The sequence below is a fragment of the Paenibacillus sp. XP01 genome, from assembly GCF_057364885.1.
In genome coordinates, this window is record NZ_CP139481.1 from 6,170,001 (window position 1) to 6,227,671 (window position 57,671).

Here is a 57,671-nt window from a genome sequence, read left to right on the forward strand (position 1 = left end):
CCGCCTTCCAAACATCCGTTGATATTCTTCCCCAAATTCACTCAAAAATAAAAATCCCCGCTAGCCGCGTCAATGCAGCTACCGGGGATTCTTTGCGTTATTTCGTTTCAGTTCGTCCGTGTTTCATTATCCTTGATTCAGCAGCCTTACAAGCTCATCCTCATCCTCGATCGTAGGAATGCCCAAATCATGCGCTTTCGCCAGCTTGCTGCCTGCTTTCTCGCCGGCAATGACCAGATCGGTCTTCTTGGATACGCTGCCTGTCACTTTGGCACCAAGTGCCTCCAGACGCTGCGTAGCCTCGTCCCGGGTCAGTTGATGCAGGGTGCCGGTAAGCACCACCGTTTTGCCGCTGAAGAATGAATCCTGCACAACGGCCGCCGGAGCTTCCGGAGCCTGAGCCTTGACGCCAAGGCTCAACATTTTCTCGATGGCTGCTTGCATGAACGGGTCCGCAAAGAAAGCTACAATGCTCTCGGCGACGATGCCGCCCACGTCCGGAAGCTCAATGAGCTCTTCCACGGTAGCGTTCATGATCGCATGGAGATCGCGGTAATGATCGGCCAGCATTTTCGTCGTCGTTTTACCGGTGTTCGGAATGCCCAGGGCATACAGGAATGAAGCAAGGTCGCGATCCTTGCTTTTCTCCAGTGCCGCCAAAAGGTTATTCGCCTTTTTCTCGCCGAACCGCTCCAGCTTGACCAAATCCTCGAATTGAAGGGTATAGAGCTCTGCCGGTTCGCGAACGCTCAATTCGTCATACAGCTGGATGGCTGTCTTCTCGCTGAACGTTTCGATATCCATGGCGTCACGGGATGCAAAATGGGCAATGCGTGCCACGGTCTGCGGTTTGCATGCCAATCGGTTGTTGCAGAACAGGTGCGCTCCGCGCTGCTCGAGCGGGAAACCGCAGGCAGGGCAACTTTCCGGATAGACGATCTCCTCTCCGTCATTTTCTTCGGTTACTTTTCCGAGAATTTCCGGAATGACGTCATTGGAACGGCGGATGAACACGCGCGTGCCCAATGCGAATTTCAGGTTTTTGCGCTCGATGTCCCCCACGTTGTTCAACGTGCAGTTCTGAACCGTAACTCCTGCCAGCTCGACCGGCTCGACACGTGCGAGCGGCGTGACCTTTCCGGTACGTCCTACGTTCCAATCCACCGACTTCAGGACCGTCGTCGTCTCTTCCGCCTCGAACTTGAACGCAACGGCCCAGCGAGGGAACTTGTCCGTATATCCCAACACTTCGCGGGTGCGCATGTCCGTAATCTTGATGACCGCCCCATCGATGAGATAATCAAGCTGATCCCTGTTTTCCTGAATGGCGTCCAGCTGCTCCACCACATCCTCGAACTCATGAAAGTATGTGATCGACGGGTTTACTTTGAAACGGTTTTCGCGCAGAAAGTCCATCATCTCCTGATGGGTGGCGAACCGAAGATTGTCCGAGTACCCGACATTGTAAAAATAAGCATTCAGCCTGCGTTCCGCAGTGACCTTCGGATTGAGGTTGCGCAGCGCGCCCGCAGCGGCATTACGCGCATTTTTGAGCGGTTCGGCGGCCGTCTCGTTATATCTGCTCAATACGGACAGGTTCATGATGCCCTCGCCCTGCACTTCAATCGTTCCCGCCGTATATGGGATCTTGAGCGGAACCGATTTGATCGTTTTGACTTGCGCCAAAATGCCTTCGCCCACCGTGCCGTTGCCGCGCGTGGATGCCTGAACGAGTTCACCGTTCGTATACGTCAGGTTCAGGGTAAGACCATCGAATTTCAGCTCAATGACATAACCCGGGGCCGGCAGAGGATGATCCGGATTTTTGCTGTTGTAGTCGTTCACCAGCTTGATCACACGGGCATTCCAACTTCTCAGCTGCTCCATGTTCTGGGCTTTGTCCAAACTCCACAGCGGGGATAGATGACGATGCGGTTCAAATCCCTTAAGCAGTTCACCACCCACGCGCTGCGTAGGCGAATCCGGCAAAACGATGCCGCTTTCCCGTTCCAGCGTAACCAGTTCGTCGTACAGAAGATCATACTCCTTGTCACTGATCTGCGGCTGGTCCAACGTGTAATACTGGTAGTTATGCTGATTGAGCTCGGTTACGAGTTGCTCCATCCGGTGCATCGGATCCATATGGGGCCATCCCTCCGTATTTAAATGGTTTATATGTGTTGTTGTTTAAAGCACGTCATTATGTAGAACGAACGTCAGAGCAGGTCTGGCGTTCGTTCCGTTGCAAGATTTATTATTCCACTTTGGTGATCGGGGCAAAACCGGCAAGCAGGCGTTTGACGCCAACCGGGGCCGGAAATGCAATCTGCAGCTCCGTATCGTTACCCGTCCCTTTGACGGCAACGATGGTTCCTGTCCCCCATTTGCCATGCTGTACTTTGTCGCCGGCTTTGAACGCACCTGATCCGTCCGCTGCAGAAGCAGGCTTCGACGAAACCGACGGTGTGCTCATGGTCACGCGAGAAGACGCAGCCGAAGTAACCGAGGACGTCGCCGAAGAACCGCCGCGGCTCTGGCGGTCGAACAGCTTGCTTCCGCCGCTGCCGAAATTGCTGCCACCGGTGCTGCCCAACCCGCGTCCGCCGTAAGAACCGCCACCCGTACTGCTGCCGCGGCGATATCGGTCACGCGCCATTTGCGTGTCCTCTTTCAGCTCGTCGGGAATCTCGTCCAAGAAACGCGAAGGCGGATTCGCCGTAGTCCGGCCGAACAGCGTCCGCATCTGTGCACAGGAAAGGAACAATTGTTCCTCCGCCCGCGTAATGCCCACATAGGCCAGGCGGCGCTCTTCCTCCAACTCTTCGTTATCCATGAACGCACGGCTGTGCGGGAATACGCCCTCCTCCATGCCGATGATGAACACGACCGGGAATTCCAGCCCCTTCGCGCTGTGCATCGTCATGAGGGTTACCGCGTCGCTGCGGTCTTCCTCATCGTCATTCATCGTATCGATGTCGGCAATCAGCGCCAAATCCGTTAGGAAGGATACAAGCGTCTTGTCTTCATTGTTTTTCTCGAATTCCATCGTAACCGACAGGAACTCTTCGATATTTTCCAACCTTGCTTTCGACTCGAGCGTATTCTCGGCCTGCATTTCCGTGCGGTACTGGCTCATCTCCAATATTTTTTCTGTCAGCTCGGTCACCGACAAATACTCGACCATTTGGTGCAGTGCAGCAATCATGTCATAAAATTCAACGAGTGCATTACGCGTACGTCCTGCAAAGCCGAGGTCATCCACCACTTGCAGCACGCGATAGATGGATACGCCGCGTTCAGCCGCGGCCGCAGCCAGCTTGGCCACCGTCGTGTCGCCGATGCTGCGCTTCGGCACGTTAATGATGCGGGTCAAGCTGATATCGTCGTCCGGGTTGGAGAGCAGCCGCAGGTATGCCAGAATGTCCTTGATCTCTTTGCGGTCATAGAACTTGATGCCGCCGACGATCTGGTACGGGATATCCGATTTGATCAAAATTTCCTCGATCACCCGGGACTGGGCATTGGTCCGGTACAAGATGGCATGATCCTGATAGGATTTTCCGTTCTTTGCGTTTTTACTAATTTCGGAGGTAACGAAATACCCTTCATCATGCTCGGAATCGGCACGGTACACCTTGATCTTCGCTCCGCCTTCCTTGTCCGTCCACAATTTCTTCGGTTTGCGGCCCGAGTTCAGGGCAATGACTCCATTCGCCGCGTTCAGGATGTTGGACGTGGAACGATAGTTCTGCTCCAGCATAATGGTGCGCGCTTCGGGATAGTCCTGCTCAAAGTTCAAAATGTTGCTGATGTCGGCACCGCGCCAGCGGTAGATCGACTGGTCGCTATCGCCCACGACGCAGATGCGGTGGTGGCTGTCTGCCAGCATGCGGCACAGCATGTACTGGGCACGGTTCGTATCCTGATACTCGTCCACATGGATGTACTGGAATTTCTTTTGATAGAAATCGAGCACTTCCGGCACTTCCTTGAACAATTGGATCGTAGCCATGATGAGATCGTCAAAGTCGAGCGAGTTGTTCGCCTTCAACCGCTTCTGGTACATGGTGTAGATCTTGGCCACGATGCCTTCGAAATAATCCCCGACCTTGCGTTCGTATTGTTCGGGTCCGATCAGTTCGTTCTTGGCCGTGCTGATCATGGCTTGAACGGCCTTAGGCTCGAACTTTTTCGTATCGATGTTCTGGTCCTTCATGCAGCTGCGAATCACGGACAGTTGGTCCGAAGAGTCCAGAATGCTGAAATTGGACGTAAATCCGATCCGTTCGATGTCGCGGCGCAAAATGCGCACGCACATGGAGTGGAAGGTGGATACCCAAATGTCGCGGCCGTCGCGGCCGACCAGCTGGGCTACCCGATCCTGCATCTCGCGCGCGGCCTTGTTCGTAAACGTGATCGCCAAAATGCCCCACGGCGGGGTCTTCCGTGTAGCGATCAAATATGCGATCCGGTGCGTCAGCACCCGGGTTTTGCCGCTGCCCGCTCCCGCCATAATCAGCAGGGGACCGTCGGTTGCTTCGACGGCCTGACGCTGAGGCGCATTCAGCCGGGCTATGGCGTCATGTATATTTACAGGTTGCATGCATGCATGCTCCTTTCGTGATGAATTCGGTCTTGCACGTGAACAGTTGCGAGGCAAAGCTTTATTTTAACAGATTATGCGGGAGAAATGGGAGAATGGGAAGCATTGCCCGCCATACTTGTTTCAGGAGAGATTGGAAAACGCCAAACGGATCTCCGTTAGCCGATTCGGACGCTACACCGAGGCTTTAACGGCCTGCACCGTCTCCAGTGCCTTCGCCAAATCGCTGTATACGATATTGCCAACGACAACGGTATCTGCCGCCTGGGCAGCCTGGGCCGCTTTCTCGGCTCCATCGATGCCCCCACCGTAAATCAAATGCGCCCGCTCCAGCTTTCGGCGCGTTTGCGCAACCAGCTCCATATCCCCAAACGTGCCGCTGTACTCCAGGTACACGACGGACAGTCCCATCAACCGTTCCGCAGTCTGGGCATACGCCACCACCGCCTCTGTGCTCAGATGGGTGTCTGCCCCCGTCATTCTGGCCACGGTCGAATCGGCATTAAGCACGATATACCCTTCCGCAATGAGCTCGTCCCAGGGAATCAGGTAACCGTATTGCTCGATGGCACGCTGGTGCTGTCCGATCAGCCACTGGCTGTCCGTCGTATTAAGCACCATTGGAATGAGGTATCCATCGAAACCAGGCACCACCGCCTCCAAATCGGAAACTTCGAGCACACACGGCAGCTCATAACGCCGCACTCTGGACATGAGGTCTACCGTATTGTCATAAGTCACTCCCGACGAACCTCCCACCATGATGGCGTCGGTTCCGGACATGCAAACGCGATCCAACGCTTCATCGGTAATTTCCCGATCCGGGTCGAGCTTAAAAACATGTCTCCACTGCTTTATCATATCGATCAACGAACATTCCTCCAGAGGTTCTTCTGCATCTTCAAAACACTTGTAAACTAAGTCTATGCCAGCAGGGAGTGAGTGTCAATGTTCGCATAAAAAGGGGAACAAAAAAAGGAAGCCAACTACGGCTTCCACGCAACGCGGGTGTTCATCCGCTCGATTTCCTCTTCGGTCAGCACGTCGGAATATACGCCGTACACGCCCCATTTTTCATAATTGGCCACCTGCTCCGTTTCATTGATCGTATGCACGTACGTAACCGCCCCTGCCCGCTTCAGCCTGGCAACGAAATCCCGGTTCACCTTGTATTCGGGCATGGTCACCGCTGCAATGTCATGATCTTGCACAAAATCCACCACCTGAGCCTCGGTATCCTGCGTAGCATACAATGTATAGATAATGGACGAAAAATCATGAATTTGCTTCACCGACTCCAGCATCGCTTCATTATAAATCTGGACCACGACCCGATCGAGCAATGCCGGATCACGCTCCTGCGCAGCATCCACCAGTGCCGTGAGCACCTGCCGGATATCCTCGTCCTGCTGCTCCTTCGTATCGGTCACGATGTACATGTCGGGATACTCGGCCAGCACGTCCATGATGCCGTCTGCATCCATCGGTTGGTACATGCCCAGAATGGGGGTGTTCATAAATTCCTCATGCGTCAGCGGGCCGGCTTGTTTTTCTTCGGGAAGCTCTTCATCTTGACCCAGCAGTTTGCTCATATTCGCCGTCCACTCATGCCTCGCCACTACCTTGCGGTCAGACGTCAGCATGAAGTCGATCTCGAACACACGCGTGCCCTTTTCGTAGTTGGCGATCATCGCTTCGTAGGCATTCGTGTAAGGCTGGTCGCGGATGCTGCCCATCGCATGGGCAATCAACCGGTAAGCGGTAAAACCGTCATGCTGCTCCTCGCTCTGGCTGTCATAGGCAAAAAACAGCATGCCCACGGTCACGATCAACAACGTTATGGGAGCAATCCATCGTTTCATATCGTTCACATCCTTGGATGGAGTCAGGAAAATGGTTAACATTTATAGCTAACTACCCGATCCGGGATGGAAGTAAACAAAAAACCGCCTACCGGCGGTATGGTAAAATATAAAGATTCAATTGGACTGACCTAAAAATACCCTCTCTTCTTTTACTCAAACCACAGCTTCGTTCCCAGATATATCTAATGTCCCCTCGCTTTCTCCCCGTTCCACTCTAGGATAAATTCCGCTAAAGCTTCCCGCCATGGCCTCAGTGGGGCAAACCCGTTGGCTCGAATCGCCAATGGTTCCATGACTGAATTCGCCGGGCGAGGAGCCGGACGTGGAAACTGCTGCGTCGTACATGGGAGTAACCGGGCCTGTAACTGGAAACCCTCCAGTTTCTTCGCCTCATCGGCAATCCTCTGGGCAAACTCGTACCAGGTGCAAACTCCCGTATTGGATGCATGATAGATGCCATACTTCTCTGTTTTCGACAATATATATAGAAAGTTTGCCAAATCGACAGTATACGTGGGAGCTCCTCTTTGATCGTTTACGATTTGCAATTCGGGCTTGCTTTGCATAAGTTCCAACATCGTTTTCACAAAATTGTTTCCATGCAAGCCGAATACCCAAGATGTACGTACAATGAACCAACGTGTGGTGAGTCCTTGCACAAGCAGCTCCCCAGCTAACTTGGATTTGCCGTATACCGTTTGCGGGTTTGTTTCATCATGCTCACGATATGCTGTCGTCACCATACCATCAAAAACATAATCCGTACTTATATATATAAATCTTGCGCCTACCTTTTCCCCCGCAACAGCAACATTTCGAGTTCCGTATACATTCACCCGGTACGCCGCATCTTCATCCGACTCTGCCCGATCTACGGCCGTGTATGCTGCACAGTGCACAATAAGATGAGGCTTAAAGGTGACGATACATTTCTCGCATTGCTGTTGGTCCGTAATATCCAGCTGGTCTCGATCCAAAGCCATAACATCATGCCCGTCTCTCCGAAAAACCTCTGCTACATCGCGGCCCAACTGACCTGCAGCCCCTGTTACGATAACTCTGTATTTCATGAGGAAGAATCACCCAGCCGCTCTCCATACTGAAGCTGGACATAATCCTGATATTCGCCAGACTGAATTCTCTTCCACCATTCTTGATGATTCAGGTACCAATTTACGGTTTCGCGAATTCCCGTTTCGAAGCTATGCACCGGCTTCCATCCTAATTCAGCATGTATCTTGGTTGGATCGATGCCATACCGACGATCATGACCCAAGCGGTCTTGCACATGTTTGATCAGGCTGGCGGGTTTGCCTAACTGCTGCAGCACGGTTTCCACGATATACAGATTGGTACGCTCATTATTGCCGCCTACGTTATACACTTCACCGTTACGGCCCCGATGGATGACCATATCAATGGCACTGCAATGATCCTCCACATAGAGCCAATCACGAATGTTCAGTCCATCGCCATAAACGGGCACTTCCTCATTATTCTGTGCTCTGGAGATGATTAAAGGAATCAGCTTCTCTGGAAATTGGTATGGCCCATAGTTGTTGGAACAACGGGTAATATTTACGGGCAATCCGTAGGTTTCGTGGTAAGCCCGAACAAGCAAGTCCCCTCCCGCTTTGCTCGCCGAATAGGGGCTGTTTGGCATCAAAGGCGTTTCCTCCGTAAACAATCCGGTGGGGCCGAGCGACCCGTAAACCTCGTCGGTGGATACTTGCACAAACTTTGTGATTTCGTGTTTTTTGGCAGCATCCAAAAGGATTTGCGTTCCCAATACGTTCGTCCGAACAAAAAGCTCTGGAGAAAGAATACTCCGGTCCACATGGGATTCGGCTGCAAAATTGACGATGATGTCAATTCCTTTGGAAAAGATTCGCTCGATTTGCTGCGCATCCGTAATATCGGCTTTCACGAATGTGTAATTAGGATTGGACTCCACCGACTGCAAATTTTCAAGGTTGCCTGCATAGGTCAATGCATCCACGTTGATGATTTCGTAGTTGGCATACTTGCGGAGCATATACATGACAAAATTACTGCCGATAAACCCGGCCCCACCCGTAACGAGCAGTTTCATGCTGTCCCCTCCTTTAGTCAAAATTGATGTCTGCATCCTTCAGCAAGGGATGCTTCGCATCCTTCTCTGAAAGCACGGGATTACTCGTCGGCCAATCAATCGCCAAATCCGGGTCGTTCCATAGAATGCCGCGATCATGTTCAGGAGAATAATATGCATCCACTTTGTAGGCTACTTGTGTACCCGGCACAAGCGTACAAAAACCGTGAGCAAATCCTCGGGGAACTAGCAATTGCCGCTGGTTGTATTCGCTAAGGATGACACCCTGCCACTGACCAAACGTCGGCGATGAACGCCGGATATCCACAATCACATCGTAGATCGCGCCGGACAGAACTCTGACGAGTTTGGTTTGGGCTTGAGGATGAAGCTGGTAGTGCAATCCCCTCAGCACTCCCACTTCTGCCGAAAGGGATTGATTATCCTGAACAAAGGAATACTTTAATCCGTTCTTATGAAGAATCCGTTCATTGTAACTTTCCATAAAATATCCTCGATGATCACCGTGGACTAACGGCTCCAATATCTTCGCTCCATCCAAAAACAGCGGAATGACATTCATTCGATCCCTCCGTTGGCTGCTGACAGTGCTGACAGCATTTCTTCATATAGACTATATATATGTCAGACATCGGACAAATGATCGTTCATTGGCCTGGATCGGATTAATTTGATGAAAACATTCAAAAAAGCCAAGCATTAGAGAGCTCGTCTTGGCTTAAGTGGAAAGTTATATGATTTCCTTCTGCACGATCTTTTGCAAATATGCCAGCAACTGATCACGCAAGTCTTCATGCTGAAGCGCATAATGAATCGTCGTTTCGATAAAGCCAAGTTTCTCGCCGACGTCATGGCGAAGCCCCTCAAAATGATATGCCAGTATCTCTCTCCGCTCATTCAATCGGGACAATGCATCGGTTAGCTGAATTTCCCCTCCGACACCAGCAGACTGCTGTCCAAGAATCTCAAAGATATCAGGTGTCAAAATATAACGTCCCATAATGGCCAGGTTGGATGGCGACTGTTCCGTGCTCGGCTTCTCAATCAGGCGGCGCGCGCGGAACACGCGTTCATCGGTACGGGAGACGACTTCGCCGTCCACGATTCCGTATCTGGACACTTCGCTCCAATCGACGGGCTGCACGCCGACAATGGGTGATTGCAACTCGTCATACACCTCCATCATCTGCTGCAGACACGGCGTATTGGCTTCAACAATATCGTCCCCGAGAAGTACGGCAAACGGTTCGTCTCCAATAAATTTCCGTGCACACCAGATGGCATGTCCCAGTCCCTTGGGTTCCTTTTGCCGGATATAATGAATGTCCGCCATCTCGGATGGTTTGCGAACTTCGCTGAGCAGGTCCCACTTTTGTTTGTCAGCTAAATTCTGTTCCAGCTCGAAGGAGTAATCGAAGTGGTCTTCGATCGCACGTTTCCCCTTGCCAGTCACGATGATAATGTCTTCTATTCCAGAGGCGACGGCCTCCTCGATGATGTACTGAATCGTCGGCTTGTCAACGATCGGCAGCATTTCCTTTGGCATCGCTTTGGTGGCAGGCAGAAAACGTGTCCCCAGCCCAGCCGCAGGAATAATCGCTTTACGGATTTTCATGAAAATCATGGCCCCTTTTCAAAGTTCAAACAGTCGAAATATACGATGAATTCGAAGAGTAATCCAGTCAATACTGTACACTTCATTAACACAAAATGGCTAAGTGAACCCAAGTATACCATGGTTTTTTAGGCACTGTAACAACGATACGCAAATTATATTGCTTCTCATGGTACCACGAAAAGGGCGATGCCGGAATTGCTCCACTGCATCACCCTCATGTCTTGTTACACCATCAACAGCTCCCGGATATCATGCTCGGAAAGGGCGGTGGCCCCTCCGTCTCCCGGCTCGATCACTTCGGCGATCAGATCTTTTTTGCGCTGCTGCAGCTCCAGAATCTTCTCTTCGATCGTTCCTTCCGATACAAGACGGATAACCTGCACAACCTGCTTTTGCCCCATGCGATGGGCACGTCCGATCGCCTGCTCCTCCACGGCGGGGTTCCACCATAGATCGTATAAAACGACCGTATCCGCCCCCGTGAGGTTGAGGCCAGTTCCGCCTGCCTTCAAGGAAATCAAAAACAAGTCGCCTTCTCCCTCGTTGAAACGTCGGCACATGTCCACCCGGTCTTTGGCAGGCGTTTGCCCATCAAGATAAAACAAGCCGCGCCCCTGTGCAAGCAGCGTCTGGCGAATCATGGCGAGCATGCTCGCAAACTGGGAGAAAATCAGCATGCGCCTGCCTGAAGCCATGGCGTCCTCCACGATGTCCAGCAGTTGTTCCATTTTGCCCGACTCGCCCCGGTAGTCTTCCACAAACAGAGCCGGGTGGCAGCACAACTGGCGCAAGCGGGTAATGCCTGCCAAAATTTTGATGCGATGCTGCTGGAAACCGCCTTCTTGCAAATCGCGGGACGTTTCGTCCTGCAGTTGGGACAGATAAGCCGCGTACAGCTTCTTCTGCTCCTGGTTCAACTCCGAACGATGCACCGTTTCGATGCGGTCCGGCAGTTCTTCGAGCACGTCTTTCTTCAGGCGGCGCATGATAAATGGACGAACCATGCGGGCGATGCGCTCTGCCTGAAGATCGCGGAAGCGGCGATAGCTGGGGAACAGTCCCGGGAATATGGCCTCGAAAATGGACCACAACTCGTCCAGCGAATTTTCGACCGGCGTTCCCGTCAGGGCAAACCGGCGCGGAGCCTGGATTTGCTTCACGGCCCGAGCCGTCTGGGAAGAGGCGTTTTTGATCGCCTGCGTCTCATCCAGGATGAGCGTATGGAACGCCCTGCCCAAATACGTATCCAGATCGCGGCGAAGCAGCGGATACGACGTAATGACAACGTCGGCATGCTCCATATCCGCCAGCATCGAGGCACGCTCCTCCTTCTGCCCGGCCGCGACAAGTACGTTCAGATGGGGTGCAAAACGCGCAAATTCATGGGCCCAGTTATACGTTAACGATGCTGGCGCAACGACGAGCACTGGAGGATGACCTGTGTTCGCAGACAAATCCGGCGCCTCCGCCAACTCGGCCGTAATGTACGCGATGCTTTGCAGCGTTTTGCCAAGCCCCATGTCATCGGCCAAAATGCCGCCAAAGCGGTAAAACGCGAGCGTACGCAGCCACTGGTACCCGCTGGCCTGATAATCGCGCAGCACGGAGGACAGCGTGTCTGGCAGCGCGAAGTCCATCCGGTCCGGGTCGCGCAGATCGGCAAGGAAGCGCCGGATGGCACCGCCCCACTTCACATGGCCGGATACCTCGTCCCGGCCCGGAAGCTGCAAGGCCCGGACAGCCGGCAGCTGAATGTGGCTGCCGCGAATATCGCCAGGCTCCAACCCGAGCGAGTCCGCCACGCGGGCGAAGCTGTGCATGCCTTCATTTTCAAGCGAAATAAACGTACCGTCACGCAAGCGCATATAGGCTTTCTTTTCAACGATGCTGCGCATCAGCTCCTGAATCTCCAGTTCATCCAATCCGTCCATCTCGAAGGAAATTTCGAGCCAGTCCAACCCTTTGCCGAGATCGACCCGAACTTTCGGAGGAATCTGTGCGGCGGGCATCATCGCTTTGACTGCGTTCGGCACATAAACATCGGCGTATTTTTCGAGTTCAGGCACCAAGAAATACAGGACGTTATAAATGGCATCCTCCTGCTCGCTCACCCAGACGCTGCCCTCCCGCTCAAGCAAGGACGCATCCAACTTGTCGATTAAATGCTGTTCTCGTCGGCGGTCACGGATCAGAATCACTCGTTCTTCCTCTTCTTCGATCAAATATTCCGCGAGTGGATTGATGACCATCACTTCGTAATCGAATTCGAGGCGGGCCGTAATCCGTTCCCGATAGAAATCAAGGTACAGCTTCGGCGTGAGCGTCGGCTCCACGATCTGTTCCCGCACTTTGGCATCGATGGAGAGATGGCCGAGCATCCGTAATTCAGGCACCACATGCTGCACGAACTCGTTCACCTGATGTTCCGAGATATCAATGCTCTCCTTGATGCCGTAGGACGTAAGAGCACCCACCAAATCTTCCAGACTTCGCATCTGTGTCGGACCCAGCATGTGCAGCTCGCCTTCTACGACTGCGGCACCGTATGCCGGAAGAAGCAATACCTCGCGCAATCCCGAAACTTCAAGCTGATACCCTTCCTGCTTGCCTTCGGCGATCCGATAGTACAAAGGCAGCGCCCCCTGTCCCAGCGCAAGCGGACCGTTCACGAACCCGGTCCCTTCCATCCGGCTGTCCGCCTGAAGCAACAGATCGAGCAGCGGTTTCCATACCAGCGGCGCAATCAGGATGTCCCGGCTATCCGAAGCACCAAGGTAACCCGATATCGATTCCCGGTAAGCTTCTTCGCTATGGCGCATACGAATCAGCATGGATAGAATCTCTTGGTTGCGCGGGCTGAAATAATGGCGGGACGGATCATAGGCAAAATGTTTGGTAAACAGCATCGATACACCCTTTTCGACGCTGTTCAGAAACTGCTTGACCTTTGGAACGACGTACAGGCGTTTTTCGCCTACCTTGAGTTCCAGCGCCAGTTTGGCCTCTCCTTTGCGAACCTGTGCCAGCTTGCAAATGAATTGGACCTGCAGTTCTTCCTGAAACGGGGAGCGCAGTTCCGGAGCTGCCATGCTTCGTTCCAATGCGTGCATGGGATTTCGCTCCCTCGCAAAGAGCGACAAAATTTCGTCCGCCGTGCGATAGGAAGGTTTGTCTGCGGACCTCCCCCAGCCGAGCGCCGAGCTTGGACGACCCGCCTGCGCCAATGAAGAAGGAAGAGATGCATCGGGGCGCTCCCATGCGTTTTCCTCTACCAAAGTCCCCACGCGGGATGCGCCTTCTCCTCCTGCCTTCGAAGATGAAGTTCCTGCAGAAACGCCAACCGAAGTCGCCGGCCGCTCACTGTGCGCATCGCCTTCCCCCCGGGTCTTCTGGGCGGCAGGTTTTGCCTGTTCCCAGCGCTCGTGAATGGTCAAGAGGACGGCGGCCACGTGCTTGCAATAGTCGTAATACATCCCGTAGGCAGGACAATCGCAAAACGCCTCGATCTCTCCCGCCTCGTCCAGATCGATCTTCACCTTGTATCGCTCGGTTCCTCGCACGATCGCGTCATAATGCTGCTCATCCTCGCTAACAACTAGATTGGTCACACGTCCTGACTTATGGTAGTCATCCCCTCGTTTAAATGCCGTGACACCGCACAGCAATTTGATGTCCATCATCGAGAATGGCGCCACGTATCCCCCTCCTCCTTGCAAATCAATCGTCACGTTCCACCAACAACATCTTGAATCAACAGGTTCGTTCGTCCGTCCGTTCGTTATGGCGTCGCGTTTCTTGAATGTTTCTATTGGCGGGTCCTATACCCGATCCGGTTATGAAAAAGACCCCAAGAGCTCCTTCAAGCAGAGATTGGGGTCCGTTCCTCGTTCTTCATTCATGCATGGCGCTGTTTGGTTATTTCACCAGCTGACCGCGGGTAACGCCAAGCTGGTTGGTCGCTTTCAGCGTTTTCCATACTTGCGTGCCGCTAATTTCGCCGCGCAATGCACGGTTGTACAGATCGATAACCTCACGCACCTGCTCCGGCGTTTCTTCCAGGAACTCCACGCGGTAACGGGACACGCCCAGATCCATGAAGTTGGTCAGGTATTCTGCGCCGGACTGCTCTACCGCATTGTACACCGTATTGCGGCAGCCTTCATCCACGCGTACCGGGTGGGACATGCCGATCCGGTCCTGCAAGGAAGCGCGATGCTCTTCGCAAGGACGACCGCAGTTCGTGTAGTCCGTGCCTTCGCTCATAAATGTGCAGTACACGCAGTGCTCTGTGTGGAACATCGGCAAATGCTGGTGAATAACCACTTCAGTACGGTCCGTACGCGCACGTCCGAGCAGATCCACCATTTGTTGAATGTTCAGGTCATAGGATGGCGTCACCCAGTCGCAGCCTGCTTCCAGGAACAATTCAACCGCTTTGTGATTGGCGATGTTCAGGGAGAAGTCGCCGATCAGCTGCGGATGCTTCGCATCCGGGTTCTCCATCCGGTGACGCAAGTAGTAATAAAGCGCTCCGGTGTTGCGCACCAGCACGGCATCCGGCTGCAAACGCAAAATGTTGGCATGGTAGCCGTTCTCGCCAGGCATGTGGATGCGCGGCGTCGCCAGCGCGATTTTGCGGCCTGCGGCACGCACGGCCTCCACCGCTGCCGGGAACTGCTTGATGAACTCGAAGTCGGCGTAGATCATGCCGATGCCGGCCTCCAGCGCTGCCTCCACTTGCGGCAGGCTGCGGCACAGCGCGGTCAGCTCGGCTTGACCGCGCGCCACCGGCGTTGCGGGCACGGCCGCATCGCCGTACACGTCCACCGCCCGTTTCACGTAGACGGGCGGTTTCGGGCGCTCGCCCGCGAGCTGTTCTACCGCCTGACGGCGAATGTTGTTCAGCTCGCGCATCGGGATGATGACGTCACCGTGCAGGTTGACGTCCAGCTCTTCCAGCTGGAACACGGTACCGCCGAGACGGCCAAACTGCTCTTCGAGCAGCTCATGCGTCATCGGGCGCTTCTGTGCGATGTCCAGCTCCATCTCCGAATCGACGCGTACCGTCGTGCCTTTCTGCACGTCAGTCCACCATGTGCTGAGCGGCTGCCCCGGGCTGCCGATGACTTTGACGTGTACCGGGAAAACGCGGTAAGGTTTGTCGGTCTCGAAGGTCTGGCGCAGACGTTTGTCCAGCGCAGGGTCATTCGTTTTCCATACCTTGTCGCCCACTTTCACGCGACGCAGGTCGACGTCGCTGCGGCCGGGCACGATGTCCACGATCCAGCCCTCTTGGCCTTCGCCTTCGAGTTTGACGCCTTTGCGGCGAACGTCGTAGACGCGTCCACCCTCTTCTTTTTTCGTCGGGTCGCCGGCATCGAACACAATGCCGTCCCCGCGCTTAACGGGTGCATCCAATTTGACGACTACGCCGTCGCGCAGCACTTGATCCACACGCCCCAGATAGACGCCGCGGCTTTTCGGGAACGTGCCGTCCACCAGTTTTTTGTTGTTCGTGCCTTCCAGGAAACCGTGCGTAAAACCGCGCGAGAAGCTTTGCTGCAGTTCGCGAACCTCTTCCTTGCTTGGACGGGTATCGTCGCCGTCGAAATAACGATCGATCGCCTTGCGGTATTTGCTGACCACGTTCGCCACGTATTCCGGCGTTTTGAGGCGGCCTTCGATTTTGAAGGACGTCACGCCCGCTTCGATCAATTCCGGCATCAGGTCAATCGCGGCCAAATCCTTCGGCGACAGAAGATACGCCACATCGCCCATCGGTTTGTGTTCGCCATCCACCATTAAGTCATACGGCAAACGGCAAGCCTGAGCGCATTCTCCGCGGTTCGCCGAACGTCCGCCCCACATTTCCGAGGTCAGGCACTGTCCCGAATAGGAGACGCACAACGCGCCATGGACAAATACTTCCATCGGCAGTTTCGCCTGCTCACCGATCTTTTGGATCTGCTTCAAGTTATTTTCCCGGCCAAGCACAACTCGCTCCATGTCAAACGGCTTTGTGAACTCTACCGCTTCCGGCGACGTAATCGTCATTTGAGTGGAACCGTGAATCGGGAAGTCCGGCGAAATTTCGCGGATCAGCTTCACCAATCCCAAATCCTGCACGATGACCGCATCCACGCCTGCATCCACGCAAGCGTCGATCAGTTCCTTCGCGTCCTCCAGCTCATTTTCAAAAATCAATATGTTAAAGGTCAAAAAACCCTTCACGCCATAGCTATGCAAAAACGCCATAATTTCCGGCAGCTCGTCCATGCGGAAATTGTTCGCGCGCGCACGCGCATTGAATTTTTCGACGCCGAAAAAAATCGCATCCGCTCCGTTGGCTACCGCCGAACGCATGCAATCCCAGTCCCCCGCAGGTGCCAGAAGCTCAACGTCCTCTCTTCGAATTGCTGTTGTTGTCATTGTTTCCTCCCCGTCACCGATCCTTGGATCGGATTTCTTGCCCAACCTTCCGTCTTGGCGACTCTTATATATATCTATACATTATGACTGTATTGCCCGATATTCGGGTGCGCAGTCATCCATTTCCGGTCGATCAGCAGTCATAACTCCTGAACTAGTATAGTGTATCACTTCTGTCTTGCCACATCTACGTTTTCCTGAAAAATCCGTATATTGTTACTGCAAACTTTTCCATATCATTTCAACTGCAAATTGGTAGTCATCACATGTCCTCGTATATGAAAAAACGGAAGGCCCCATGGCCCTCCGCCTACATATTCAGATCTGACGATCTCCATATTGTTTCTTCTATTATTTGATCAAAGTAAATGAGTTCACTGCTTTTTCCAGCGCCGCCACCTGCGCCTCCGTGCTGTTGGCATCGTTCAGAGCTGTTGTGATTGTGTACGTCATGCCGCCCTGTTCAAACACAATCTGCCGGCCGCTGTACGGGATGCCGTTCTCCACCTCATGGTATCGGAAGGAAAACGCCGGAATGCCCGCAAACGTCAGTTCCTCGCTGCCGAGCAGCTTGAAATTTTTGCGTGATTTGGCCGCTTCCGCGTAGGCTTCCCGCAGCTGGCTGACCGTCATCTCCACCGAGCTGTTCGCGTTTGCGGCGATGGAAAATTCGCCTCCCGTGAACGTGTACATGACCGGCGAATACTCGAACTGGTCACTGTATGGCGTCCAATAGCGCGGGATGTTCACGCTGTACTGGTATCGTTTGGACGTGCGCTTCACCGTTTTGCTTTTATCGATCAGGTATGGATCTTCATCCAGCTGCCCGAAATTGTCAGCCACCGTATCGAAATCGATCTGCATGCTGTCCATCACCCGTTCAAACCATTTCCGATTGGCTTCCTGAGCCTCGGGGAACGAGAACTCTGCATAATAACGGTAACCGTTCTTCTGCAGGAACACATCGAACTCCGTCTGCCAACCATCTCCGAAATTGTACCGGAACTCGCTGACCTCAGCCGTCTCGCCGGCAATGTTCATCGTATAGGAACGGACAGGTTCATAGCTTTCGCCCACGAACGTTTCGCGCATCCATTGATCCAACTGGCCGCTCCATTCCTTTACGGTTGTTCTTGGGGGAGCGGAGGTCACGCGCAGCTGCAGAAATGCCCCGTTTTTGTCCTGGTACGTCATCTGATTGTTGTCCATCGACCAGCCTGCCGGTACCTGGAGCTCAATGCCATAATCTTCATTCGCCGCGAAACGCATGCCATCTTCAACGGTAGACAAATCCTTGATGCTTTTGTCCGATGCCGGAAAAGAAAGCTGGAAGGAATTCAACAGCGATGCGCGTTTGCCCAAATCTTTATAGTTCAGGGCCTCGGAGTCGGCCAGGTACACATCGTATTGGCGGCCTTCGCTGACATATTGCCGCATCTCCCAAAAGGTTCCGTCCGGATCCTTGCCAACGATGCGAGCGTAGGGCGTTTCCCCCTTGGATACAGTCTGCCTGTCGAGCACCGTGCCACCGTTTATTTTCGCCTCTTGCACGAGCTGTTGCAGCATGTCATCCGGATCAAGGGCAACCTCCTGATCGCTGACGTATACCTCGAAGTAATAACTGCCATCCGTTGATCGGAACGACATCAATCGTTCCTGGTCCCCGCTCTGCAGGAACATCAGGTCTGCCGGGTAGTTGATGGACCAGCCGTAATAGCTGTTCCCCACCTTCGTTTTGTTATCGTCCAGGGCAATGTCATCCTCGTCATCCGGATCTGCCGCTTCGCTCCATTGAGGTAGTCGGATGACCAGTTCTCCCGAAGCGTTCGGTGCAAGCGTGGCTCCAATGCCTGCAGCTACGGGCCGCAAGGGCACCATTAACACCCCGTTGACCATTTGGGGAGCGGCGCCCATCTCTTTTTTTACGCCGTCTACCCAGGCAATGGTGCTGCCCATCGTCAGCGTGACGGTATGCGCGCCTTCCTTGATTTTGATCACGTCGTCCTTTTCCAGCCGGATTTCGCTGCCGAACGCTTTTTTGAAAATCCCCACGGGAACCATGGTGACCCCATTCGTTTGATATGGCTTGATTATCGTTTGTTTGTTCCCATTGATATAAGCCCCTGTGCTGCCGGTTTTGATCCGCAGTTCACTGGTTATCATTTCCGCCGCGGATGCCCACTGGGGCATGGACACGCCTGCGGTTAATATGCCGGTCAATATCGCTGTGCCAAGCACATGCATAACATGCTTTTTCATTTCGTTTTTCTTCCTTTCGGGATTCGCTCTGTATCATGGGTGAACACACTAATCCTATTGTTCTTCGGCATACGCCTCATCGGAATCGGAATCCGGATCAAGCCCCACGTCGGCGAAATCGACCAATGCCAGCGTACGCGTAACGATATCTCCGTCCGACTGCATCAACAGCTTCACTTTTTGCCCCGGCAAATAGCCTTTCAACAGTTCGTTGATGTCCACCATCGACGTTATGCGTGTTCCCGCAACGCTGTATAACAGATCGCCTTCCTTGATTTTGGCTTTGCTCGCTTCGGGTGACAGCACACCCGTCACGGTCAACGGGTCGTCTGTCGGAAGCCCCACAATGGCGGACCAGCTCTCTTCGAGCTCAAGTCCCAGACTTGCCCGCTTCACTTCCCCGTATTTGAAAAAATGCTGGATCACATATTGGACCGTATCCACAGGGATGGAGAACCCCATGTTTTCAATGCCCACCTCGGCGAACTTCATGGAGTTGATGCCAACCACCTCGCCTTTCAGATTGACCAAAGGCCCGCCGCTATTGCCGGGGTTGATGGCCGTGTCCGTCTGGATCAGGCGATACGTTTCCTGTACGCCGCGGTTCAGACCGCTGATTACGCCGACGCTCGCCGAATTTCGCAGGGAAAACGAAATCGGCGTGCCGATCGCGATGACCGTTTCCCCAACGACGGCTTGCGAAGCTTTGGCAAAGGTCGCAGGCTGAAGCGACTTGCCATTGATTTTGATCAATGCAATATCGCTTAACGGATCGCTGTAGCTCTCGGTGATCTTATATGTATTGCCATCTGTCGTAACGACGACCGGGTTGTCCAACCCGTCAATGACGTGAGCGTTCGTGACAATCCAGCCATTCGCGCGAATTATGACGCCTGTGCCATGGGCAAGATTGTAACGGTCCGCTGTTCCTGTGGTTCCTTCGGTGGATTTGCCGATAATGCCTACTACGGAAGGTGAAACTTTTTCGATGACCTTGGGGATGGCTTCATTCCCTTTATACTGGTACAATCCTGTCTGTGCATCGTATTGCCCGCTGCCTCCCAATGCCTTGACCAGATCAGCCGTGCTGACATATACCTGTCCGTCAATCACTTTTGCCTTCATGTTCGCCGCTGCCTGTGCCGGTCCGGGTGTCAACGCAACCCCGATGGACAACACTGCAGCCATGAACACGGCCATGCTTTTTTTCCCCAGTGCTTTCATTCTCTCAACCTACCCTCTTTTAATAAAACAATCTGCACGCACACATGTCATCCTGGTGGATCCTACGATTCAAACGGAAGTTTCATATGGGTAAGTTCCAATGTAACATACAAAATATTCCTGCACAATTGACTATGGACCTGATTTCTCGCAGCAACATCTCAAGGCCGTCCAGAATCTATTAAAAATAAAAAAACACCCTCCATGGAAGTTGGAAAGTGTTTGATGATTCGGGTTCTCATGCTGTTATGTACTTGTCGGTCGCATCATTCATCAGGAACCGAACCAGCCGGTAATCATGGCATAATCGGTCATCAGAAACACCAACAGACTGACGACGGCAAATCCGATGGCAAACACGTTTTTCTTTGGAGCCCGTAGCAACCGAATCAACCCGATCAAGATGATGACGGTAAACAATAGAACAAAGATGTCAAACGCATTGAAATTCGATGTACTCGCCGTGGCGGCTTCTGCAAGCAGCATGGATAGACAGACCTCCTCACCATAGTTGAACATCCAACACATCCCTGAGTTCTTTCTCTATGTTATCCGTCCCCCGCTTGCAATGCAAGCACTTTCATCCAAAAATATGAAAAACAGGATAACGAAAACGCCCCCAAACCGGGAAAGGAAAGAACTCCACTCTCGACTGAAGAACGTGAATAATAAACCTCATTCCACAATCGATAAAGAGCAGTTCCCTTTCATAGGGGGCCGTAAATCGCAATCCAGCTAATTGTCATCCAAGGTCCTGAACCCTTGGACCGCCCTTGCACCAATGATGATGGGCTTGGGCTTCGAGCGATCCATTCGGATTATTGGGTGAGCTGCAGCGCTTTGCTTCGTTCCGTATCGCGCTCCAGAATCGGTTTCAGGTACTTGCCTGTATAGGATTCCTCTACTTTCACGATATCCTCCGGCGTTCCGGTCGCCACGATCGTTCCGCCGCCGCTGCCGCCTTCCGGCCCGAGGTCGATAATGTAATCGGCGGTCTTGATGACGTCTAGGTTATGCTCGATGACAAGCACCGATTCTCCCGAATCGACCAGACGGTGCAAGACGTTAAGCAACCGGTCGATATCGTCGACATGCAGCCCGGTTGTCGGCTCGTCCAGGATATAAATCGTTTTGCCCGTGCTCCGGCGATACAGTTCGGAAGCCAGCTTCACGCGCTGCGCTTCGCCCCCGGAAAGCGTCGTTGCCGGCTGGCCCAGGTTGACATAGCCAAGACCTACGTCAAGCAGCGTTTGCAGCTTGCGATGAATCTTCGGAATGTTTTCGAAGAACCGGGTCGCATCCTCCACCGTCATGTCGAGCACATCGGCAATGCTTTTGTTTTTGTATTTGACTTCAAGGGTTTCCCGATTGTAGCGTTTGCCCTTGCAGACTTCGCACGGAACGTAAACGTCCGGCAGGAAGTGCATCTCGATCTTGATGATGCCGTCCCCGCGGCAAGCTTCGCAGCGCCCGCCCTTGATGTTGAAACTGAAGCGGCCTTTCTTGTATCCGCGTACCTTCGCTTCATTGGTTTGCGAGAACAGGTCGCGAATGTCGTCGAAGACGCCGGTATACGTTGCCGGATTGGAACGCGGCGTACGGCCGATCGGCGATTGGTCGATATCGATGACCTTGTCCACATGCTCAAGGCCGCGAATCTCTTTATATTGTCCGGGACGAACACGTGCCCGATTCAGGTCACGCGCCAGCGTTTTATACAAAATTTCGTTCACCAGCGTGGATTTACCCGATCCGGATACCCCCGTCACCGCAGTAAACACACCCACCGGAATTTTGACGTTCAGGTTTTTGAGGTTATTCTCCTTCGCCCCGCGTATTTCCAGCCAGCGATCTCCCACGCTGCGGCGCTCGTTGCGGATCGGAATGAACTTGCGGCCGCTCAAATACTGGCCTGTCAACGAGTTTTCATTGTTCATGATCTCTTCCGGCGTTCCCTGCGCCATAATGGTTCCGCCATGAATACCGGCTCCAGGTCCGATATCGATAATATAGTCGGCTGCCATCATGGTGTCCTCGTCATGCTCGACAACGATAAGGGTATTACCGATGTCCCGCATATGCGCAAGCGTCGCAATCAGGCGGTCGTTATCCCGCTGATGCAGCCCGATGCTCGGCTCGTCCAAAATGTACAGCACGCCCATGAGACTTGAACCGATCTGCGTAGCCAAACGGATCCGCTGGGCCTCGCCGCCGGACAACGTTCCCGCGGCACGGCTCATGGTCAGATAGTCCAAACCAACGTTCACCAGGAAGCCGAGACGGCTGTTGATTTCCTTCAGGATCAGCCGTGCAATGGATTCTTCTTTTTCGCTCAGCTGCAGCGACTCGAAGAACCGGCCGGCCTCGCCGATGGACAATCCCGTGACGTAAGCCATATTGTGGTCGTTAATGGTCACTGCCAGACTCTCGCGCTTGAGGCGTTGTCCTTTGCAAGTACCGCATGGTTTCGCGCTCATGTACCCTTCAATGAATTCGCGAATGCCGTCGGATGCCGTTTCGCGGTAACGCCGCTCGAGATTGTTCACGATGCCCTCGAACGTCACCATCGCTTCCTTGCGTTGGCCAAAATCATTTTCGTACCGGAAACGAACTTTTTCCGAACCTGTTCCGTGCAGCAATTTGTTCATTTGCTCCGCAGGCAGCTCTTCGACAGGAACGTCCTGCGGAATGTTAAAGTGCTCACACACCGATCTGAGGAATTGGGGATAGTACGTCGAAGTACCTCCCGTCCAAGCATCAAAAGCGCCCTCTTCGATCGTTTTGCTCCGATCGGGAACGAGCAGATCGGGGTCCACGATCATTTTGACGCCCAAACCGTCGCAATCCGGACAAGCACCGAACGGGCTGTTGAAAGAAAACATTCGCGGTGCCAGCTCGTCCATGCTGAAGCCGCAGATCGGACAAGCAAAGGTCGAACTGAAGCGCAGCTCCTCCTGATCGATGATATCTACCAGCAGCTGTCCTCCCGACAGATTCAATGCGGTTTCGATCGAATCGGCCAGCCGTGCTTGTACTTCTTCCTTAATGACGATCCGGTCCACGACGACTTCGATCGTATGCTTTTTGTTTTTCTCCAGCTGGATGTCTTCGGACAAGTCACGCAGCTCGCCATCTACGCGTACGCGCACAAAACCCTGTTTGGCCACGTCCGAGAACACGCTTTTGTGTTCGCCCTTGCGCCCTGAAACGATCGGCGCCAAAATCTGCAACCGCGTCCGTTCCGGATATTGCATGATGCGATCCACCATTTGCTCAACGGTCTGGGAAGTGATCTCGACCCCGTGGTCCGGACAATGCGGATGCCCGATGCGCGCAAACAGCAAACGCAAGTAGTCATAGATTTCCGTTACGGTTCCCACCGTAGAACGAGGGTTGCGGCTCGTCGTTTTCTGATCGATGGAAATGGCCGGTGACAGCCCTTCAATCGAGTCCACATCCGGCTTCTCCATCTGGCCCAGAAACTGTCTGGCATACGCCGATAACGATTCCACGTAGCGCCGCTGTCCTTCGGCATATATCGTATCAAAGGCCAGCGAGGACTTGCCCGAACCACTCAGCCCCGTCAAAACGACAAATCGGTCACGCGGGATGGTTATGTCGATGTTTTTCAAATTGTGCGCTCGCGCGCCTTTAATGACAATATTCTCGCTCGCCAATGGTTATCCACCCTTTCAACAGTCAAAATCTTGCCAACCTTCCATCCTATTAACCTTTTAACCCATTTGTTTGTTAGTACCAGTATAGACTCGTTTCCGAAATTTCAACATGGCAATATGATCGGTCATGATCGGTTCTAATTGTATAAAGCCAAATCTACCAAGCCTTACTCAACAAGAGAACGGCCGTCCGGCCGTTCTCTTGTTGCAATCATTCTTCACCATTCCCCGAATGCCAAGGAACTGCTCCGACTTATTCGGCTCGAAGTTCAAGCAACGCGTCGCGAAGCTCGGCGGCACGTTCGAATTGCAGGTTCTTGGCAGCATCCTTCATCTCTGCCTCCAGGCGTTGAATCAGCGACTGGCGCTCCTTCTTCGACATTTTGCCGGCCGCGCCGGACAAGTATTCGTTCTTCGATTCGGCCACCTTGGTCGCCTCGATCACGTCACGCACTTTTTTGCGGATTGTCTGCGGCGTAATGCCGTGCTTCTCGTTGTACGCGATCTGGATGGAGCGGCGACGTTCCGTTTCCTTGATCGCCATGTCCATCGAATCGGTCACCTTGTCGCCATACAATATAACCCTGCCCTCGCTGTTCCTCGCGGCCCGGCCGATCGTCTGGATCAGCGAACGCTCGGAACGAAGGAATCCTTCCTTGTCGGCATCCAGAATCGCCACCAGCGATACCTCCGGCAAATCCAGTCCTTCCCTCAGCAGGTTGATGCCGATCAGCACGTGGAACGTCCCCAGCCTCAGATCGCGAAGGATGGCCATCCGTTCCAGCGTTTTGATATCCGAATGCAGATATCGCACCTTGATCCCGATTTCCTTCAGGTAGTCGGTCAGGTCCTCGGCCATTTTCTTCGTCAGCGTGGTGATCAGCACGCGCTCATCCTTCTCGATCCGGTCGCGAATTTCCCCGATGAGATCATCGATCTGGCCTTTTGTAGGACGCAGGTCAATGACAGGGTCAAGCAGGCCGGTAGGTCGAATGATTTGTTCCACCATTTTATCGGTATGCTCGATTTCATATGGTCCCGGCGTTGCCGATACGTAGATGATCTGGTTCATCTTTTCCTCGAATTCCTCGAACTTGAGCGGACGGTTATCCAGTGCCGACGGCAGACGGAAGCCGTGTTCGACCAGCACGGTTTTGCGTGCCTGGTCACCGTTGTACATGGCCCGGATCTGCGGCAGCGTCACGTGCGACTCGTCGACCACAATCAGCATGTCGTCCGGAAAATAATCCAGCAGCGTATAAGGCGTGTCGCCACGTTCGCGGAACGTCAGCGGCCCCGAGTAGTTCTCGATTCCCGAACAGAAACCGACTTCCTTCATCATTTCGATATCGTACCGCGTGCGTTGCTCCAAGCGTTGGGCCTCAAGCAGCTTGCCTTGCTCCCGGAACTTCTCAAGCTGCTCCTCAAGCTCCCGTTCGATATTGACCAATGCGGCGCGCATCGTCTCTTCCTGGGTAACGAAGTGAGACGCCGGGAAGATCGCGATGTGCTCGCGCTCGCCGATCAGTTCCCCCGTCAGCACGTCGATTTCGGTAATGCGTTCGATCTCGTCGCCGAACAGCTCGACCCGGACAGCATGCTCGCCTTTCGATGCCGGGAAAATCTCGATGACGTCGCCGCGCACTCGAAAGGTGCCGCGCACGAAGTTGATGTCGTTCCGCTGGTACTGTATTTCCACCAGACGGGACAGAATCTGGTTTCGCGGTTTCTCCATGCCCACCCTGAGGGACAGCAGCATGTTGGAATATTCGTGCGGCGATCCGAGACCGTAGATGCAGGACACGCTCGCTACGATAATGACATCCCGGCGTTCGAACAGCGAACTGGTCGCCGCATGCCGGAGCTTGTCGATTTCCTCGTTGATGCTCGAATCTTTCTCGATGTAGGTATCAGAGGAAGGAATGTATGCTTCCGGCTGGTAATAGTCGTAATAACTTACGAAATACTCCACCATGTTGTTCGGAAAAAATTCCTTGAATTCGCTCGCAAGCTGGGCAGCCAGCGTTTTGTTGTGGGCAATGACCAGCGTCGGGCGCTGCAGTTTGGCAATGGTTTGCGCAATGGTGAACGTCTTGCCCGTTCCGGTCGCCCCCAGGAGCGTCTGATACCTCTTCCCTTCCTGAACGCCCTTCACCAACTGTTCGATGGCTGCAGGCTGATCACCTTGGGGAGAAAACTCTGACTCGATTTCGAACGTTTTGTCGCTCATGATAATATCGCTCATTGCCGTATCTCACCCTATCGTCTAAAATAATAGTCACTATATATTGTCGAAGTTCCCCGAATTTTGATATGGGAAAACTTATATCAATAGGAATATTTGTTCCCGTTCAATTATACCCTGTTGATGCAAGCGATGCAAACACGAAGTGAAGACAGGAGTGGGTTATTTTATGGATATTGCGACACTTATCGGTATCATTGCCGGGATTGCCGCAGTTATCAGCGGATTTCTGTGGGAAGGGGGCCAGCTATCCGGACTTTTGCAAAAAACGGCTGCATTGATCGTTTTCGGCGGTACGATCGCCGCCGTGGCCGCCAGCTTCCCTGTACATCGGCTGCGAACGATTCCTGCCGCGCTGCGCATGGCTTTCGGGCGAAGCGGCGACGAATCGAAGCAATGGGTCGACGAACTCGTGGACATGTCTACGCTCGCCCGTCGATCAGGGGTGCTCGCACTGGAGCGCAAAGTCATGGAACATCCGAACCAATTTCTGAAAGACGGCATTCAGATGGTTGTGGACGGCACCGACCGGGACGTCGTTCGCCAGATCATGGAACTGGAGATCGATGCCGTCGAGCAGAAGCATGAAGGCTATGCCAAAATATTCGAATCTGCCGGAGGATATGCCCCTACCATGGGTATCATAGGCACCGTTATGGGTCTGATCCAGGTCCTGGGCAGCCTTACGGATCCAACCGGACTGGGTCCGGCCATTGCCGTTGCTTTCACCGCAACCTTGTATGGCGTAGCCAGCGCAAACTTGATCTTTTTGCCTATCGCCTCCAAAATCAGGTCCCGCAGCGCGGAAGAGATCCAGACCATGGAGGTCCTGCTTGAAGGCGTGCTTGCCATTCAGGCCGGAGAGAACCCGATGCTGGTACGCAAACGGCTGGAATCTTTCACCCTTGCCCATCGCCAGGTCACCCGCACTACGTTGAAGGAGGGGTTGGATGAGCCGGCGCAGTAGGCGGCGGGGAAAACGCATGTCTGCCGATCATCGGGATCGGTGGATGATTACCTATGCCGACCTGATTACCCTTTTGCTGATATTCTTCGTCATCATGTACGCCATGAGCAATCTGGACACGAGCAAGTATACGGTCGTAACCCAATCGCTGCAGAGCACGTTCAGTGAATCCCATTCCCTGCTTGAACAAGGAGAAGGCCTGGGCGGAACCGCAGGACAAGCCATTACGAAGAATCCACCGCCGTCGACGGAGGGCGAAGGAAACGGGGAAGGGCAGCAGTCGCCAGCCGATTCCGAGGAAACACCGCTTACCGAGCGGGAAGAACAATTCAGGGCTCAGGAGCAGGAATTGCAGAACCTGTACGACGTCATTACCCAATACATCAACGAAAACAATCTTGGCGAACAAATTTTCGTCGCGGATAAGCCCCAAGGCATTTCCATCACGTTAAGCGACCGCTTTCTCTTCGATCAAGGCCAGGCCGCGCTCAAAAGCGGAGCCGCGCCAACGCTGGGCAAGCTTGCCAGCCTGTTCCAAGACCTGAGCATGACGATCAGCATCGAAGGGCACACGGACAATGTGCCGATCGGAGTCAAATCGCCGTATAAAGACAATTGGCAGCTTTCGGGGGAACGCGCTTTGTCGGTACTGAGGTTTTTCCTGGATGAAAAAAAACTGGATCCCGATCACTTCCAATATGCGGGTTACGCGGATACGCGTCCTGCCGCCGACAACGCCACCGCCGCGGGACGGCAAAAAAACCGGCGCGTGGAAATTACCGTATTGCGCCAGCTTCAGCCTTGATCCAGCCATGCCTCTCATCCAACCCAATCCCCCGCATATCTGCCAAAAAAATATTAAGCACGATCCGTTCGACAGACGAGCGGACCGTGCTTTTTTTAGAAAATACACCACACATGACCCACATAGTGCGCCCTTGGCTCCAAACCTCTTTACGCATCTTCCCCCGTTTGGGTAGGACGAAGAATGGCAGAACCGACGGTCAGCAAAATGAGAGCCATGATTCCCAAAATCAGCAGCGGCATTCGGATGTCGGACAACGTTCCCCCTGCCGAGATCGTTTCCACGGCCTGGATCGTCCATTTCTGCGGCACAACATTCGCGATCTTCTGCATATAGTCCGGCATGATGGACAACGGCCAGAAACATCCGCCAAGCATGCATGTCGGCGTAATAATCAAGGAATTCAGCATGCCCACGTTTTGCGATTTGCGAACCAATCCGGCAACCGTACTGGCGATCCCCATGGCTACCAGCATAAATGCCCCAAGAATAAGCACATGGGTGCCGAACGGAATTCCCGCATCATAATGTAATACCCAGCGGCTGATCGCAAGAACGAGCACGATCTGTACCAGTCCGATCGCCATGCTGCCCAAAAAATTGCCGATGGCAATCTCGTGTGCGCGCACCGGCGCCGTGTATACACGCGCCATCGTCCGCTGCCTGCGGTCCTCCATAATGACGGTCACCGCACTGCTGACCAATCCCATCATGAACATGATCGTAAATCCCGTGACGTTGTTCAATCCCGGCTTCGGATAAATGCGAAGTTCTGTCGTCTCCCCGGAAATGCGGTGTTTCCCCGTTTCCGCAAGCAGCTGTTCGAATTTCCCATCCATCTCGGAAGAAGAAAGAGTTACGCTCGAACCGGCCGCTCCGTTCGCATCGTTTAACGCAGCCTGCCTTACCGCAGCAGCGGACTGGCGAAATCCCTCATCCAATCCTTCGACGGCGGCTTTGAACGCGTATGAACCTTCCGTTACTTTCAGTTCGGTCAACCGAACCGAAGTCGGTTCCCCGGCCAGCAAACGCTCGGTGTATCGGGAGGGGATAACCAGCCCTATGCTTCCTTTCTGCGACTGGATCTTTTCCTGTACCTCTGCCTCGCTGTCCATCGGCTGGAGCACATACTCCGACTTCAGCGAAAGCTCTTGAATCAACGCGGCGCCTGCAGCCCCTTGATCCTCGTTGACATATGGAATCACTTCCCGCATGTTGTCGTCGTTTCCCAAAAGGGCAACGGCTGCCGTTACCACGACACAAGGAAGCAGAAGATACGAGAGTATGCCTCTCTTGCGTCCCAACGTGCGCCGAATCATTAACCAGGCGATATTCAGACTATTCATGACGGCCACCCGCCTTTCCATAGATCAATACTGCGGCTGCCAACAGCACCGCGCACACCGTGCCAAGCATCGTGATATTGTGCAGGATTTCCTGTATGGGAGCGTTCAGCATCATGGCCAGAAAGCTTTGAAGGGCCCAATGATTGACGGTAAATTCGCTTATTCGCTGTACGAACTCCACGGGAATCGGGGTAAATCCTCCGCTCACAAACGTCATCGCAATAATGACGGTCTGCAGGGCGGCATTGGCTGCGGGGGCGCTTTTGAACAATGCGGATAAAATGACGCCGAGCACCATCGATGCCACCGTAATCAGCAAACACACGAGGACGACCAGCATAGGGTGCATTCCCCAATTCACGTCATACAGCCAATACGTCATCAGCACGATGACCATGCCCTGCATGAACGCAAGCAGGCTGCTTCCGGCGATTTTGCCCGCAAAGATTTCAGAGCTGCGGAGGGGAGCTGCCTGCAAACGAAGCAAGGTGTTCCGGCTCTTCTCTCCGGAAATGCTGTTAATGGCCGTCATGCCCGAATACAGCATAAACATCGCCAGCATGGATGCCGCATAATATTGGGAGGCGCTGTATGTGCCGCCGCCATTTCCCGGATGGCTGACCTCTACAGAGGGGGTCTGTCCCGAATGATCCCCGGCTTGCTGCCGGTTGACTGATGCAGCCGCCGCATCCGGTCCAAGCACTTTGGCGACGGCCGCCTGCCGGTTCAATTCGTCCGCAAATCGGGAAAATACGGTTTCCCCCAGGGCGTTCTTCACGCTATCTTTTCCCGGAATCCAAGTCATTGTTGCCTGTTCCCCCTGCGTGGCGAGCTTTTCCAAACCGGCAGGAACGACTATCGCAAAATCGAGTTCCCCGTCCCGAAGCGCACGAACCGCTGCCTCTTGGGTGGCCATGGACTGCGGTTTGACCATGCCAGCCACTGCCGGAGTGGCCACAAAAGCATTCAGCGCCTGGCTGATCGTGCCGTCCGGTTCGTGCAGGACCAAGCCTACGCGCACCGGATCGATATGATCGACTTCTTCCGAACCCATCGTACCCGAGAGAGCCGCGCCCAGAATGAAAATCAGCAGCAACGGCAAGATGAACAGATTGATGAGCACCGAGCGCATGCGTAAAATGCGCTGCAGTTCAAAGATGCAAATATGCCATACTTTTACCATCTGTTCCCCTCCTAGTCCCGCAGCGTGCGTCCGGTGAGATGGAGGAACAGCGTTTCTAAGCTCGGCTCTTCCACCTTCAGCGACTGAATGGAAATATCGTGTTTGCTGCAAATGAACAGCATATCCTGCAAATCCTGCTGTGCCGAAGGCAGCGTGATGACGAGTTCATGGCCTGCGCATTCCACCGCGTGCACGCGGGGATGAAGCCTGATCTCTTCCACGGCGGCGTCCGTGATGCCGGACGTGGCCAGCACGATTTTTTCCTCGGAAGCCACCCGTTCCCTCAGCTCAGCCTCGGTCCCGCACGCAATGACATGCCCCTGGTCCATAATGGCCACCCTGTCGCTGATCGCCGCCACTTCCTCCATGTAGTGACTGGTATATATAACGGTCGATCCCATATCGTTCAACGTTCGTACCGACTCCAGTATGTGGTTCCGCGATTGCGGATCGATTCCTACCGTAGGTTCGTCCATAATAATGACATCCGGTCGGTGCATAATGGCACAAGCAATGTTAAGCCTGCGCTTCATTCCGCCGGAAAACGTGGACGGAGCATCTTTTGCTTTGTCCTGCAGGCCGACGAATTCCAGCGACTCCTGCACCCGTTCCTTGAGCAGATGGCCCCGCAAGCCGTACAGGCGAGCAAAAAAAGTGACGTTTTCGGCCGCGCTCATCGATTCATACAACGCCAGGTCCTGCGGCACCAGCCCAAGTCTGCGTTTGACTTCTAGCGGCTTTTCTTTGACAGATATGCCGTCCAGCCGGATATCCCCCTGGTCTATTTTGAGCAGCCCGGCAATCATGCTGATGGTCGTGCTTTTCCCTGCCCCGTTCGGACCGAGCAATCCGAAGATTTCGCCCTTTCCGATGCTCAGATTCAGATGGTCTACGGACAGCTTGCTGCCATACCGTTTAACCACGTTTTCGATTTCGAGTATGCCCATGCATCACACGCTCCTCTTGTCTCCGGCTTGTCGCGTCCGGTCCTTATAGTTGTATCATAACGAACAATAGGCTGGATTGGAGGTACGAAAGGTCATGAAACGAAGGTGACTTAAGTCATCTCCTGAACCCAAAACGTCCTATGGTATAATGGCAGAGAAACGAATTCGGCAAAGCCTGCCTGTGGTTTAACCCATTTTTGTATAAAAGGATGACGCTGCCTTATGCCGATACGTGCCCTGCAATACGGTTTGATCATGATCCCCGCGCTGCTGTACATGCTGAAGCTCCCCCTCCACGATGAAGGAGCCTATACGCTGAATATTCTTATCGGGCTTGGCATTGCGGTATGGAGAGATTTCACGGACATGCGTACCTGGAGACCTCTGCTTCTTTTCGCGGAAATGCTCTGGACCTGCTGGCTCATCGCCCTATACGGCCCCTGGATGATCCTTATTTCACTATCGGTGCTGTACGTATATATGTATACTCTGGAGAAAAACCAACGCTGGTTGATGCTGGGACTGCAACTTCTGGCCACCAATGCTGCCCTGTACTTTCACTACGCTCCCGGTGCGTTGTCGCCCTGGCTGCATGCCATCCACACCGGGACGAGCGATGCCTTTCTGGACGAAGCGGCGGGACGAATCATCTGTAACTTGATGCTACTTATTACGGCAACCCTTTCCTGGCAAGGTTCAAAAACCGCGAGCAGCCGCGAACAGCTGGAACAGGTATATGACGCCCTCCGCAAAAAGCATTACGAACTGCAGGATGCGCGGGCACAACTGCTTGCGTTCGCAAAACAATTGGAGGATGCCGCCCAGGCAGAGGAACGGACCCGCATTTCCAGACAACTGCACGACGATATCGGCCATCGTCTGATTCGAGCCAAAATGATGTCCGAAGCAGCCATCGTCACGTTGCCGGCCAAGCCCGAGCAAGGTTTGGAGATGGTGAAACAGATCCGCGACCAGTTGTCTGCCACGATGGACGATATGCGTTCCACGCTTCATAAACTTCGTCCTGCCACCCATTTGACCGAGGCTTATGCACTGGATCGGCTGCTTGAAGATGTTGGGCGTGAAACCGGCGTAAAAACCGTTTACCGCGTCACGGGTGAAGTGGTGCCGCTCTATCCAAGCTTGCAGATCGTATTGTACAAAAACGCCAAAGAGGCCCTGACCAATGCGCTGAGGCATGGGAAGGCCGGCAGTATCGATATTGAACTGCACTATTCGGCGCATGAGATATGCATGGTTGTCAGCAATGACGGCCACGCAGGCATATGTCCGCAATCCGACAACCTGCAGCGCGAGGATTCATCGCTCGAAAAGGCGCCGCCATCCCCCTCCGGCCCGAATGGCAAAACAACGCTTGCCAGCACCGGACTTGGCGTAGAAGGGATGCGCGTTCGCACAGAGCTTGTAGGCGGCGAACTGGAAATCCAGCCGGCATATCCGTATACCGTAATCACCCGCCTGCCTATCGCCCGCAAAGCTGACATGATCTGAAGAAGGAAGTGACCCCGTGCAAGAAAACACCCAGAACCCGCCCATCCGCCTTATCCTCGTTGATGACGATGCATTCATTCGCGAAAGCCTCAACGTATTGATCGGCCTGGACCCTGCCATTAACGTGATCGGAACCGCCTCCAATGGTAAGGAAGCCATGGCGCTGCTTCAAGCGGGAAACGAGGCTGACGTCGTGCTGATGGACATTCGAATGCCGGAATGTGACGGCGTTGAAGGTACGCGGCTAATCAAACAGGCCTCCCCCTCAGTGAAAGTATTGATGCTAACCACATTCGACGATGACGAATACATCATCAAAGCATTGCAGCATGGGGCCAGCGGATATTTGCTCAAAAACGTGCCGCCTGACCGTATTATCGAAGGCATCAAAACCGTTCATCGCGGCGACATGCTCATTCACCCGGATATCGCCCGCAAACTGGCGGGACTCCTGCGTCCAGCGGCTTCCCCTCCGGCGCATGAGAAGGTCGAATCCTTCGGTCTCACGCGCATGGAACAGGCCGTGGCGGAAGCCATTTCCGAGGGACTTTCCAACAAGGAGATCGCGGCCAAGCTGTTCCTGAGCGAGGGTACGGTCAAAAATTACGTTACCGACATTCTCGGCAAGTTGAACTTGCGAGACCGTACGCAAATCGCCATCTTTATGCTCAAAACATGAGAAGGTATCGTTCCGGCTCCAATTAAAAAGGGTATTCCACACCTTAAACTGGTCCCCATAGACTAGACACTTTGAAAAAAGGGGTTTAGGCTGTGGGGGCCTTTTTGTATACTGGTACTAGTATCAAGGGAGGGTATTATGAGTAAAAAACTTTTTTCTAAGACAGAACAAGACCAACTCTCAACGAACAAGTATGTCACGAAAGTAAGTGACAAATCCATTACTTACTCCGATGAGTTCAAGCGGTTATTTATTAACCAATATTTAGAGGGCAAGACGCCAAGAGAGATCTTCGAAGCCCATGGGTTTAGTGTGGAAGTTTTAGGTATGAAGCGTGTAGAGCAAAGCGCGGACCGTTGGAAGAAATCTTATGAGCAGGGCGGAATCATTGGGCTCATGGATTCCCGTAAAGAATTCTCAGGACGAACGCTTAGACGGGAACAGACGCCAGACGAGATCATCGCCAAGCAGGATGCACGGATCAAACTTCTGGAGTCTCAACTTGAACTGCTAAAAAAAGCAGACACGACAGAAAGGTGGCTGGTAGCCAAGGGAAGAAGCCTGAGCAAGAATAAGCTGTTTGAACTTATTCATGAAACCGTAGGACAGGGATTCAAACGAATGACGCGCTATCTATGCGAACTGCTTAATGTCTCGCGATCAGGATACTACAGTTATCTTAAGGCTGCAGATTCCCGCTTAGAGCGAGCCCGACGGGACGCAGAGGATGGCGCGCTAGTCAAGAAGGCGTTCTCTAGAAGAGGCTTTAAAAAGGGCGCTCGCTCGATCAAAATGGTTCTGGAAAACGAGTTCGATGTCATCTTTAACCGAAAGCGAATTCGCAGGCATATGCGGGATCTAGAACTCGTTTGTCCCCATCGAAAGCCAAATCCTTACCGCCGAATGGCTAAAGCCACCCAAGAACATCGAGTTGTCCCCAATAAGCTACAACGGGATTTCAAGAAGGAGATCCCGGGTCTTGTGCTGCTTACCGACATTACGTACCTTCCATTTGGCCGGTCGGAGATGGCGTACCTATCCACCATTTTGGACGGCTCCACTGGAGAGCTGCTTGCTTACAACCTCTCCGAAAGCCTCACTCTGCCATTAGCAACGAATACGGTTAAGAATCTCATGAAGCAACGACGCTTGAAATTACATAAGAATGCTTTTATCCATTCCGATCAAGGTTGTCACTACACAAGCCCTCAGTATCAGAAACTACTGAAGAAGAAAGGGCTTGGCCAGTCTATGTCAAGGCGTGGAAACTGTTGGGACAATGCCCCTCAGGAGTCCTTCTACGGCCACATGAAAGACCACGTCATTAGTCGAAACTTCTCTACTTTAGAAGAACTTAAACATGAAATCGATCGCTACATCCGCTACTACAACCATCACAGATATCAATGGGGATTAAAAAAGATGACTCCTGTACAATACAGGAATCATCTTTTGTCGGTAGCTTAACTCTCTTTTTCAAAGTGTCCTTGACGAGGGGACCAGTTTACCTGACCCTCAGGAGCGGAATACCCTTTTTTTCTTTCAACGCCTATCCCGTTCAAACATCAACGCAGCGCTTCTTGAATCGCAGCGCAAGCATCACATTTCGGCCGACTTTTGCTCCCCTGCAGGGACTGCAGGCGGTGCCTCAAGCGCCAGCGGCGCACGGGCCTCGCGCAGGTCCTTCCGCCGGGCAAACAGCTTAAGGGTCGCCAAATGAACGAGATTGGCCGGACGCATTCGAATGGCCCACGTCTCTTCATTGTTGGGTGCGAAGATCACGCCGAGCTGATGATGCTCCCCTTCATAAATGGCCCGCTGCAGAAACTTGCTCTCTCCCTGCCGATTACGTACCTCCAGTTTGCAAAAAGCCGGGTTCATGCGCAGCGAGCGATGCAGCTCCTCCGGGGAATGCACCAAAACGCCATTGGCCTTGTAAACCGTCTCGCCGACTTCAATACCCAGCTCTTCTGCAGGGCTGTCCGGAATGACGCCCAGCACCTTCAAACCGTGTTCGGGATGAACGAATGCAGGACTGCTCATGTTTTCCTCATACCCGCTGTACCAGACCAGAAATTCATGTCCAGCAAAGGCCGCAAGGGCGGCTACCAAGACAAGCGGCGACCACCATGCCGCCAGGACAGCCAGAACCAGCAATCCTGCCCCGTAATACATCAAACGTTTGGAAGAAAGCCGGGCCTTCTGTTCAGGGAGCATGCTCTGCGTGACTTCGCTAAAGCCGATCAGCACCGGCAGCGCCATCAGCGCATAAGCGCCTCCCCCGTGCAGCAATGGCGACCATGCAAGCTCAGCGCCGCTTCCCCCAACCGGAACCAAAATAAGAAGGGGGATCGGCCACAGATGGTGAAGCTGATAACCTCCCACCAATTTCCCTCGTTTGCCTTCGAACAGCAGCGGGGAAGACAACGCCACGCCTTGCATGCGCACGAGCATCGCCTCGCCCAAATGCAGCAGGGCGGCAAGCACCAGCAGGGCAGGCATGTCCAATGCCTGCAGCGTATCCATGGCACTGCCCATCCAGCCTGAAGGCTGCCAGCCCGGCGCCAGATTCAACCCGAATTGCAGCACGCCCAGCAAACCTGCCGCGTACGCGATGCATAAATACCGTACCCGGAACAACGCCAGAAATAACGCTGCCCCCCAGAGCCAAACGAGACTGCCCCATGTGAAATGCGAACCGATGAACAAAGACAATAAGGACACGATGATACCAATCATGAATCCACCCAATACGGATCGGATCGTCTGGATCATTGAACTTTGCAAGCGGACGTGAAACAATTTGCGTTCCTGCAGCAATTGGCGTTGATACATGAGCGCAACCAAAATGATTCCTATGTAATAAAACGGCTGAACGATCATTTGCAGCATTGCTTCTCCGATCGCAGCCAGCCATGGCCAAGCCCATTCCATGATGAATGATCACTCCTCTCTTGCATCCCGTTGGAAAAACAGCCCTGCGCATTCAAAGAAAGACAGGCAACACGCTCTGGCAGATGTTTAGCGGCGTTCATCGAAACCTTCGTTTTCGCTGAAGGGCCGTATAATGGAGGCGGAGACATCCCAGAAAAAAAGAAGGCTGAAATCAGCCTTCTTTATGGCTTCGACACGGCAGTCGAAATCTCCTTCGAGATATTTTCAAGCGCGCGTTTCAGCTGTGCATCATATTGAGGATTCGCAATGCGCTCGATCAAAGCTGCCTCGAGCGATTCAGCAGTCGCCTGATCAATCTGTCCGGTTGCCTGAATGCCTTTCTGCTTCTGGAACGCCTTGACCGCTTCCTCGGTCTTCTGGTCGTAGTAACCGTCCACGCGATCCGGTTTGAAGTCAAGTCCTCTCAACATCGTCTGTGCACTCTTCACATCCGTGCTGTTGCTGTCGAATTTCAAAGGCAATTTTTCTTTGTTGATCGGCGCCACCGAGAAGTAGTCCGGCTGGTTAACCGCAATATCCGGCTTGATGCCTTTCTCGTGAATCCAGTCGCCGTTCGGCGTCAGCCATTTCGCTATGGTGATTTTCAGCAGGCTTCCATCGCCCATCTGTTTGTCATAACTCGTCTGAACCGTACCTTTACCGAAGGAATTTTCGCCGACGAGCGTTGCGCCTGCGGATTGTTTCAATGCACCGGCCAAAATTTCCGACGCGCTCGCGCTTCCTTTGTTCATGAGAACCGTAATCGGATACGGCTTTACTTTGGATGGACCGTTAGACTTGCTTTGTTCGCGCTTGCCGTTTTTGTCCTCGACCTGCACGATGACCTTGCCTTTTGGCACAAACTGCTCGGCAATGTCGATCACGACTTGCAGGACGCCACCCGGGTCATTGCGCACGTCGATGATCAAGCCTTTCATGTTCTGCTTCTCCAGCTTCGCGAGCTCTTCCTTGAAGCGTTCGCCCGTATTCATCGAGAATTGCGTAATCGAGATAACCCCGACGCCGTTGTCCTCCATGTGGGCATAAACGGTCTCCATGTCGATGTCATCGCGCACGATCGTGAATTCGATGGCCTCCGTCGAACCGGCGCGTTTCACCTGGATCTTGGCTTCGCTGCCTTTTGGCCCTCTGATTTTGTTAACGGCTTTGTTCAGTTCCAACCCTTGCAGGGATTCACCGTTAACGGAGAGGATAATGTCTTTGGCGCGAATGCCCGCTTTTTCGGCCGGCGAACCTTTGATCGGGGACACGACGACAACGTTGCCGTCTTGCGAAGATACTTCGGCCCCGATGCCCGTAAACGAGCCTTCGATGGACTCTTCGAACTGGGCCGCTGTTTCCTGGGCCATGTAGTTGGAGTACGGGTCGCCGAGGGATTCCATCATGCCGTTGATCGCCCCGTCGATCAGTTTGGTTCGATCCACGTCTTTATAATAGTTGTTCGAGATCAAATCCATCGCGGTTTGAATCTTCTTCAAATCGTTCTTCTGCTGCGTGCTGCCCGTTACGCTCGCCAGCAAGCCTTCACCTGGGGTGGTTCTGGCCGCAATGCCGGGATACGTCATCAACACCATGGTTAACAGGCTTCCCCCGAGGAGGCCCAGAATAACCAGCAGCAGCGCCGATCTTTTCTTCATCATCCGTTTGCCACCGCCTTTGTTTTCGAAGGAGTCTCTCTCTCAGCCGGCTCCTTCGGCATATTGCTTCCCTGAACATGCCAGCTTAGTATATGTCTAGCTTGTACGGATTATGATCTTTCCATTCCCGGGCAGATGCCGTCTCTACAAGTAGTTCATCGGATTGACAGGGTTATCGTTGTCCCGTACCTCAAAATGAAGGTGAGGACCGGTCGAGTTGCCGGTATTGCCCGATTCCGCGATTTTGTCTCCGCGGGATACGTTGTCACCTTTGCTCACGCTGATGCTGTTCAAGTGGCCGTACAGCGTCCACAAGCCGCCGCCATGGTCCACGATGACCGTGTTTCCGTATCCGTTCATCCATTCGGCCACGATGACGATGCCGTCGGATGCGGCATGTACGCTCGTACCGATCGGCACGGCGAAGTCAACGCCGTTGTGCATCTTGCCCACTTCGCCCGTAATCGGATGCGTGCGGCGTCCAAACGGCGAGGAGACATATCCTCCGGAGACGGGTTTGGAGAAGATGCCGCTGCCGGAACTGTACGAGGAACCTCCGTCTGAACTTACCTTGGTCGTTGTCTTCGCAGAGGCTGCGGCTGCAGCTTGGGCTTTCGCCTTGGCTGCTGCCAAGGCCTTTGCTTTGGCCGCGGCTGCGGCTTGTTGTTCGCGCAGCTTGTTTTTCTCCTGCAGCAATGCGGAACGTTTGCTGGCGATTTGCAGCAGCATGGTCTCCTGCTCCTGCGTTGCCTCTTCCGACTCTTCAATTTTAGCATCATAAGAGGCGAGAAGCACCTGCTTCTCCTTCTCTTTCTGGTCCAGCTGCGCTTTGCGCTGCTTTTTCTGTGCGTACAGGCTCTTGGCTTCAGCATACTGCTTGTCCAAATCCGCCTTTTTTTCCACGACAAGCTGTTTGTCTTTTTTGTGCTCATCGAGCAGATGTTGATCTTGGTCCACAATCGTTTTCAGAGAATCCGCACGCGTCAGGAAATCCGAAAAACTCGTGGAGGACAGCAGAACATCCAGATACGAAACGGCACCGTCCGTGTACATCAGGCGCACCCGCGACTCGAGCAATTTTTGGCGGGAAACGATGCGCTCTTCTGCAGCCTTAAGCTCCTTTTTCGTGGTTCGGAGATCTTCTTCCGTATTCTCGATCTCCAGGGTAACGTTCGTCAGTTCGTCGCTGACCACGTTGATCTGCTCCATGACGATCTTCAGGTATGCATTGGTTTTGTTTTTGTAATGTTGGGCCTTCTGCTTGTTGGCAGCGGCTTTTTGCTGCTCTTTTTTGGCGGCAGCCGCTTTGCTCTCCAACTGCTGAATCTGCTTGTCAATATCGCTGATGCTTTGCGCATATCCGTCAGAAGCTTGAAAGGTCAAACCGGCCAATAACGATAAGGCCAGCAGCGAAGCTGTTTTTTTCAAAATGGTGATCCCCCATCCTATGAATTCACGAGAAAGCAACCTGCACAGGTGGTGAACAGCATGTTCCTGCTTTCTTCATCTAAAAGACTCCGTCAATGTACATATCGTCAAACAGGGTCCGTTAGTGAACCTGCTTTGCCATTCGATTTCGACAAAATTCGCAATTTCCAATCATTCGCGCCGTCCGCAGCTTACACTTGAAGCGACTTGCGGATGGACAACGTGCTTCCCAAAATACCTACGAGCACGCCCAAAACCACAAGCAATGTACCCATAAGGAACCAAATATCCCCGAGCGGGATCAAATTGAGCATCTGCATGAACATATCCTGGGAAATGGTCGCCATCAGGCGGCTGTACCCAAAGAATAGCACCGCTACCGTAACGACCGAGCCGATCAGACCGATCAATGCCCCTTCAATGAAGAAAGGCCAGCGGATGAACGTGTTCGTGGCACCGACCAGCTTCATGATGCCAATCTCCCGGCGACGGGCCAGAATCGTTACGCGAATCGTATTCGAGATCAGAAACATGGACATCAGACCCAGCCCGCCGACAAAAATAAAGCCGATGTTGCGCACAAGCTTCGTAAACTTAAAGAGGACTTCTACCGTTTCTTTGCCGTAGTTCACTTTCATGATCGGTTTTTCCGGATGCTTCTCATTGAGGGCTTCGATTTTTTGCGCCACAAAAGTGACGGTTTCCGGTTCGATGACCTCGACTTCGATCGTCTCCGGCAGCGGATTGTTGTCCACGTCAAAACCGTCAAGCACGTTGTCTGCGCTATCGCCGAGCCGTTCGCGGAATTCCTTCAGCCCTTCCTCCTTCGAAACGAAGCGGATTTCCTTCACTTCAGGCATGGCGCTGATCTCCTGCTCCAGCGTATTGCGCATCTGCTCGTCCACGTTGAGCTCAAGGAAGGTGCTGATCTGCACCTGGCTGTCCACTTGATTCGCCATGGAATTCACGTTGAGCACCAGCAGCATGAACACGCCCAAAATAAGCAGCGAGACAATAATCGACATGATTGAGGCCACCGACATCCAGCCATTACGGAATACGTTTTTGAACCCCTCCCGCAAATGGCGCACGAGAGTGCTAAAATTCATAACCGTACTCCCCTCTCATCTGGTCGCGCACGATTTGACCGCGCTCAATGGCGATAACCCGTTTGCGCATCGTGTTGACGATATCCTTGTTGTGGGTCGCCATTACGATCGTCGTTCCCCGGAAATTGATCTCGTCCAGCAGCTGCATGATGCCCCAGGACGTCTCCGGATCAAGGTTGCCCGTAGGCTCGTCCGCGATAATGACGGACGGATTGTTCACGATGGCTCGCGCAATCGCAATGCGCTGCTGTTCGCCGCCCGACAGTTGGGAAGGCTCGCGATTCGCTTTTCCTTTCAAACCGACGAGATCGAGCACTTCCAGTACCCGTTTCTTGATATGGCGCTTTGGCGCCTCGATGACTTCCATCGCAAAGGCTACGTTCTCATACGCGGTCATTTTCGGCAGCAGCCGGAAATCCTGAAAAATAACGCCGATATTGCGGCGTACGTAAGGGATTTTGCGCGGCTTCAGCTTGCCGATATTAAATCCGTTGATGGAGATCTGTCCTTTGGTCGGAATTTCTTCCCGGTACATCAATTTCATAAATGTCGATTTACCCGCCCCGGACGGCCCGACAATATAAACGAATTCGTTGCGGTCGATCTTCACCGACACCCCTTGTAATGCGTGGGTACCATTGGGATAGGTCTTCCACACGTCCTGCATTTCAATCACATCATCACTTCCTGCTCGCATAGTTAGCCATTATACTTTCGACATCATACCGTCATTTCCTTTAAAAAAGACTGAATTTCATCAGCAATCCCGCATTCTCCCTTTTTCGAGCCCGAAGAATGGCTGCACATGAAATTTATTGTAACAAATTTGTTACCTTTTGAGTACCCGAAAGTTTTCCAACCTTGGATCATATAGATAAAGCATGTTGCAAATGACGGAACAACAGAAGCCAAAAGGAGCGTACGCTGATGAAAAAAATACATTTGACGGTCATTGCCCTCTTTTCGTTACTCCTTCTCGGTTCCGCTTCTTACGGTGTGCTCTATATGTACGTGAACCAGCCTAACCTCCCCAAAGAAGTCGTCGTTGGCGGTTGGTCCGTGGGGGGACAGCCCCGTAAAAGTGTTTTGAGCACGCTGGACGAGCGATTGCAACAGCTATCGGACTGGCCCGTCTCGCTTGAAGTGGTCGAACCGGAACCCCAAACACTGCAATTCACGGCATCCGAAACGGGAGCCCGCTATGGGGCAGACGCATTCCGGTCCGCCGTTAAGGCGTTGGAGGAAGGGGATGTATGGGAACGTGCCTATGCGCGCTATCATTTCGCCGAGACGTGGTCGCTGGACATGTCGTATGAAGCAGGCATCCTCAAGAAGAGATTGAATCCGGAATGGGAAAAAGAGACCTTCGGATCGCCCGCGAACGCCGTCCGCCGCATCACCGCAGGCGACAAAGTACAATACATCCCCGAGAAAGGCGCCCGCCGGATCGCCTGGGATGAGCTGGTAAGCCTGATGGCAGCCAAGCTCCCTCATGATTTTACCGGAATAGACTCCGCCAAGGAACGCAAACCCGTGTCGGTTCGGCTCCCTCTGTACACCCAGCAACCCGAGGTGACCGTGCATTCGCTGCAGCAGGAAGGCATCGAACGGAAAATCGTCCAGTTCTCCACAAGCTTGGGAAACAGCAGCAACGGACGGATACATAACGTCAGCTCGGCGGCCCAGGCGGTAGACGGCATGATTCTGCCTCCGGGGGGCATGTTCGATTATGAAAAGGTCATTCGCAAGGCCGAAAAAGAATACGGCTTCCGTGAAGCTCCGGTGATCGTGAACGGCCGCTTGACGCCAGGCATCGGTGGCGGCATCTGCCAAGTATCGAGCACCGTATACAATGCCGCCCTTTTGACGGGACTGGACATCGTCGAGCGCCGCAATCATTCCCTGCCGGTCAAGTATTTGCCGAAAGGACTTGATGCCACTTTTGCCTCGGGGGCGATCAATTTCCGTTTCAAAAACAATACCGGGAAGTCGCTGCTGATCCATGCCAAGGTTCAGGGCGGATACCTCACCGTCAAATTTTTCGGCACATTCCCCGAGAATGTCACCTATGAGCTGGAATCCCGGACGGTCGAAACGCTCGGCGTTCCGGTGAAATACGTCTCAAGCAACGTGCTGCCCGAAGGCGTAGAGCAGGTTCTCCAAAACGGCCAACCGGGATATATCGTAGAAACCGTTCGCATCAAAAAAGTCGACGGCAAAGTCGTGGAAACCCAAACGATCTCGCGAGACACGTACAAAGCACAAAACCGCCTGATTGCCCGCTCGGGCCACAGCAGCCTGCCCGATCTGCAGGAACCGTCCGTCGTGGAGGATGGGGTCAGCAGCAGCCGCCCCTGAGGGAAAGTTTGGAGATGATGGTCCCGAGGCCAGGGCGAACAGGTCATGCAGGGTCAATCTCGGGTGAGTTCGATGTAGGCATGCGAAGGCGCAGAAGGTTTATACATCTATCGACATAGTTTGCTGAAGAGCATGACGCGGTATTTGCAACAGAAGCTTCCATAGATTGCACTTGTGTATTCATGTGCCCGATGTGATAAAAGGAGCGCAACCTTATACGAACGGTGAGGTTCGGATGGTTGCGCTCCTTTATCATGTTCCAGGTGTGCTCGGGGCCGGTAGGCTGGTTCACTGCGACTTGGGGCTAATCGCGAGTACGCTTACGAACTTCACACGCGTTATATGGAGGCTTTTGCACACTCAAAAATTGTAACGAACCCAGGACACGCTATTCATAGGAAAATGCGCTGTTTAGGCGCAATCCCCTTGAAATAACGTGCGTCAGGTTCATTACAATTTTCCACATGCTGATTTTCACGGAATAAGGTGCCTCAGATTCGTTACAGCTTGTTCGCTCCACATCAAAAGGACCGCCCCTGTCATATTTATGACTGGACGGTCCCTCGATGATGGTAGTGATGCAAATAATTAACATTTCATTGTGTATGTTTGCGTTCGTTTGCTGCATGTACGATTCTGTTTTGATGGATCAAGCCAAGCATGGATTGGATGCTCCTCCACAACGCTTGCCTGCTGCCGATGCATCGAACGAGTCGTTCATTGCAATAGCAAGTTTGCGTGATGGAATATGCTCAGCAAAACATGAACCAAACTTCCCACTTAGTGGCCTGCGGTATACTCTCCCTGCTCCTCGCCCACAACCATTTTGTCCTTGCCCATAAAAAACGCGGCGATCAAGGCCAACGCGGCCGGAATGATGGCCCAGGCAAACAGCTGCACGATGGAAGAGGAGAGCGCATGCGTAATAGCCTCCAGCACTTGGGGCGGGATCGCCTGCCTAAGCTCCGGCGAGAGCAGCGCATGCGGGTCGGCCAGGTCCACGCCCTGCGGTATGCCGCCTGCGGCTGCTCCGCTGCCCGCCGCGCCGCCACCAAGAGCCTCGCTCATTTTTTGCGTGAAAACTTGCCCCTGCACGATTCCGAAAATGGTGATGCCCATCGTCATGCCCAAGGATCGCAGAAAATTCAGCGTTGAACTTGCGGCACCACGCTGGCGCGGCTCGAACGCGTTCATGGCCGCATTGCTGAGCACCGAGAAGGAACCGCCCACGCCGAGACCAATCAACACCATGAAAATCCGGATCGTCCACAAGGAAGAGTTCTCATCCAATGTCGTCAGCAGACCAAGTCCAACCACGAGCAGTGCAAGCGTAGGAATCATGATGCTTCGATACCGGACTTTGGTCATCAACACGCCGCCCATCGAGGCCGTGACGACGGAACCCAGCATCATCGGCAACAGTACGAGCCCCGAATTCGTGGCTTTTCCACCAAGCACGCCCTGAATGAAAATCGGAATGTACACCGAAGCGGTAATGAATGCCGCCCCGCTGAACATCGCCATAACATTGCTGGACCAGTATACCCGGGTGCGGAACATGGCAAACGAAATGATCGGTTCCTTCGCTTTGCTCTCCGCATACAGGAACAGCAGCGTCAACGCGACGAATCCGGCAAACAAGCCGAGAATCTGTGCTGAATCCCACGCATATGCCTTGCCGCCAAGCTCAAGCGCAAAGATCAGGCATACGACCGCGCCGATCAGTGTCGCCGCCCCCAGCCAGTCGATCTGCTGGGATTGATGCTGATGTGACTCCTTATAGAAAAACGCGATAAACACAAACGCGATCAGGCCAAGCGGCAAATTAATGTAGAATACCCATTCCCATGCCGCGTATTGCGTAATGTACGCCCCGAGGAGCGGGCCGAATACGCTGGATAACCCGAAAACGGCTCCGAACAGACCGCCAAGCTTGCCTCTCGCTTCAGGCGCAACCACGTCAAACATGATCGTGAACGCAATCGGCACCAGAGCACCTGCCCCGATCCCTTGCACGGCCCGGTACATCGTCAGTTCAACGATCGACGTTGCCGTTCCGCACAAAGCAGATCCGAGCATAAATACCAATATGCCGAACACGAAAAATTTCTTGCGTCCGTACATGTCGGACAATTTGCCGAAAATCGGCATGCCTGCCATCTCGGCGACCATGTAGGCGGAGGTAACCCATACGAATTTGTCCAGTCCCCCGAGTTTGCCGACGATGTCTCCCATCGCCGTGGCCACGATGGTATTATCCATCGAAGCCATCAGGATGCTAAGCAGCAGCCCTGCCAGCACCAATCCAATATTGTTTTTCCGTACAGCCATCGTAATCCAATCTCTCCATTCCGCGATCTATTCATTTTCGACTGGACTAGTATAGCCGAAATGTTTCCGGGGTTAATCAGTCCTGAGACCGATTGCGCTGCTCCCTAACCTCCGCTTGAGGATGGACCTGCAGCGATTCCGTATATTCCACCAAACCGATTCGGCATCCCGGGCCGATGACAATCCGATGGCCCCTGACGACGTTAACCTCAGCGTCCTCCAATTCGATATCGTCTCCTTCAATCGCGTCCGCCTTCAGCGTCGCCACGGCATGCTGCCCGAGCAGCCCTTGAATCAGCCTTCCACGGCCTCGCTCGACCGCAATTCGGGAACCGCCAATCTCATGCACCCTGGACGGACCCTTCAATTGAATGCTCAGTTGTTCGGCACTCAGCATGCCTCCTACCTCAATGCTCCCGGTCAGCCGAATCCGCTCTGCCTGGCAGTTTCCGGGCACATGCAGCTCGCCTACCACTTTTACCTCTTCCGCCTTGAGATCATATTGACTGTTGCCACCGGAAGCGGTTGTTTCGTTCCCCAGAGCCTGAGTCTTGCCTCCACCCTCATCTGCCACCAAAGCGAGGGTTCCCGTCACTTTGATTTCGGTCGCATCAAGCGAACCTTTCACCATCGATGTCCCGGTACACTTGAATTGGCGACAGCGCGTAGCACCATTAAACGTGGAGTCCCCTACGACTTTGACTTTGCCGTATTCACCACCTGCCCAGCTGCTTTCCCCGGTAATGCTGATGTCCCCAGGCTGCGCCGATGCACCTTTAGCTTGACGATCCATATCAGATTCCACCTTCCTCTCTCGTTACATCGCTTCTCTTATATACGTTTGCTGCTGCCTACAACAGCATCCCCATCGACGTCCAATATGTCCGAATATTCGACCAGCCGGATTTTGCATCCTCGCCCAATATGGACTTTGCCGCCTCGCACGATATCCGCTTCCGTATCCTCAAGCACGACTTCGTCCCCCTCGATCAGATCGGCCTTGAAAGATGGTTTGCCGCCCATACCGATGTTTTTCCAGAACCCGCCTTGTTCCCTGCTGCGGATAACAATGGTCTCGCCCCCAACTTCCTTGGCCGAAGAAGCTGTATGAAGCCTGATTTCCACAGAGCCTGCGTTCAGCAAACCACTGATTTTGATATTGCCCTGCACATGGAGCGTTTCGCACTGCACATCACCATCCACGCTCACCATGCCGCCAATGTCGATACGCTCGCCATCCACTCTCCCGTGTACGCTGCACTTTCCGTTGACATCCAATTCGGGACTGTTCAAATCGCCGTGAATGGTCGCCAGCCCGTCAATGCGAGCGCGATCACAGCGGAGAGGGCCGTTCATCGTACACACGCCGTTGATCGTGGCACTCTCCGCATCTACCGCTCCCTCAAGGCGCAATGTTCCGTTTACGTCCATGGAGGTGCAATCCAGGTCTCCGTTGATTTTGGCCATCCCATCGATCTGCACGCGATGAAACTGCCCTCCTGCCGCTTTACTCACACCAGATACATTCAGATCATTGCGCAACTTCCGTTCTTCCATGTGCAATCGCTCCCTATCCCAATTTGAGTTTCAATTCTTCCATGAACGTGCCCAGCGGCAACCTCAGGACAACCTTTACCCCTTCATCAAAGTAAATCTCCGCCCCTGCGCCGGCCAGCATGAATGCAGGCACGCCCATTTTGCGCAATAACAGCAGCTCGCACGGCTTGCCGGCAAAACGATAGTAATGCTCCGCCATGACTCCAATGAGCAAAGCTCCCTCCTGGCGTGTAATGTCTCCGCCCATAAGCAGCTTCTCCAGAACGTAAAGCATCATAATCTGCTCAAGTGCATACTGCGGCTGCTCGCGTCCAGCTTCCTTCAATAAACTTAGCGATAGCTCCGTAACAATGTTTCGATCCAATAACTGCTCCGCAGACATGTTCACTTCCCCGAGAGATGGCGAGAATACATCGGCCAATTCGTCCAGGGACAAGCCATCTTTCATATTCAAAATTTTATCGATGCGCTGCAGTATTTGCTGTCTTGGGAAAAACGTCTCCTGCCCGGTAAAGGAAGACTTTCGAATAAACCATTCCTCGGGAATGAGGTTTTTCCGTTTCCAGCGGTACAACTGGCCGTAGGATATGCCCGTCAGGTCCAGCAATTCTTTTTTGGAGATCAAATCATCCGTCATTTTCGAACCTCCCTTTCGTCGCAAACATCGTAACATAACATTGTTACGTTGTAAATCATAATTCAATGATTCCCGGGAAACACACTTCTATACCCGGAGATGAAACCCGCTCCAACGGCACCGTTAACAAAAATAAACGACGGACTCCCCCGTCAGGAAAGTCCGCCGCTCTCGGCACGGATATCTTCTTCGTTTGTTTCCTTACTTCTTCTCCATTCCGTCTTCCGGCAGCAACGCTTTAATTCTGAATGCCATACGCAGACGCAGCGTTTCCTCCGGATCTTTAAGACTCCGGCCGATAATCTCCTCGCATTTTTCCAATCGGTAAATAACCGTATTGCGGTGGATGTACAGCCGCTTCGCCGTTTCGGCAAGTTGGCAATGAGTCTCCAGGTAAACAGACAACGTCTGGAGCAGCATATGATGATCCTTAAGCGTCTCATCTGTGAAACCTTGCATCGTGTCGGTGTAAAACTTCCGCAAATGCTCGTGTGGGATCATGCGCAAAATTTCGGGCACTTCTTTGGGCTGATAATGTTCAATAAAATGTGTCTTGCCCGCCATGCTGCCGAAGTATAGCGCTTCGTTCGCTTCCTTATAAGAGACAGGGATTTGGGCAAGAGGCTGCGCATAACCGCTGACGCCGAACGACAGTTCCGCTCCGTAATGAGCAGCGATTTTGATCTGAAGGCGTTCCAGAAGCGCCACAAAAGAAGGTTCAACCTCTTTCCACTCCTGGACCATCGGCATCAAGAACACGTATGAGCGATCATGGTTGAACAAAAGCAGCGGATGGCGGAAATGGGCCAGTTCCGCTTCGAGATGTTCGGCGATGCGGTCCTGCTCCGCTTTGTACTGCATAAACGAGGTCGTTTTGTCGGTACCATCGAGCTTGCCGACCGCGCAGATATACCGCTGGTGTGAAGACAGGCCGAATTCCCGGCCTCGGCTGGCGATCTCCTCACTGCTCGAGAACGAACCCCCGATGAAGTTAGCGAAAAACTCGTTCTGGATCTGGCGACGATTTTGCTTGAGCGCGTTGTCCTTCATCAGCTCGAACGCGATGACATTGGTCGCTTGTTCCACGGTCAGAATACTCGAACGTTCGGTCGGCAAAACGAAACCCTCAATACATAGGTAATGCAGTTGTCTATGGGTATATACCGGAAACAGCGTGATCGTCTGTCGTTCTTCGTCCAGCAAGGAGAAAGCGGAGAAAATGGAAGGTGCCACATGAACACGACTGCCTCCGGACAGCATATTTTCAAAACGAACCGCGGTGGAGGCAGCGGAGAAGCGACCGCAGATGGGCTGCAGGTAAGGACCAAGCAGAAGAACAGGCAACCGCAGCAGGGAAGCCAGTTGGTCCAGCAGCTTCGGAATGCCCTGGCCGCTCATAATCTGCTGAGTGAATTGTCGATGCGTCTTCATGGCATTGTGCAGTTCGGTTGTCCGCACGTCGAGGATATGACTCAACGATTTATTGACGATATCCCCGAGTGACGGTTCCACAGGCAGTTCCATCAGCGGCAGTCCCAGCTCGTCCGCAAGCCGGACCGCCGACTCGGGAATACCGCCAAGGAACCGTTTGCTTTTTATGCCGAGGGCCGCACAGTCCTGACGACTCATCTGCCGGATCAACTCCAGGAGTGCCGGCAGATCATCCTTAAAATGAAAGGCCGTCGTAACAAGCAATTCATTTCTTTTCAGGTAAGGAATGATATCGGGGGCATCCATCATATTGACGGTGTAAACTTCCCGATTCACCCCCTTCGCTCCCGCGACAATGGCAGTCCCATCAAACACCGGCAGCTTCAGCAGATCATCCAGTTTCATCGTTCCCTCACCCTTTGGTTAACATGACTAATAAATTTTCTAATTCTTCTACATTTACGTGAATGATTTCCCTTTTGTTTTATTTTACGATTAATTAATCATATTGCCAAGTTAACAAATATAACACCGGTTGGAAAGCTTGTGGTGCCGGAATGGGGAGAGATTACATTGATGATCGAACAGCCGAATCCGTCAGCCTTATCCGAGCAGGTCGAAAACATGATCGAATGGCTGGCCTCCCACGGGGGAGACGAAAGCGGCGGGGTGACACGGCTGCTGTATGACCCCGCCTGGATAGCTGCCCAGCGGGCAATCAAAGAGAAAATGGAAAAAACCGGGTTGTCTGCCCGCTACGACGATGTCGGCAATCTCTTCGGCCGCGTTGCCGGCCGTGATCCCGAAGCGCGTGTCATACTGACAGGTTCGCATATCGACACAGTGAAAGGCGGCGGAAAATATGACGGAGCCTACGGCATCGTCGCCGCGCTGATTGCCGTGGAATATTTACTGACCCATTATGGCCTGCCGCTCAAGCCGATCGAGGTTGTGTCACTATGCGAAGAAGAAGGAAGCCGCTTTCCGATGACCTACTGGGGCTCCGGCAATATTACCGGAGTCAAGAACCGGAAGAAGGTTCGCGACATCAAGGACGCCAACGCCGTTCCGTTCGAGCAAGCGATGCGGGATGCCGGGTTCGGATTCGGACAGCATCCGCAGCCGGAGCGCAACGACCTGGAATGCTTTATCGAACTGCACATCGAGCAAGGCCAGGTGTTGGAGCGCGAAGGGAAATCCATCGGCGTTGTCAGTCATATCGTCGGACAGCGCCGCTACGATATTACGGTTCGCGGCGAGAGCAATCATGCCGGCACGACGCCGATGCATTGGCGTCACGATGCGATGTTTACCGCAGCCGAATTGATCCGGCTGCTAACGCATCGTGCCAAAGCGGACGAGAGCGGACTGGTCGCCACCGTCGGTCGGATGGATGTCAAGCCAAATGTCGGAAACGTGATTGCTAGAGAGGTCACCTTCAGCTTGGACGTGCGGCACAGCGATGCGGAGAGAATACGGTTGTTCTGCGAGGAATGCTTTGGCGAATTCGAGAACATCGCGGCCGAACATGGAACAGACGTCGTTTGCCGGAAATGGATGGACGAGTCGCCGGTCGCGATGGACTCTGTACTGAGCGCGACTGCCGAAGATATTTTGAAGCAGAAAGGCATTTCGTACAAAACGATGACCAGCGGGGCGGGACATGACTCACAGGTATTCGGGATCTATTGTCCGACGGCGCTGTTGTTTGTACCGAGCCGGGGCGGAATCAGCCACTCGCCGGAGGAATTTACGAATACGGAAGATTTGCAGCGCGGCGTGCGCCTGCTGATCGACCTGCTGTATAAGCTAGCTTATTGAATAAACAATCAGGAGGCGTTACGAGATGACGAAGTACCGGGAAATCCATGCACCTTTGAGAACGATTATGACGCCGGGGCCGGTCGAGGCTGATCCAAGAGTGCTGCGCGCGATGGCGACGCCGATTCTGGGCCAATTCGATCCGGAATTCACGCGGATGATGAACGAAACCATGGACATGTTGCGGCAGACGTTCCAGACGGCGAACCAGTGGGCCTTCCCTGTCGACGGCACTTCCCGCTCCGGCCTGGAAGCCGTACTCTGCAGTCTGATCGAACCAGGCGACAAGGTACTCATTCCGATCTTCGGCCGCTTTGGCCATCTGTTGACCGAGATTGCAGAGCGTTATGGTGCCGAGCTTCACTTCATGGAGTGTCCATGGGGAGAAGTGTTCGACCAACAAGCCGTCATCGATGAAGTTGAGCGCATACAGCCGAAAATTTTAGCCATTGTGCACGGAGAAACCTCAACAGGCTGCATGCAGCCATTGGACAAAATCGGACCAGCTTGTCGCGAGCGAGGCGTGCTGACAGTCGTCGATGCGGTCGCTTCGATCGGCGGCGCGCCGGTCAAAGTGGACGAATGGCAGCTTGACGCGGTCATCGGCGGAACGCAGAAATGCATTTCCGTGCCGTCCGGGATGGCTCCAGTCACCTATAACGAGCGAGTCGAGCGTATTCTGGCGAGCCGGAAAAAGGTCGAGCGCGGCGTCGCGATCGACAGTGACCGCCGGAACGTCGCGCAGCCGATCCGCAGCAACTACCTGGATTTAAGCCAGCTGCAGGATTACTGGGGACCGCGCAGGCTGAATCATCATACGGAGGCCACGTCCATGCTGTACGCGCTGCGCGAAGGCCTGCGCATTCTGCTCGACGAAGGACTCGAAGAACGCTTCGAGAGACATAAACTGCACGAAAAGGCACTGATGGCCGGCATCCGAGGCATGGGCCTGGAGTTATTCAACGACGTCGCATGGAAGCTGCCGGTCGTGACTTGCGTGAATATTCCGGCAGGTGTCGACGGCGAGTCCGTCCGAACCATGCTTCTACAACAGTTCGGCATCGAGATTGCCAACTCATTCGGCCCGCTTCACGGGAAGATTTGGCGGATCGGCACGATGGGCTACAGCTGCCGCAAAGAGAACGTCCTCTTCGTTCTGTCCGCGCTGGAAGCTGTGCTGATCAGACATAACGCTCCGATCGTGATCGGACGCGGCGTGCAAGAGGCGCTTGATGTGTATGAACAAGCACGGTTAGATGTTGCATCGCAAAGCTAAGACGGGCTACGACGCGAAGAACAAGACGCGGCGTCCGTTCACACTGATTTTCAGTTACAAAGGATTCCGGAAACCTCCGGAATCCTTTTGCATAAATTCAGCTTCGATGAAAAGCGTTCTGCGCATGGATGCGCCGCTTGAACGGATTCAACGAAGCTCCAAGCGGAAGGTGAAGTATGAACCATTTGATCTCGCTGCGCTCGGGTCTAGCGGGGCTGCAGTGGCTGTTTTTTTTGTTCACGAATACGGTCGTCATTCCGATCACCGTCGGAGCAGCCTTCGGGCTGCCGCAGGAGAAAATTCAATTTTTGATTCAATGCTCATTTGTCCTGACAGGGCTTGCCTGTGTCGTACAAGCAGGGCTTGGGCATCAAAGAGCTGTCATGGAAGGACAGTCCGGATTATGGTGGGGCGTTATCCTGAGCCTCAGCGCATCCGCGCCGTCTCTGGGCATTTCGCTAACGGAACTGGGCGGCAGTCTGGCGGTCGGAATCATGATCTCAGGCGTAATCACAGTTCTGATCAGTGTATGCGGATTGGGCGCTCCATTATCGAAACTGTTTACGCCAGGTGTGATGGCAGTATTCATGTTCCTGCTCGGCTGCAGGTTGAACACGATTTTTCTCGAAGGCATGCTCGGCATATCAGCAGGTTCTTCCTCCGAAGCCTCGGTCATTCAGCCAAGCATTTCCCTCTTAGCCGCAGCAGTGGCCATTTTCGTCGCCGTTCTGTCGGTAAAAGCCAGAGCCGCGATCGGACAATATGCGCTGCTGATCGGCATTTTGGGCGGTTGGGCGCTGTTTGTGTTGATCTTCGGCGGAGAAAGCGCAACAGCCGGATCAGGCAAGCTGGAAGCGGGCTGGTTCCCGCTCGGCGGACCTTCGGATGGACTCGACACCGGTGTTGTAGCCATTGCAGTCATCGCCGGTTTAGTCAACACCTCGAATACATTCGGGGCATTGAAAGGAACCGACAGCATTTACGAACAAGAGGCATCTGGAGGCCAGTACCGACGCTCCTTCACGATCAGCGGCGTGCTCGCGGTCATGTCCGGGCTACTGGGACTTGTGCCATATGCACCTTATGTTTCGTCCGTGGGTTTTCTCCAGCAAACCCGCATCCGAGATCGGCTCCCCTTCGTGATCGGCGGTTTGCTGTTCTTCGGAATCGGCCTGATTCCTGCAGTCAGTGCTGTACTGACGCAACTGCCGCTAAGCATCGGGAGCGCCGTGCTGTTGGTGACGTATTTGCGGCTGCTTGGCTCTTCGCTGCAATATTTCGGCCAAATTCGTATGGATGCGGCGAACCTGTACCGGACGGCAGCGCCTTTATTTGTCGGAATTATCGTTATGGGATTGCCGTCATCAACCTTCTCTTCGCTGCCCCCACTGCTGCGTCCACTGCTCGGAAACGGCCTGCTGGTCGGCATTTTACTGGCATTGCTGCTGGACCGGGTCCGCTTCCGCTCCGCACGGTAAGCAGGGGCAGCGGGCTTGAACGATGATCGAGTACATGATTAAGGAGAAGCCCATTCTTCCCGGAGCGTTCTCCACCTCGATTCATAAACGAAAGGAGAAACATAATGAGAGGAATACACCAGGTTCATACAGAGGTATCAAAACGAAACGCTGAGGCGGAAAATAATCCGCCCAAGGCCGACAAATGGGGAGCTTTCGTCGACGCTTCAATCAAGCTGCCGTGCACCGGAACAGGCCGGCTCACCGGATTGACTTTTGCAGTCAAAGACGTCTTCGACATCAAGGACGTAACAAGCGGCGCCGGCAACCCGGATTGGCTGCGCACGCACAAACCGGCCGAATCTACCGCTCCGGCGTTACTTGTCTTATTGGCAAACGGCGCAAAACTCGAAGGCACGACGCAGACCGACGAGCTGATGTACAGCCTGAACGGGGAGAACGCCCATTACGGAACGCCGGTCAACCCCGCCGCACCCGACCGGATCCCCGGCGGTTCGTCAAGCGGTTCGGCCGTCGCGGCTGCGGCGGGGCTGGTCGACTTTGCCATAGGAACGGATACTGGCGGTTCAGTACGCATTCCATCATCATACTGCGGCCTATATGGCTTCCGCCCTACGCACGGAGCCGTATCGACAGAAGGCGTCATTCCACTGGCACGCAGTTTTGATACGGTCGGCTGGATGAGCCGGACTGCGAACGTTTTATTAGACGTCGGAAGCGTTCTGCTGGAAACGAGCAAAGGCACTTCGAATTTTGAGCGGGTCAGCAAAACCTTCAGTGAAAACGCGGAAGTTCACCCATCCGGCAGCGACATACCGCAATTCACGCGTTTTTTCACGGCGGAAGAAGCATGGGGCCTGCTCGAAGCCGAAGACCGCTCGCTTCTGAATACGAAGCTCCGACAGCTTACCGACTGGCAGGATGGTGGATCCGCAGTCCGATTGACAGGACATACGGAGAGCCTGATTGACTGGTCGGCGGCGTTCCGCGTGCTTCAGGGATTGGAAATCGCTCGGGAACACGGTGAATGGATAACAAATGAGCGTCCGAAGTTTGGCCCAGGAATCGCGGAACGTTTTGCATGGGCCGGAACACTCGAGGAATCCGCCTGCACGTCAGAAGCCGAACTGCGCGTCCGCATTCGGAGCAAGCTCGTTGAACTGCTGGGCGAAGACGGGCTCCTGGCAATACCGACCGCACCAGGCCCCGCTCCACTGCTTGGGCTGCAAGGTCTGGAAGCCGAGGATTACCGGGCGAAGACCATGCAGTTGTCCTGTATCGCGGGACTTTCGGGCCTACCCCAGGTTACCATCCCCGTGATCCGCCAGGACGGGCTACCGCTTGGACTTTCCTTTATCGGCGGTCCGAATACGGATATGAAACTGCTGCACTGGACATCAAAACATGTTACGGAAGAGGTGCTCGGATGAAACTCGCAACAATTGTACACGAACAACGGGAGCAAGCCGCCTTTTTGACGGATCGGGGCATCATCCCGCTGGTATGGCTGAACGAACGGGAAGGGACGGATTGGGAAACGGATCTGTTGGCATTGCTGCAAAAAAACAAACTAAACACTCTGCTCGGCTGGTATACCGGCGGCGGAAAGACTCTCCTCACTGAACTGCCTGCCCTCGTGCACGGACAAGTCTCTTATCGTGCGCTTTACCGCCAGCCGGGAAAAATGATTGGCGTAGGCATGAACTATATGGCAAAAGCAATCGAGCTGTCCGGACGTCCGCCGGAGGAAGAGCCGGTCATTTTCCTCAAGCCAGACACATCGCTGATCGGTCCCGGCGAGTGCATCCGTCTCCCGGATCGAGCGGGGCAAATCACCGCGGAAGCAGAGCTGGCGATCGTCGTCGGCCAAACGTGCAAGGGAATCAGTGAAGAGGAAGCCATGAGTGTCGTGGCCGGTTTCACGACCTCGCTCGACATGACTGCCAAGGATATCCACTCTCGCAATCCCCGATTCATGCAGCGCGCCAAGAGCTTCGACACGTTTCTGAGCCTGGGCGCCACCCTCACTACAGTTGATGAATATGCGAGCCTGGCGGAACTGGAGGTCGAGACCGTGCTGAATGGTGAAGTGGCGCACCGTAATACCGTCAGCAGGATGATTTTCTCCCCTGCTTACCTGATCTCTTTCCTCTCACATGTGATGACGCTGCATCCGGGAGATATTATTTTAACAGGAACGCCCGGTTCCGTCGTGATCAAACAGGGAGACAAGGTAGAATGCCGAATCGCCGGGCTAAAAACACTGAGCAATATCGTGGAGACCTGAATCAAATTCCTTGTACTTTTATACATCAAAACCCGGAAATATAGCGCTTACAACACAAACTTACGCGATATGTAATATTTTTTTAGTCAAATTCAACAGCAAACCCGATGACAATCTACGTTTTTGTCAATGATTTATGAAGATAAGGTGATAAAATAAGAAACATAAACCAAAGGTCAGTATACATTACATATTAGAGTAATGTTATCTTACATAAAATCATCTGGGATATATGCAAAAGGCTGGCCGAACGGTCGTTTAATCTTCAAACCGACCAGCCTTGCACACCCAATAAAAACGAGGGAGTGGGTCGAGTATGTCTACGAATTTGGCAGGTCGAGTGTTGGAGGAGACGCAGCTGCAGGAAAAGATCAGTGTGGACGACTCCCTGAAACCGAAGCAAGAGAGCGGCAGAAAGATTGGACCAGTATCTTACATGTTTATGTGGATCGGGGACGGCGTGAACCTCGGCAACATGACGCTCGGGGCGAGCCTGATTGCCGCTGGCGTCGCTACGCTCAATGTGTTTCAGACATTTGTAGCCGCGATCATTGCGATCGGTATCATTTCCGTTATTTTCGCCCTGAACGACCGATTCGGCTACCGGACGGGCATCCCTTACGTTGTTCAGCTGCGGATGTCGTTCGGCATCAAGGGCTCGATGATTTCCTCATTCCTGCGCGGCGTGCCTGCCATCGTCTGGTACGGTTTCCAGAGTTGGGTCGGGGCAACGGCGCTGAATGAAATTGTGAAGGTGCTGAGTAGCGGCAGCTTCGACAGCATCCCGATTTGTTTCGTGGTACTGCAGGCGGTTCAGATCGTTCTCTCGCTTTATGGCTTTCATGCGATCAAGTGGGTGGAGACGCTCGCTTCCGTTGTCATCATGCTGGCCCTCGTCTACGTGTTCGGCATCTTGCTCAATTCCCACAGCACGGCAATTGCCGAGCATTGGGTGAACGCTCAGGGGACATGGGGACTTCCCTTCTTCGCCTTCATCATGGTATTTCTCGGCAACTATGCGGCGATCTTTCTGAGCGCAGCGGACTATTCCCGTGAGCTCAAAAGCGGCATCAGCGACAAAAAACGCAGTATGCTTTACTTCTTGCCCATCTTTATCGCCTACGGCTTCGTCCTGACGATCGGGGCCATGATGGCCGCGGCGACAGGCATTTCCAATCCGGTCAAAGCATTCGCCGTCATCGTCGACAATCCGTATATCACCGTTGGTGTGTCCGCCTTCATCGTCATCGGTGCGGTTGCCGTCAACATGGTGGCCAACATCGTACCGCCAGCTTACGTCATCTCGCTCGTTACCAAGCTGAAATACAAAGCATCCGTCATTATAACCGGATTACTCGCGCTCTGCTCCTTCCCTTGGGTACTCGTGCAGGATTCTTCGGCCAAAGGCTTAAACATGTTCATCCTGATCTACTCCGCTTTCCTTGGTCCGATCGTCGCAATTATGTTAGTCGAATACTACATTTTGCGCAAACAGAAGGTCGATACGGTAGAGCTGTATCTGGAAAACGGCGCTTTCAAAGGCTATAATCCGAGCGCCATACTCGCCATGCTGATCGGAGCAGGCGCAGCATTCCTACTGGTCGACATCGGCTGGATCATCGGATTTACCGTAGCGGGCATCGCATACCTGCTGCTGAGCAAACTCGCTTTCAAAGGCTCATCGTTCAAGAAGGGCACGATTTTTGAATAAACAGTCTCAACTATACATTGGAAACCACCACCTAAAAGGAGAGATGCGCATGGAACGTTACGATCTGATCGTACGCGGCGGCAGCGTGGTGCTGCCGGACGGTGTCACGAAAGCCGATGTCGGGGTCAAAGACGGAAAAATTGCGGCAATTGCCGCCAAACTGGAGGGCGAAACAGAGCAGGAATGGGACGCGGCGGGACTCCA

The 57,671-nt window shown here is 53.5% G+C and carries 42 protein-coding genes (2 of these 42 cut by a window edge); 14 read left to right on the forward strand and 28 right to left on the reverse strand.

Features of this window, described 5'->3' with window-relative positions; genetic code table 11:
* Positions 1–22, forward strand: partial view of a molybdopterin-dependent oxidoreductase gene (locus tag SNR34_RS27975; protein ID WP_486180633.1) — the 3' portion only. The gene continues 1,301 nt to the left of window position 1, outside the view; only the last 22 of its 1,323 coding nucleotides appear in the window; the start codon falls outside the window, past its left edge; it ends in the stop codon at positions 20–22.
* 104 nt (positions 23–126) lie between these two features.
* On the opposite strand, the gene ligA is transcribed toward SNR34_RS27975, so the two are convergent.
* The 15 genes from ligA to uvrB form a co-directional block, all read right to left on the reverse strand.
* Positions 127–2,142, reverse strand: coding sequence for an NAD-dependent DNA ligase LigA (gene ligA, locus SNR34_RS27980; protein WP_339274809.1), 2,016 nt, complete (start codon positions 2,140–2,142; stop codon positions 127–129).
* Between the two features lie 112 nt (positions 2,143–2,254).
* A complete protein-coding gene (pcrA, locus tag SNR34_RS27985) occupies positions 2,255–4,603 on the reverse strand; it encodes a DNA helicase PcrA (protein ID WP_339274811.1) in 2,349 nt (782 codons plus the stop codon).
* A gap of 174 nt (positions 4,604–4,777) precedes the next feature.
* Positions 4,778–5,464: a heptaprenylglyceryl phosphate synthase gene (pcrB, locus tag SNR34_RS27990; protein ID WP_438286878.1), complete on the reverse strand. Its 687-nt coding sequence runs from the start codon at positions 5,462–5,464 to the stop codon at positions 4,778–4,780.
* Between the two features lie 125 nt (positions 5,465–5,589).
* Positions 5,590–6,465 (reverse strand): phosphatidylinositol-specific phospholipase C/glycerophosphodiester phosphodiesterase family protein, encoded by an 876-nt coding sequence (locus tag SNR34_RS27995; RefSeq protein WP_486180634.1) that lies wholly within the window; start codon positions 6,463–6,465, stop codon positions 5,590–5,592.
* Between the two features lie 185 nt (positions 6,466–6,650).
* Positions 6,651–7,538: a dTDP-4-dehydrorhamnose reductase gene (gene rfbD, locus SNR34_RS28000; RefSeq protein WP_486180635.1), complete on the reverse strand. Its 888-nt coding sequence runs from the start codon at positions 7,536–7,538 to the stop codon at positions 6,651–6,653.
* Positions 7,535–8,560 carry a dTDP-glucose 4,6-dehydratase gene (gene rfbB / locus SNR34_RS28005; protein ID WP_486180636.1) on the reverse strand — a complete coding sequence of 342 codons (1,026 nt, stop codon included), beginning with the start codon at positions 8,558–8,560 and terminating at the stop codon, positions 7,535–7,537. The genes rfbD and rfbB overlap by 4 nt, the downstream gene beginning before the upstream one ends.
* A 13-nt stretch (positions 8,561–8,573) precedes the next feature.
* On the reverse strand, positions 8,574–9,122 hold the full coding sequence (rfbC, locus tag SNR34_RS28010; protein ID WP_486180637.1) for a dTDP-4-dehydrorhamnose 3,5-epimerase: 549 nt from the start codon (positions 9,120–9,122) through the stop codon (positions 8,574–8,576).
* Between the two features lie 168 nt (positions 9,123–9,290).
* Positions 9,291–10,175: a UTP--glucose-1-phosphate uridylyltransferase GalU gene (gene galU / locus SNR34_RS28015; protein WP_486180638.1), complete on the reverse strand. Its 885-nt coding sequence runs from the start codon at positions 10,173–10,175 to the stop codon at positions 9,291–9,293.
* A 227-nt stretch (positions 10,176–10,402) separates the two neighbouring features.
* Complete coding sequence (locus SNR34_RS28020; protein WP_486180639.1) at positions 10,403–13,873, reverse strand: DEAD/DEAH box helicase; 3,471 nt, start codon at positions 13,871–13,873, stop codon at positions 10,403–10,405.
* Positions 13,874–14,093: 220 nt separating this feature from the next.
* A complete protein-coding gene (locus tag SNR34_RS28025; protein WP_486180640.1) occupies positions 14,094–16,607 on the reverse strand; it encodes a U32 family peptidase in 2,514 nt (837 codons plus the stop codon).
* Between the two features lie 351 nt (positions 16,608–16,958).
* On the reverse strand, positions 16,959–18,866 hold the full coding sequence (locus SNR34_RS28030) for a stalk domain-containing protein (protein ID WP_486180641.1): 1,908 nt from the start codon (positions 18,864–18,866) through the stop codon (positions 16,959–16,961).
* A 54-nt stretch (positions 18,867–18,920) separates the two neighbouring features.
* Positions 18,921–20,090 carry a S1C family serine protease gene (locus tag SNR34_RS28035; protein ID WP_486180642.1) on the reverse strand — a complete coding sequence of 390 codons (1,170 nt, stop codon included), beginning with the start codon at positions 20,088–20,090 and terminating at the stop codon, positions 18,921–18,923.
* Positions 20,091–20,363: 273 nt separating this feature from the next.
* Positions 20,364–20,576, reverse strand: a complete 213-nt coding sequence (locus SNR34_RS28040) for a hypothetical protein (RefSeq protein WP_236420878.1) — start codon at positions 20,574–20,576, stop codon at positions 20,364–20,366.
* A gap of 332 nt (positions 20,577–20,908) precedes the next feature.
* Positions 20,909–23,767, reverse strand: coding sequence for an excinuclease ABC subunit UvrA (uvrA, locus tag SNR34_RS28045; RefSeq protein WP_236420879.1), 2,859 nt, complete (start codon positions 23,765–23,767; stop codon positions 20,909–20,911).
* Positions 23,768–24,020: 253 nt separating this feature from the next.
* The gene (gene uvrB / locus SNR34_RS28050; protein WP_236420880.1) at positions 24,021–26,012 is read right to left on the reverse strand and encodes an excinuclease ABC subunit UvrB; all 1,992 of its coding nucleotides are present in this window, start codon (positions 26,010–26,012) and stop codon (positions 24,021–24,023) included.
* Between the two features lie 169 nt (positions 26,013–26,181).
* Here uvrB and SNR34_RS28055 point away from each other — a divergent pair, with 169 nt between their 5' ends.
* Together SNR34_RS28055 and SNR34_RS28060 are read left to right on the forward strand one after the other, a co-directional pair.
* Positions 26,182–26,979 (forward strand): flagellar motor protein, encoded by a 798-nt coding sequence (locus SNR34_RS28055; RefSeq protein WP_486180643.1) that lies wholly within the window; start codon positions 26,182–26,184, stop codon positions 26,977–26,979.
* Positions 26,963–27,784: an OmpA/MotB family protein gene (locus tag SNR34_RS28060; RefSeq protein WP_236420882.1), complete on the forward strand. Its 822-nt coding sequence runs from the start codon at positions 26,963–26,965 to the stop codon at positions 27,782–27,784. Before SNR34_RS28055 ends, SNR34_RS28060 begins: the two co-directional genes overlap by 17 nt.
* A gap of 149 nt (positions 27,785–27,933) precedes the next feature.
* Here the strand turns inward: SNR34_RS28060 and SNR34_RS28065 are convergent, their stop codons facing one another.
* From SNR34_RS28065 to SNR34_RS28075, 3 genes are read right to left on the reverse strand one after another with little or no spacing between them, the layout of a single operon-like run.
* Positions 27,934–29,130 (reverse strand): ABC transporter permease, encoded by a 1,197-nt coding sequence (locus SNR34_RS28065; protein ID WP_486180644.1) that lies wholly within the window; start codon positions 29,128–29,130, stop codon positions 27,934–27,936.
* Entirely contained in the window at positions 29,123–30,313 is a 1,191-nt protein-coding gene (locus tag SNR34_RS28070; protein ID WP_236420884.1) for an ABC transporter permease, read from the reverse strand. Before SNR34_RS28070 ends, SNR34_RS28065 begins: the two co-directional genes overlap by 8 nt.
* 11 nt (positions 30,314–30,324) lie before the next feature.
* Positions 30,325–31,260: an ABC transporter ATP-binding protein gene (locus tag SNR34_RS28075; protein ID WP_290371498.1), complete on the reverse strand. Its 936-nt coding sequence runs from the start codon at positions 31,258–31,260 to the stop codon at positions 30,325–30,327.
* 222 nt (positions 31,261–31,482) lie between these two features.
* Between SNR34_RS28075 and SNR34_RS28080 the strand changes: the two genes are divergently transcribed.
* From SNR34_RS28080 to SNR34_RS28090, 3 genes are all read left to right on the forward strand, one after another.
* Positions 31,483–32,772 (forward strand): sensor histidine kinase, encoded by a 1,290-nt coding sequence (locus SNR34_RS28080; RefSeq protein WP_339274866.1) that lies wholly within the window; start codon positions 31,483–31,485, stop codon positions 32,770–32,772.
* Between the two features lie 16 nt (positions 32,773–32,788).
* Entirely contained in the window at positions 32,789–33,451 is a 663-nt protein-coding gene (locus SNR34_RS28085; protein WP_236420886.1) for a response regulator, read from the forward strand.
* Positions 33,452–33,589: 138 nt separating this feature from the next.
* Positions 33,590–34,918: an IS3 family transposase gene (locus SNR34_RS28090; protein ID WP_486179918.1), complete on the forward strand. Its 1,329-nt coding sequence runs from the start codon at positions 33,590–33,592 to the stop codon at positions 34,916–34,918.
* A 132-nt stretch (positions 34,919–35,050) separates the two neighbouring features.
* On the opposite strand, the gene SNR34_RS28095 is transcribed toward SNR34_RS28090, so the two are convergent.
* The 5 genes from SNR34_RS28095 to ftsE all read right to left on the reverse strand — a co-directional run bounded on the left by SNR34_RS28095 (position 35,051) and on the right by ftsE (position 41,256).
* Complete coding sequence (locus SNR34_RS28095; protein WP_486180645.1) at positions 35,051–36,385, reverse strand: PDZ domain-containing protein; 1,335 nt, start codon at positions 36,383–36,385, stop codon at positions 35,051–35,053.
* A gap of 182 nt (positions 36,386–36,567) precedes the next feature.
* Positions 36,568–38,046: a S41 family peptidase gene (locus tag SNR34_RS28100; protein ID WP_339274870.1), complete on the reverse strand. Its 1,479-nt coding sequence runs from the start codon at positions 38,044–38,046 to the stop codon at positions 36,568–36,570.
* Between the two features lie 141 nt (positions 38,047–38,187).
* Positions 38,188–39,471: a murein hydrolase activator EnvC family protein gene (locus SNR34_RS28105; protein ID WP_236420889.1), complete on the reverse strand. Its 1,284-nt coding sequence runs from the start codon at positions 39,469–39,471 to the stop codon at positions 38,188–38,190.
* 191 nt (positions 39,472–39,662) lie between these two features.
* Positions 39,663–40,580 carry a permease-like cell division protein FtsX gene (ftsX, locus tag SNR34_RS28110; protein WP_236420890.1) on the reverse strand — a complete coding sequence of 306 codons (918 nt, stop codon included), beginning with the start codon at positions 40,578–40,580 and terminating at the stop codon, positions 39,663–39,665.
* A complete protein-coding gene (gene ftsE, locus SNR34_RS28115) occupies positions 40,570–41,256 on the reverse strand; it encodes a cell division ATP-binding protein FtsE (RefSeq protein ID WP_236420891.1) in 687 nt (228 codons plus the stop codon). Before ftsE ends, ftsX begins: the two co-directional genes overlap by 11 nt.
* A 251-nt stretch (positions 41,257–41,507) precedes the next feature.
* Here ftsE and SNR34_RS28120 point away from each other — a divergent pair, with 251 nt between their 5' ends.
* Positions 41,508–42,938 (forward strand): VanW family protein, encoded by a 1,431-nt coding sequence (locus SNR34_RS28120; RefSeq protein WP_486180646.1) that lies wholly within the window; start codon positions 41,508–41,510, stop codon positions 42,936–42,938.
* Between the two features lie 780 nt (positions 42,939–43,718).
* Here the strand turns inward: SNR34_RS28120 and SNR34_RS28125 are convergent.
* The 5 genes from SNR34_RS28125 to SNR34_RS28145 form a co-directional block, all read right to left on the reverse strand.
* A complete protein-coding gene (locus SNR34_RS28125) occupies positions 43,719–45,269 on the reverse strand; it encodes an MDR family MFS transporter (RefSeq protein ID WP_486180647.1) in 1,551 nt (516 codons plus the stop codon).
* Between the two features lie 76 nt (positions 45,270–45,345).
* Entirely contained in the window at positions 45,346–46,062 is a 717-nt protein-coding gene (locus tag SNR34_RS28130; RefSeq protein WP_486180648.1) for a hypothetical protein, read from the reverse strand.
* Between the two features lie 38 nt (positions 46,063–46,100).
* Positions 46,101–46,826, reverse strand: a complete 726-nt coding sequence (locus SNR34_RS28135; RefSeq protein ID WP_486180649.1) for a polymer-forming cytoskeletal protein — start codon at positions 46,824–46,826, stop codon at positions 46,101–46,103.
* A gap of 13 nt (positions 46,827–46,839) precedes the next feature.
* Complete coding sequence (locus SNR34_RS28140; protein ID WP_486180650.1) at positions 46,840–47,463, reverse strand: YhbD family protein; 624 nt, start codon at positions 47,461–47,463, stop codon at positions 46,840–46,842.
* A 201-nt stretch (positions 47,464–47,664) separates the two neighbouring features.
* Positions 47,665–49,299, reverse strand: a complete 1,635-nt coding sequence (locus SNR34_RS28145) for a PucR family transcriptional regulator (RefSeq protein ID WP_486180651.1) — start codon at positions 49,297–49,299, stop codon at positions 47,665–47,667.
* 171 nt (positions 49,300–49,470) lie between these two features.
* Here SNR34_RS28145 and allC point away from each other — a divergent pair, with 171 nt between their 5' ends.
* From allC to SNR34_RS28180, 7 genes are all read left to right on the forward strand, one after another.
* Positions 49,471–50,715 carry an allantoate deiminase gene (gene allC / locus SNR34_RS28150; protein WP_486182520.1) on the forward strand — a complete coding sequence of 415 codons (1,245 nt, stop codon included), beginning with the start codon at positions 49,471–49,473 and terminating at the stop codon, positions 50,713–50,715.
* A 25-nt stretch (positions 50,716–50,740) separates the two neighbouring features.
* Positions 50,741–51,991 carry a pyridoxal-phosphate-dependent aminotransferase family protein gene (locus tag SNR34_RS28155; protein ID WP_486180652.1) on the forward strand — a complete coding sequence of 417 codons (1,251 nt, stop codon included), beginning with the start codon at positions 50,741–50,743 and terminating at the stop codon, positions 51,989–51,991.
* A 176-nt stretch (positions 51,992–52,167) separates the two neighbouring features.
* Complete coding sequence (locus SNR34_RS28160; protein ID WP_486180653.1) at positions 52,168–53,469, forward strand: uracil/xanthine transporter; 1,302 nt, start codon at positions 52,168–52,170, stop codon at positions 53,467–53,469.
* Between the two features lie 104 nt (positions 53,470–53,573).
* Positions 53,574–54,899: an amidase family protein gene (locus SNR34_RS28165; protein WP_486180654.1), complete on the forward strand. Its 1,326-nt coding sequence runs from the start codon at positions 53,574–53,576 to the stop codon at positions 54,897–54,899.
* Complete coding sequence (locus SNR34_RS28170; protein WP_486180655.1) at positions 54,896–55,756, forward strand: fumarylacetoacetate hydrolase family protein; 861 nt, start codon at positions 54,896–54,898, stop codon at positions 55,754–55,756. Before SNR34_RS28165 ends, SNR34_RS28170 begins: the two co-directional genes overlap by 4 nt.
* A gap of 316 nt (positions 55,757–56,072) precedes the next feature.
* Complete coding sequence (locus tag SNR34_RS28175; protein ID WP_486180656.1) at positions 56,073–57,467, forward strand: NCS1 family transporter; 1,395 nt, start codon at positions 56,073–56,075, stop codon at positions 57,465–57,467.
* A 49-nt stretch (positions 57,468–57,516) separates the two neighbouring features.
* Positions 57,517–57,671: the start of an allantoinase gene (locus tag SNR34_RS28180; RefSeq protein ID WP_486180657.1), read on the forward strand. The gene runs 1,201 nt beyond the window's last position; 155 of the gene's 1,356 nt are visible here — the first part of the coding sequence; it begins with the start codon at positions 57,517–57,519; its stop codon lies beyond the right edge, outside the window.

Bases quoted from the DNA above. Each gene is read 5' to 3' on its own strand.
- SNR34_RS28165 (WP_486180654.1), top strand. From the start codon at position 53,574: ATGAGAGGAATACACCAGGTTCATACAGAGGTATCAAAACGAAACGCT.
- SNR34_RS28040 (WP_236420878.1), bottom strand. From the start codon at position 20,576: ATGCTGCTTGCAGAAGCCGCCACGGCGAGTACATCGAATTTCAATGCG.
- SNR34_RS28025 (WP_486180640.1), bottom strand. From the start codon at position 16,607: ATGACAACAACAGCAATTCGAAGAGAGGACGTTGAGCTTCTGGCACCT.
- rfbD (WP_486180635.1), bottom strand. From the start codon at position 7,538: ATGAAATACAGAGTTATCGTAACAGGGGCTGCAGGTCAGTTGGGCCGC.
- rfbC (WP_486180637.1), bottom strand. From the start codon at position 9,122: ATGAATGTCATTCCGCTGTTTTTGGATGGAGCGAAGATATTGGAGCCG.
- SNR34_RS28075 (WP_290371498.1), bottom strand. From the start codon at position 31,260: ATGGGCATACTCGAAATCGAAAACGTGGTTAAACGGTATGGCAGCAAG.
- SNR34_RS28130 (WP_486180648.1), bottom strand. From the start codon at position 46,062: ATGGATCGTCAAGCTAAAGGTGCATCGGCGCAGCCTGGGGACATCAGC.
- ftsX (WP_236420890.1), bottom strand. From the start codon at position 40,580: ATGAATTTTAGCACTCTCGTGCGCCATTTGCGGGAGGGGTTCAAAAAC.
- SNR34_RS28170 (WP_486180655.1), top strand. From the start codon at position 54,896: ATGAAACTCGCAACAATTGTACACGAACAACGGGAGCAAGCCGCCTTT.
- SNR34_RS28175 (WP_486180656.1), top strand. From the start codon at position 56,073: ATGTCTACGAATTTGGCAGGTCGAGTGTTGGAGGAGACGCAGCTGCAG.
- SNR34_RS28125 (WP_486180647.1), bottom strand. From the start codon at position 45,269: ATGGCTGTACGGAAAAACAATATTGGATTGGTGCTGGCAGGGCTGCTG.
- pcrB (WP_438286878.1), bottom strand. From the start codon at position 5,464: ATGATAAAGCAGTGGAGACATGTTTTTAAGCTCGACCCGGATCGGGAA.
- SNR34_RS28060 (WP_236420882.1), top strand. From the start codon at position 26,963: ATGAGCCGGCGCAGTAGGCGGCGGGGAAAACGCATGTCTGCCGATCAT.
- allC (WP_486182520.1), top strand. From the start codon at position 49,471: ATGATCGAACAGCCGAATCCGTCAGCCTTATCCGAGCAGGTCGAAAAC.
- SNR34_RS28090 (WP_486179918.1), top strand. From the start codon at position 33,590: ATGAGTAAAAAACTTTTTTCTAAGACAGAACAAGACCAACTCTCAACG.
- SNR34_RS28055 (WP_486180643.1), top strand. From the start codon at position 26,182: ATGGATATTGCGACACTTATCGGTATCATTGCCGGGATTGCCGCAGTT.
- SNR34_RS28140 (WP_486180650.1), bottom strand. From the start codon at position 47,463: ATGACGGATGATTTGATCTCCAAAAAAGAATTGCTGGACCTGACGGGC.
- SNR34_RS28120 (WP_486180646.1), top strand. From the start codon at position 41,508: ATGAAAAAAATACATTTGACGGTCATTGCCCTCTTTTCGTTACTCCTT.
- SNR34_RS28065 (WP_486180644.1), bottom strand. From the start codon at position 29,130: ATGAATAGTCTGAATATCGCCTGGTTAATGATTCGGCGCACGTTGGGA.
- SNR34_RS27995 (WP_486180634.1), bottom strand. From the start codon at position 6,465: ATGAAACGATGGATTGCTCCCATAACGTTGTTGATCGTGACCGTGGGC.
- SNR34_RS28095 (WP_486180645.1), bottom strand. From the start codon at position 36,385: ATGGAATGGGCTTGGCCATGGCTGGCTGCGATCGGAGAAGCAATGCTG.
- SNR34_RS28145 (WP_486180651.1), bottom strand. From the start codon at position 49,299: ATGAAACTGGATGATCTGCTGAAGCTGCCGGTGTTTGATGGGACTGCC.
- uvrB (WP_236420880.1), bottom strand. From the start codon at position 26,012: ATGAGCGATATTATCATGAGCGACAAAACGTTCGAAATCGAGTCAGAG.
- ligA (WP_339274809.1), bottom strand. From the start codon at position 2,142: ATGGATCCGATGCACCGGATGGAGCAACTCGTAACCGAGCTCAATCAG.
- SNR34_RS28070 (WP_236420884.1), bottom strand. From the start codon at position 30,313: ATGGTAAAAGTATGGCATATTTGCATCTTTGAACTGCAGCGCATTTTA.
- SNR34_RS28155 (WP_486180652.1), top strand. From the start codon at position 50,741: ATGACGAAGTACCGGGAAATCCATGCACCTTTGAGAACGATTATGACG.
- SNR34_RS28035 (WP_486180642.1), bottom strand. From the start codon at position 20,090: ATGAAAGCACTGGGGAAAAAAAGCATGGCCGTGTTCATGGCTGCAGTG.
- SNR34_RS28135 (WP_486180649.1), bottom strand. From the start codon at position 46,826: ATGGAAGAACGGAAGTTGCGCAATGATCTGAATGTATCTGGTGTGAGT.
- SNR34_RS28030 (WP_486180641.1), bottom strand. From the start codon at position 18,866: ATGAAAAAGCATGTTATGCATGTGCTTGGCACAGCGATATTGACCGGC.
- SNR34_RS28080 (WP_339274866.1), top strand. From the start codon at position 31,483: ATGCCGATACGTGCCCTGCAATACGGTTTGATCATGATCCCCGCGCTG.
- SNR34_RS28100 (WP_339274870.1), bottom strand. From the start codon at position 38,046: ATGATGAAGAAAAGATCGGCGCTGCTGCTGGTTATTCTGGGCCTCCTC.
- galU (WP_486180638.1), bottom strand. From the start codon at position 10,175: ATGAAAATCCGTAAAGCGATTATTCCTGCGGCTGGGCTGGGGACACGT.
- SNR34_RS28160 (WP_486180653.1), top strand. From the start codon at position 52,168: ATGAACCATTTGATCTCGCTGCGCTCGGGTCTAGCGGGGCTGCAGTGG.
- rfbB (WP_486180636.1), bottom strand. From the start codon at position 8,560: ATGAAACTGCTCGTTACGGGTGGGGCCGGGTTTATCGGCAGTAATTTT.
- pcrA (WP_339274811.1), bottom strand. From the start codon at position 4,603: ATGCAACCTGTAAATATACATGACGCCATAGCCCGGCTGAATGCGCCT.